The 56416-nt window shown below is 69.8% G+C and carries 58 protein-coding genes (2 of these 58 running past the window's edge); 29 read left to right on the plus strand and 29 right to left on the minus strand.

Annotation, left to right across the window (positions count from 1 at the left end; translation table 11 throughout):
• The 4 genes from AB0D12_RS24425 to AB0D12_RS24440 form a co-directional block, all read right to left on the minus strand.
• Positions 1-355, minus strand: the beginning of a protein-coding gene (locus tag AB0D12_RS24425; RefSeq protein WP_362686616.1) for a hypothetical protein. Its footprint begins 944 nt before the window's first position; only the first 355 of its 1299 coding nucleotides appear in the window; the start codon lies at positions 353-355; its stop codon lies beyond the left edge, outside the window.
• On the minus strand, positions 352-2055 hold the full coding sequence (locus tag AB0D12_RS24430) for a DUF3492 domain-containing protein (protein WP_362686619.1): 1704 nt from the start codon (positions 2053-2055) through the stop codon (positions 352-354). The genes AB0D12_RS24425 and AB0D12_RS24430 overlap by 4 nt, the downstream gene beginning before the upstream one ends.
• Before the next feature lie 263 nt (positions 2056-2318).
• Positions 2319-3632 (minus strand): DUF3152 domain-containing protein, encoded by a 1314-nt coding sequence (locus AB0D12_RS24435; protein WP_362686622.1) that lies wholly within the window; start codon positions 3630-3632, stop codon positions 2319-2321.
• A gap of 7 nt (positions 3633-3639) precedes the next feature.
• Entirely contained in the window at positions 3640-4605 is a 966-nt protein-coding gene (locus tag AB0D12_RS24440) for an alpha/beta hydrolase (RefSeq protein WP_362686625.1), read from the minus strand.
• Positions 4606-4729: 124 nt separating this feature from the next.
• Between AB0D12_RS24440 and AB0D12_RS24445 the strand changes: the two genes are divergently transcribed.
• From AB0D12_RS24445 to AB0D12_RS24460, 4 genes are all read left to right on the plus strand, one after another.
• A complete protein-coding gene (locus tag AB0D12_RS24445; RefSeq protein WP_362686628.1) occupies positions 4730-4948 on the plus strand; it encodes a hypothetical protein in 219 nt (72 codons plus the stop codon).
• 152 nt (positions 4949-5100) lie between these two features.
• Positions 5101-5742 (plus strand): TetR/AcrR family transcriptional regulator, encoded by a 642-nt coding sequence (locus tag AB0D12_RS24450; RefSeq protein WP_362686631.1) that lies wholly within the window; start codon positions 5101-5103, stop codon positions 5740-5742.
• Positions 5743-5872: 130 nt separating this feature from the next.
• Complete coding sequence (locus AB0D12_RS24455; RefSeq protein WP_215095436.1) at positions 5873-6100, plus strand: DUF3107 domain-containing protein; 228 nt, start codon at positions 5873-5875, stop codon at positions 6098-6100.
• A 157-nt stretch (positions 6101-6257) separates the two neighbouring features.
• Positions 6258-6527, plus strand: a complete 270-nt coding sequence (locus tag AB0D12_RS24460) for a hypothetical protein (protein WP_327325915.1) — start codon at positions 6258-6260, stop codon at positions 6525-6527.
• A gap of 50 nt (positions 6528-6577) precedes the next feature.
• Here AB0D12_RS24460 and AB0D12_RS24465 read toward each other — a convergent pair whose 3' ends face one another.
• On the minus strand, positions 6578-7303 hold the full coding sequence (locus AB0D12_RS24465) for a ferritin-like fold-containing protein (RefSeq protein ID WP_327325914.1): 726 nt from the start codon (positions 7301-7303) through the stop codon (positions 6578-6580).
• 525 nt (positions 7304-7828) lie between these two features.
• Here AB0D12_RS24465 and AB0D12_RS24470 point away from each other — a divergent pair.
• Entirely contained in the window at positions 7829-9763 is a 1935-nt protein-coding gene (locus AB0D12_RS24470) for a DEAD/DEAH box helicase (protein ID WP_362686636.1), read from the plus strand.
• 121 nt (positions 9764-9884) lie between these two features.
• Positions 9885-10724: an alpha/beta hydrolase gene (locus AB0D12_RS24475; protein WP_362686639.1), complete on the plus strand. Its 840-nt coding sequence runs from the start codon at positions 9885-9887 to the stop codon at positions 10722-10724.
• On the opposite strand, the gene AB0D12_RS24480 is transcribed toward AB0D12_RS24475, so the two are convergent.
• The gene (locus AB0D12_RS24480; protein WP_362686642.1) at positions 10715-11629 is read right to left on the minus strand and encodes an NYN domain-containing protein; all 915 of its coding nucleotides are present in this window, start codon (positions 11627-11629) and stop codon (positions 10715-10717) included. The two genes, AB0D12_RS24475 and AB0D12_RS24480, sit on opposite strands and share 10 nt — an antisense overlap.
• Before the next feature lie 173 nt (positions 11630-11802).
• Between AB0D12_RS24480 and AB0D12_RS24485 the strand changes: the two genes are divergently transcribed.
• Positions 11803-11955 carry a hypothetical protein gene (locus AB0D12_RS24485; RefSeq protein WP_327325910.1) on the plus strand — a complete coding sequence of 51 codons (153 nt, stop codon included), beginning with the start codon at positions 11803-11805 and terminating at the stop codon, positions 11953-11955.
• Positions 11956-12039: 84 nt separating this feature from the next.
• Here AB0D12_RS24485 and AB0D12_RS24490 read toward each other — a convergent pair whose 3' ends face one another.
• From AB0D12_RS24490 to AB0D12_RS24500, 3 genes are all read right to left on the minus strand, one after another.
• Positions 12040-12645, minus strand: coding sequence for a MarC family protein (locus AB0D12_RS24490; protein WP_362686645.1), 606 nt, complete (start codon positions 12643-12645; stop codon positions 12040-12042).
• Between the two features lie 51 nt (positions 12646-12696).
• Entirely contained in the window at positions 12697-13560 is an 864-nt protein-coding gene (locus tag AB0D12_RS24495) for a PHP domain-containing protein (protein WP_362686648.1), read from the minus strand.
• A gap of 133 nt (positions 13561-13693) precedes the next feature.
• A complete protein-coding gene (locus tag AB0D12_RS24500) occupies positions 13694-14332 on the minus strand; it encodes a DUF6758 family protein (RefSeq protein ID WP_362686651.1) in 639 nt (212 codons plus the stop codon).
• A gap of 169 nt (positions 14333-14501) precedes the next feature.
• Here AB0D12_RS24500 and AB0D12_RS24505 point away from each other — a divergent pair, with 169 nt between their 5' ends.
• Complete coding sequence (locus AB0D12_RS24505) at positions 14502-15734, plus strand: MFS transporter (protein ID WP_362686654.1); 1233 nt, start codon at positions 14502-14504, stop codon at positions 15732-15734.
• 7 nt (positions 15735-15741) lie between these two features.
• Here AB0D12_RS24505 and AB0D12_RS24510 read toward each other — a convergent pair whose 3' ends face one another.
• Positions 15742-16338: a suppressor of fused domain protein gene (locus AB0D12_RS24510; protein ID WP_362686657.1), complete on the minus strand. Its 597-nt coding sequence runs from the start codon at positions 16336-16338 to the stop codon at positions 15742-15744.
• 413 nt (positions 16339-16751) lie between these two features.
• On the opposite strand from AB0D12_RS24510, the gene AB0D12_RS24515 reads away from it, so the two are divergent.
• Both AB0D12_RS24515 and AB0D12_RS24520 read left to right on the plus strand, forming a co-directional pair.
• A complete protein-coding gene (locus AB0D12_RS24515; RefSeq protein WP_362686660.1) occupies positions 16752-17867 on the plus strand; it encodes a magnesium and cobalt transport protein CorA in 1116 nt (371 codons plus the stop codon).
• A gap of 13 nt (positions 17868-17880) precedes the next feature.
• Positions 17881-18420 carry a hypothetical protein gene (locus AB0D12_RS24520; RefSeq protein ID WP_362686663.1) on the plus strand — a complete coding sequence of 180 codons (540 nt, stop codon included), beginning with the start codon at positions 17881-17883 and terminating at the stop codon, positions 18418-18420.
• Positions 18421-18487: 67 nt separating this feature from the next.
• On the opposite strand, the gene AB0D12_RS24525 is transcribed toward AB0D12_RS24520, so the two are convergent.
• Positions 18488-19255 (minus strand): hypothetical protein, encoded by a 768-nt coding sequence (locus tag AB0D12_RS24525; protein ID WP_362686666.1) that lies wholly within the window; start codon positions 19253-19255, stop codon positions 18488-18490.
• 180 nt (positions 19256-19435) lie between these two features.
• On the opposite strand from AB0D12_RS24525, the gene AB0D12_RS24530 reads away from it, so the two are divergent.
• From AB0D12_RS24530 to AB0D12_RS24540, 3 genes are read left to right on the plus strand one after another with little or no spacing between them, the layout of a single operon-like run.
• Complete coding sequence (locus AB0D12_RS24530) at positions 19436-20713, plus strand: CBS domain-containing protein (RefSeq protein ID WP_362686669.1); 1278 nt, start codon at positions 19436-19438, stop codon at positions 20711-20713.
• Positions 20714-20756: 43 nt separating this feature from the next.
• Positions 20757-21296 (plus strand): DUF1003 domain-containing protein, encoded by a 540-nt coding sequence (locus AB0D12_RS24535; RefSeq protein WP_362686850.1) that lies wholly within the window; start codon positions 20757-20759, stop codon positions 21294-21296.
• 44 nt (positions 21297-21340) lie between these two features.
• A complete protein-coding gene (locus tag AB0D12_RS24540) occupies positions 21341-22474 on the plus strand; it encodes an Mrp/NBP35 family ATP-binding protein (protein WP_362686672.1) in 1134 nt (377 codons plus the stop codon).
• A gap of 156 nt (positions 22475-22630) precedes the next feature.
• On the opposite strand, the gene AB0D12_RS24545 is transcribed toward AB0D12_RS24540, so the two are convergent.
• The 5 genes from AB0D12_RS24545 to sigE all read right to left on the minus strand — a co-directional run bounded on the left by AB0D12_RS24545 (position 22631) and on the right by sigE (position 27574).
• The gene (locus tag AB0D12_RS24545) at positions 22631-23233 is read right to left on the minus strand and encodes a hypothetical protein (protein WP_362686675.1); all 603 of its coding nucleotides are present in this window, start codon (positions 23231-23233) and stop codon (positions 22631-22633) included.
• A gap of 206 nt (positions 23234-23439) precedes the next feature.
• Entirely contained in the window at positions 23440-23886 is a 447-nt protein-coding gene (locus AB0D12_RS24550) for a sec-independent translocase (protein ID WP_362686678.1), read from the minus strand.
• 139 nt (positions 23887-24025) lie between these two features.
• Positions 24026-25738, minus strand: coding sequence for a trypsin-like peptidase domain-containing protein (locus AB0D12_RS24555; RefSeq protein ID WP_362686681.1), 1713 nt, complete (start codon positions 25736-25738; stop codon positions 24026-24028).
• 94 nt (positions 25739-25832) lie between these two features.
• Complete coding sequence (locus AB0D12_RS24560) at positions 25833-26810, minus strand: zf-HC2 domain-containing protein (protein ID WP_362686684.1); 978 nt, start codon at positions 26808-26810, stop codon at positions 25833-25835.
• Positions 26807-27574, minus strand: a complete 768-nt coding sequence (gene sigE / locus AB0D12_RS24565; protein ID WP_362686853.1) for an RNA polymerase sigma factor SigE — start codon at positions 27572-27574, stop codon at positions 26807-26809. Before sigE ends, AB0D12_RS24560 begins: the two co-directional genes overlap by 4 nt.
• 121 nt (positions 27575-27695) lie before the next feature.
• Here sigE and AB0D12_RS24570 point away from each other — a divergent pair, with 121 nt between their 5' ends.
• Complete coding sequence (locus AB0D12_RS24570; protein ID WP_362686687.1) at positions 27696-28382, plus strand: O-methyltransferase; 687 nt, start codon at positions 27696-27698, stop codon at positions 28380-28382.
• A gap of 106 nt (positions 28383-28488) precedes the next feature.
• Here the strand turns inward: AB0D12_RS24570 and AB0D12_RS24575 are convergent, their stop codons facing one another.
• On the minus strand, positions 28489-28656 hold the full coding sequence (locus AB0D12_RS24575) for a DUF3117 domain-containing protein (protein ID WP_003966491.1): 168 nt from the start codon (positions 28654-28656) through the stop codon (positions 28489-28491).
• Positions 28657-28956: 300 nt separating this feature from the next.
• Here AB0D12_RS24575 and AB0D12_RS24580 point away from each other — a divergent pair, with 300 nt between their 5' ends.
• Positions 28957-29757 carry an enoyl-CoA hydratase-related protein gene (locus AB0D12_RS24580; protein ID WP_362686690.1) on the plus strand — a complete coding sequence of 267 codons (801 nt, stop codon included), beginning with the start codon at positions 28957-28959 and terminating at the stop codon, positions 29755-29757.
• Positions 29758-29763: 6 nt separating this feature from the next.
• On the opposite strand, the gene AB0D12_RS24585 is transcribed toward AB0D12_RS24580, so the two are convergent.
• Positions 29764-30357: a DNA-3-methyladenine glycosylase I gene (locus tag AB0D12_RS24585; protein WP_362686693.1), complete on the minus strand. Its 594-nt coding sequence runs from the start codon at positions 30355-30357 to the stop codon at positions 29764-29766.
• On the minus strand, positions 30354-30707 hold the full coding sequence (locus tag AB0D12_RS24590; RefSeq protein WP_362686696.1) for a DivIVA domain-containing protein: 354 nt from the start codon (positions 30705-30707) through the stop codon (positions 30354-30356). The genes AB0D12_RS24585 and AB0D12_RS24590 overlap by 4 nt, the downstream gene beginning before the upstream one ends.
• 100 nt (positions 30708-30807) lie before the next feature.
• On the opposite strand from AB0D12_RS24590, the gene folP reads away from it, so the two are divergent.
• A complete protein-coding gene (gene folP / locus AB0D12_RS24595; protein ID WP_362686699.1) occupies positions 30808-31668 on the plus strand; it encodes a dihydropteroate synthase in 861 nt (286 codons plus the stop codon).
• Positions 31669-31940: 272 nt separating this feature from the next.
• On the opposite strand, the gene AB0D12_RS24600 is transcribed toward folP, so the two are convergent.
• Entirely contained in the window at positions 31941-32699 is a 759-nt protein-coding gene (locus AB0D12_RS24600) for a TIGR00730 family Rossman fold protein (RefSeq protein ID WP_362686702.1), read from the minus strand.
• Positions 32700-32778: 79 nt separating this feature from the next.
• Positions 32779-33858: a succinyl-diaminopimelate desuccinylase gene (gene dapE / locus AB0D12_RS24605; RefSeq protein ID WP_362686705.1), complete on the minus strand. Its 1080-nt coding sequence runs from the start codon at positions 33856-33858 to the stop codon at positions 32779-32781.
• A gap of 39 nt (positions 33859-33897) precedes the next feature.
• Between dapE and AB0D12_RS24610 the strand changes: the two genes are divergently transcribed.
• Both AB0D12_RS24610 and AB0D12_RS24615 read left to right on the plus strand, forming a co-directional pair.
• Complete coding sequence (locus AB0D12_RS24610; RefSeq protein WP_362686708.1) at positions 33898-34866, plus strand: hypothetical protein; 969 nt, start codon at positions 33898-33900, stop codon at positions 34864-34866.
• A gap of 321 nt (positions 34867-35187) precedes the next feature.
• Positions 35188-35634, plus strand: coding sequence for an ATP-binding protein (locus AB0D12_RS24615; protein ID WP_362686711.1), 447 nt, complete (start codon positions 35188-35190; stop codon positions 35632-35634).
• Positions 35635-35736: 102 nt separating this feature from the next.
• Here AB0D12_RS24615 and AB0D12_RS24620 read toward each other — a convergent pair whose 3' ends face one another.
• Positions 35737-36843, minus strand: a complete 1107-nt coding sequence (locus tag AB0D12_RS24620; protein WP_362686714.1) for a bifunctional succinyldiaminopimelate transaminase/glutamate-prephenate aminotransferase — start codon at positions 36841-36843, stop codon at positions 35737-35739.
• A gap of 121 nt (positions 36844-36964) precedes the next feature.
• A complete protein-coding gene (gene fdxA / locus AB0D12_RS24625) occupies positions 36965-37285 on the minus strand; it encodes a ferredoxin (protein ID WP_018089397.1) in 321 nt (106 codons plus the stop codon).
• 114 nt (positions 37286-37399) lie between these two features.
• Between fdxA and AB0D12_RS24630 the strand changes: the two genes are divergently transcribed.
• The 8 genes from AB0D12_RS24630 to AB0D12_RS24665 all read left to right on the plus strand — a co-directional run bounded on the left by AB0D12_RS24630 (position 37400) and on the right by AB0D12_RS24665 (position 46421).
• The gene (locus AB0D12_RS24630; protein ID WP_362686717.1) at positions 37400-38395 is read left to right on the plus strand and encodes a GNAT family N-acetyltransferase; all 996 of its coding nucleotides are present in this window, start codon (positions 37400-37402) and stop codon (positions 38393-38395) included.
• A gap of 17 nt (positions 38396-38412) precedes the next feature.
• Positions 38413-39267, plus strand: coding sequence for a transglutaminase-like domain-containing protein (locus tag AB0D12_RS24635; protein ID WP_327325885.1), 855 nt, complete (start codon positions 38413-38415; stop codon positions 39265-39267).
• Positions 39268-39294: 27 nt separating this feature from the next.
• Positions 39295-39612: a DoxX family protein gene (locus AB0D12_RS24640; RefSeq protein WP_362686855.1), complete on the plus strand. Its 318-nt coding sequence runs from the start codon at positions 39295-39297 to the stop codon at positions 39610-39612.
• A 93-nt stretch (positions 39613-39705) separates the two neighbouring features.
• Positions 39706-44445 carry a DUF6531 domain-containing protein gene (locus AB0D12_RS24645; protein WP_362686720.1) on the plus strand — a complete coding sequence of 1580 codons (4740 nt, stop codon included), beginning with the start codon at positions 39706-39708 and terminating at the stop codon, positions 44443-44445.
• A 10-nt stretch (positions 44446-44455) separates the two neighbouring features.
• On the plus strand, positions 44456-45469 hold the full coding sequence (locus AB0D12_RS24650) for a hypothetical protein (protein ID WP_362686723.1): 1014 nt from the start codon (positions 44456-44458) through the stop codon (positions 45467-45469).
• Between the two features lie 211 nt (positions 45470-45680).
• Entirely contained in the window at positions 45681-45911 is a 231-nt protein-coding gene (locus AB0D12_RS24655) for a DUF6193 family natural product biosynthesis protein (RefSeq protein ID WP_362686726.1), read from the plus strand.
• Positions 45895-46053, plus strand: coding sequence for a DUF6193 family natural product biosynthesis protein (locus AB0D12_RS24660; protein WP_362686729.1), 159 nt, complete (start codon positions 45895-45897; stop codon positions 46051-46053). Before AB0D12_RS24655 ends, AB0D12_RS24660 begins: the two co-directional genes overlap by 17 nt.
• Positions 46050-46421 carry a DUF6193 family natural product biosynthesis protein gene (locus AB0D12_RS24665; protein ID WP_362686732.1) on the plus strand — a complete coding sequence of 124 codons (372 nt, stop codon included), beginning with the start codon at positions 46050-46052 and terminating at the stop codon, positions 46419-46421. Before AB0D12_RS24660 ends, AB0D12_RS24665 begins: the two co-directional genes overlap by 4 nt.
• A 68-nt stretch (positions 46422-46489) precedes the next feature.
• Here the strand turns inward: AB0D12_RS24665 and AB0D12_RS24670 are convergent, their stop codons facing one another.
• The 5 genes from AB0D12_RS24670 to AB0D12_RS24690 all read right to left on the minus strand — a co-directional run bounded on the left by AB0D12_RS24670 (position 46490) and on the right by AB0D12_RS24690 (position 51312).
• Entirely contained in the window at positions 46490-46984 is a 495-nt protein-coding gene (locus AB0D12_RS24670; protein WP_362686735.1) for an ATP-binding cassette domain-containing protein, read from the minus strand.
• A gap of 231 nt (positions 46985-47215) precedes the next feature.
• The gene (locus tag AB0D12_RS24675) at positions 47216-49462 is read right to left on the minus strand and encodes a hypothetical protein (RefSeq protein ID WP_362686738.1); all 2247 of its coding nucleotides are present in this window, start codon (positions 49460-49462) and stop codon (positions 47216-47218) included.
• Between the two features lie 313 nt (positions 49463-49775).
• Positions 49776-50198: a DUF6113 family protein gene (locus AB0D12_RS24680; RefSeq protein ID WP_362686741.1), complete on the minus strand. Its 423-nt coding sequence runs from the start codon at positions 50196-50198 to the stop codon at positions 49776-49778.
• Positions 50195-51085 carry an N-acetyl-1-D-myo-inositol-2-amino-2-deoxy-alpha-D-glucopyranoside deacetylase gene (gene mshB, locus AB0D12_RS24685; RefSeq protein WP_362686744.1) on the minus strand — a complete coding sequence of 297 codons (891 nt, stop codon included), beginning with the start codon at positions 51083-51085 and terminating at the stop codon, positions 50195-50197. Before mshB ends, AB0D12_RS24680 begins: the two co-directional genes overlap by 4 nt.
• A 32-nt stretch (positions 51086-51117) precedes the next feature.
• Positions 51118-51312, minus strand: a complete 195-nt coding sequence (locus AB0D12_RS24690; RefSeq protein WP_327325878.1) for a hypothetical protein — start codon at positions 51310-51312, stop codon at positions 51118-51120.
• Between the two features lie 156 nt (positions 51313-51468).
• Between AB0D12_RS24690 and AB0D12_RS24695 the strand changes: the two genes are divergently transcribed.
• On the plus strand, positions 51469-53607 hold the full coding sequence (locus tag AB0D12_RS24695; RefSeq protein WP_362686747.1) for an alpha/beta fold hydrolase: 2139 nt from the start codon (positions 51469-51471) through the stop codon (positions 53605-53607).
• Between the two features lie 83 nt (positions 53608-53690).
• On the opposite strand, the gene AB0D12_RS24700 is transcribed toward AB0D12_RS24695, so the two are convergent.
• Positions 53691-54755, minus strand: coding sequence for a hypothetical protein (locus AB0D12_RS24700; protein ID WP_362686750.1), 1065 nt, complete (start codon positions 54753-54755; stop codon positions 53691-53693).
• A 498-nt stretch (positions 54756-55253) separates the two neighbouring features.
• Between AB0D12_RS24700 and AB0D12_RS24705 the strand changes: the two genes are divergently transcribed.
• Together AB0D12_RS24705 and AB0D12_RS24710 are read left to right on the plus strand one after the other, a co-directional pair.
• Positions 55254-56216 carry an ABC transporter permease gene (locus AB0D12_RS24705; protein WP_362686858.1) on the plus strand — a complete coding sequence of 321 codons (963 nt, stop codon included), beginning with the start codon at positions 55254-55256 and terminating at the stop codon, positions 56214-56216.
• Positions 56217-56270: 54 nt separating this feature from the next.
• A protein-coding gene (locus AB0D12_RS24710) for an ABC transporter substrate-binding protein (protein WP_362686753.1) crosses the window boundary here: on the plus strand, positions 56271-56416 show its 5' end (the start). 1645 nt of this gene lie beyond the right edge of the window; the window shows 146 of its 1791 coding nt (coding positions 1-146); it begins with the start codon at positions 56271-56273; its stop codon lies beyond the right edge, outside the window.

Raw genomic sequence — 56416 nt, forward strand, 5'->3', positions numbered from 1 at the left:
GGCGGAAGCGGGCGGCGGTCCGGTCGGTGACGCCGTGCGCCTCTAGACCGGCGGCGATCTCCAGGGGGTCGACGGCCCGTTCGCACAGCTCGCGGTGGCGGTGCATGAGCGCCTTGACGGGGTCGGCGGGGCCGCGGCGGGCAGCGGGCTTGCGCGTCTTCGCGGGCCCGTCCGCCCGGACCTCGGCGAGCAGGGCCTCCGGCTGGGTGTCCGAGTGGGCCGCCGAGTGGGTGTCCCAGCCGCTCGCACCGACGGGTGATCCGCGTTCGTCGGCGGCTGCGCTCGCGGCGGTACGGAACGCACTGCGGGACGTACCGGGTGGCGTACTGCGGGACGTACTTCGGGACGTACTCATGCGCGGGCCTCCTTCGCGGTTGTCAGCGCGCCGACGAGCCGCGGCCGGTCCGCCCAGCGGGGGGTTCGGGCGCCCGATGCGGTGCCCCCGCCCGTCCAGTGACATGGCACATACGCCTCGGCGGGACGGGCGAAGGGCAGCGGCTCACCGTCCGCGTTCACCGCCTCCCGCTGTACCGGGGAGTGCGAGATCAGCTCCAGGTAAATGCCGCGAAATGCCGTCAGGTTCTGCTCGATCGTGAAGAGCTCGAGCGCACGGGCCCGGGCGGCCGCGCCGAGCCGTTCACGGCGCTCGGGGTCGCGCAGTAGCGCGAGGCAGGCTTCCGCCAGGGCCCGCGGATTGCGCGGGGGCACCACAAGCCCTGTACCGCCGATGACTTCGACGACCGCGCCGACGTCCGTGGAGACCGTCGCGCGGCCGCAGAACATCGCCTCGACCAGGCTGATCGGGAAGCCCTCGACGACACTGGACAGGACGACGACTCCGCCGGAGGCGTACGCGTCGGCCAGCTCGGGCGCCTCGGGTCCGCCGATCTCCTCGAAGGAGACCGGGTTGTCGCCGACGGCGTGCGCGTCGGCCGCCTCGTCGGGGAAGAGCTGGGCGGCCAGCGCCTTGCAGTGGGCGAGATAGGTCCTGGCCTCCGGCCCCTGCACCGGCGCGCCGAAGAGCCGCAACCGCGCCTGCGGCTCCTGCTTGCGCACTTCCGCGAAGGCATGCAGCAGTGCGATGAGGTCCTTGGCGGGCTCGATCCGGCCGACCCAGACGAGGGTGTGCGGGTCGCTGCTGCCGTCGCCCTCCCCCGCAGCCTCCCCCACCGATTCCCCGACCGCCGCGAAGCGGTCCACCTCCATGCCGGGGTAGACGGTCCGCAACTTGGCGCGGTCGGCGCCGCACTTCTCCTGCCAGCGGCGTGCATGCGTATTGCCGGGCGTGATGACGGACGCCTGCCGGTACACCTCGGCGGCCAGCCGGCCCTGGAAGGCCGCGAGCAGGGCCCGTACGGGCGCGGTCAGCTCGCCGTCCCTCGCCGCGAGGTAGTGCGCGCGCAGTTGTACGCCGTACTCGGTGACCAGCAGTGGGACGCCGAAGAAGCGTTTGGCCAGCAGGCCGGGCAGGGCGGCGGAGCCGCCGGACGCGGCATGGCACAGGTCGACCGCACCGAGGCAGTCAGCGCCGTACCAGTCGAGCGAGAGCGGGCGCAGAGCGCGCTCCAACTGGTCGACGAAGGCGAGGTAGTCGGGGACGGTGGCGGCGTGCACGGTGCGGCGCGTGCCGGGGGCACGGCAGGCGGATTCGAGGACACGCACGGCAAGTTCGGAGCGAAGTGCGGCGTAGAGCCCGCCGCGTTCACGCGCCAGTTCGGCGAGTCCGTACAGCGCGTCGGCGAAGCCTTCGCCCTGGCCCTCGCCCTCCGTGCAGACGGCGGTGGCGAGCTCCTTGAAATGGCCGACGAAGCGACGTCGTTCGTGCCGTCCGTACGTATGTCCGTCGTCCTCGGGCGCCCACAGCGGAGCCGTGCGCACCCGCTGCACCTGCGGCGGGAGCTGGATCCAGCCGTGGTCCTCCTGCTGGGCGCTGCGGCTCAGCGCGTAGACGTCGAACTCGTGCTGCGCGAGCCCGCGCACAAGCCGGTCGCACCACAGCCTGGACTCACCCGTCGCATATGGATAACCACCGTCCGTAAGCAGTCCGATCCGCACCAGCGCACCCCCGATCTCCCTTGTGGGCGGCCGCCGTTGGTCCGGCGGCTCACAGCGGGACGACGGTAAGCGGATACGCCGGTGACGCGACGGACGGTTGTCCATCACGCCACCAGAAGGGGTGAATGCACGTAACTTTCCCACCCCGGTAGCGTTCAGTCGCGCTACGGGGCGCTGCAGTTACGGAGTGTAAGTCTGCGGCCAGCTCCTTGACGTGCGGTGGCGCGGGCCGGATGCGAGACGCCCGTCTCGCACTCTGGGGCTCAACCGCCTGGATGCACCCAGGGGTTGGGCCGGCACTTGATCCCGTCGATGTCGAGGGACTTGGTCTGCTGCTGCATGACAGGCGCGAGCGCGCCCGGCGTGCGGCAGTTCACATGACCGTGCCCGAGCCGGTGCCCGACCTCATGGTTGATGAGCATCTGCCGGTAGGTGAACATCGCCTCGTCGCCGTATGTCGCCGAGCCCTGAGCCCACCGGTACGCATTGATCATCACGCGGTCGGTCGACGCCGAATCACAACTGACGTTGTCGACGCTCGTGTCCAGATCGGATTTGGCGCACCAGGTCGCCGTGGTCCCGGGACTGGCGAGCGTGATCACGAATTCCGGCTCCCCCGACGAGATCCGCTCGAAGGTCATCGCCCCGCCGTGCGCCCAGCTCCGGTCGTCGTTCAGGGTCTGCTGGACCGCCTTGGCGAACAGCGCGCCGTCCAGACCGAGGCCCTTTTCGATATCCACCCGGTAGCGGATCTTGCGGCCCCTGCCCGGCGCCTTGTCGAAGCCGGGCACCGCCTCGAAGTCACCCGTCGCCGTCAGTTTGGGGTTGATCGGGAACCGGGCGGCCATCAGTTGCGCGTACGCGGCAGGGACCGCGGGTTTCACCGCGCCGTCGGGCGGCGCCTGCCGACCGTTCGAGCGGGATGCCGGGCTCTCCGCCCCCGCACGGTCCTTGCCCGCGGCCTGTGCGCTCGGCTTCTCCGGACCGTCCGAGGCGACGTGGCCGGCCACGACGACCGCGAGCACCGTGGTCACCGCGGCGGCCGCGATGCCGGTGAAGGCGCGCCCCTTGCCACCCCTGGCCGGCTTCTCCTCGCTCGCTTCGGTCGCGGCTTCGGTGGCCTGATCCGGCTCGTCGCCCCATTCGGTGACGGAGGCGTACGGGTCGGGCTCCTGGCCGGTTGCGGGCCGGGGCTGCTCGAAGGCCTCGACGAACTCCCGTCGCGGGCCCGGTATCCGGGCCGCTCCCGAGGCGGTCGTCCGCGGCGGCGGCACCGGCGTCTGCACCCGCTGCCGGCCGCCGCCCTGCCGGTCCCCGTACCCCTGCGGCGGTACACCCCAGCCACCGCCCGCTTCATGCTGCTCGGGGTGTCCACCGCGGGCCTGCGGCATGCCATAGCCGGAGGAGCCATGCTGTTCAGGACCCGGCGCGGCGTTGCGTCTGCGCCGTCCACTGCCGGGGCTCGAACCCACGGCTTCCCACTCGCCGGTGCCGGATACTCCGGGGCCGGGTATACCGGCGCTGCTTCCGGAGTCGGAGCCCTTGGGCGCGGCGCCTTTGCGGCTGTGTCGTCCCACCCCCGGATCAGCTCCTGTCGCAGTCGTTCAGCAGGTCCCGGAAAGCCTGGGCGACCGTTTCCGGGTACTCCATCATGGCAACATGCCCGGCGTCCGGGAGCGTCAACAGCCGGGAATCCCGGAAGGCCGCCGCTGCCTTGCGCGCCATACGGTACGAGACGAGCTGATCCCGCCCTCCGTAAACAAGCAGCGTCGGCGCGAGCACCCGCTCCGCCTGCCGCCACAGCCCATGCTGTCCACCCAAGGTGTACGCGTCGACAATGCCGCGCGCGGAACGAGTCATCGCATCCCAGAAGTACGGGAGGCGCATACGCCGCTCCATCTCCTCCACAGCATTGCGCAGCCCTTCGTCGTCGACCCGCGAGGGGTCCCCGTAGCAGAGCGCCATCACGCCTTTGGTGCGCTGCTCGGCCGTCCAGTCCTTGGTCAGTCTGCCGAACAGCGAGGCGCCCCCGGGCAGTGCCATCAACGCGGTGGGCACGGCGGAGCGCTGCACGCGGAGCTCCGGCAGCGCGGGCGAGACGAGCGTGAGCGTGCGCACCAGATCGGGCCGGGCGGCCGCGACACGGGTGGAGACCGCTCCGCCCAGGGAGTTTCCGAAGAGATGTACGGGGCCACGGCCCCGGGCGTCCAGATAGTGGATCACCGCTCTGGCGTGGGCGGTGAGGGAGTAGTTGCCGTCGTCCGGCGGCGGGGAGTCCCCGAAACCGGGCAGGTCGATTGCCTCACCGTCCAGGATGTCTTCGAGCAGCAGCATCAGCGCCGACCAGTTCAGCGAGGAGCCACCGAGCCCGTGCACATACAGGGCGGGCGCGAGGCCGGAGCGCGTCGGCGGCCTGGATCTGACGGTGAGCGTCAGTCCGGGCAGCGTCGCGGAGCGCAGCTCCTCGCCCTCCGCGACCCGGACGGTCGCGACCTTGGGGGCCACGGCGGCGTTGACGGCGCGTACTCCCGGCAGCTCGGTCGAAGGCATGCGGGCAATGTTACGAGACGATCACACACTGGATCGTGTGTTCGGCGTCACACACCGCGTAGCGTCATGAATGAGTACCTCCTACGCTCGTAGGAAGGGCACTATCCATGGAAAGCGGTGCCGCATGTCTGTCGACCCCACAGACCCGGATACCTTCGATGCAAACGACCAGGAGGCCGTGCTCGACGAAGAGGTTCCCGAAGCCGACGCGGCCGAGCAGCTCGCGGATGTGCTGCCCGACGACGACGACCGTGTGGACATCGTCGACCTGGACTCCGCGAATGAGGCCGATGCCGCGGAACAGGCCCGCGTAGTCGCCCTCGACGAGGACGACTACCGGTGACCTGCCCCTCTTTGCCCCTGTATCGGGAGCTACCGCGACTGTCCGGTCCGTGAAATTCTGCGTCCGCACCACGCACAGCCGGGTTACCCAAAAGTACGATGGCGGCGCGGCGCGGCGCACAGCGCGCAAGGAACAATTTTTTGGGAGGCGGCGTGACAGCCATCGAGCAGACAGAGGCAGCGCGCCCGCGGGGCACGCGCCTGCCACGCCGAGCCCGCCGGAACCAGCTTCTGGGCGCTGCCCAGGAGGTTTTCGTGGCGCAGGGCTATCACGCGGCCGCCATGGACGACATCGCCGAGCGGGCCGGCGTCAGCAAGCCCGTGCTCTACCAGCACTTCCCGGGCAAGCTCGAGCTCTATCTGGCGCTGCTCGACCAGCACTGCGAGTCGCTGCTGCTCTCGGTCCGTACGGCGCTTGCGTCGACGACCGACAACAAACTGCGCGTCGCGGCGACGATGGACGCCTATTTCGCGTACGTCGAGGACGAGGGCGGGGCCTTCCGGCTGGTCTTCGAGTCGGACCTGACGAACGAGCCCGCGGTGCGCGAGCGCGTGGACCGGGTCTCGCTGCAGTGCGCGGAGGCGATCTCCGACGTCATCGCCGAGGACACGGGCCTGTCCAAGGAAGAGTCCATGCTGCTGGCCGTCGGCCTCGGCGGCGTCTCCCAGGTGGTCGCCCGCTACTGGCTCTCCAGCAGCTCCGGCATCCCGCGCGACACGGCGGTGCAGCTGCTGACGTCGCTGGCGTGGCGGGGCATCGCGGGCTTCCCGCTGCACGGCACCGAGCAGCACTGACCGAGGACCGGGGGGTGTTCGCTCCTGGCGTTTCCCGGGGACGCCTGCCGTGTCCCCTCGCCGGGCTAATGTGTGCTGCGTACAGCGCGGCTGACCGCGCAACACACTGACCGTTCGGAGGGACATAGCCGTGGAGGTCAAGATCGGCGTGCAGCACGCGCCCCGGGAGATCGTTCTGGAGAGCGGGCAGTCCGCCGAGGAGGTCGAGCGCGCGGTCGGCGATGCGCTGGCCGGCAAGGCGCAGCTGCTCAGTCTCTCGGACGACAAGGGCCGCAAGGTCCTCGTACCGGCCGACCGGATCGCGTACGTCGAGATCGGCGAGCCGGCGACGCGGCGCGTGGGCTTCGGCGCACTGTAGGGCGTCGCAAGCGACTGGAGCGTGACAGAAGAGGGCCCGGCGGGAAATCCCCCGCCGGGCCCTCTTCCGCTGTCCCGGGAGGGTTGTTTTCCGCGGGCGCCGGGTAATACGGGCTACGACCGTTTTGCCTGCACCGGCGTCCGTGAGGTGATCAGCAGTGCTCTTGGAAACGCTCGGTTCAGTCCTGCTCGGACTCGCCCTCGCCTGGGCCGCTGCCCGTCACCTGTCCGAACGTCTCCCGGCACGCCGTGTGGTCTTCGCCACAGGCACGCTCGGCGCCCTCTTCGGCGGCTATGTGACGCATGCCGCGCTCGGTCCCGGCCACACTCTGGCGACGCTGGTGGGCGCGGTGGCGATCGGAGCCGTACTGCTCTCGCTGCTGATCCGGCCGTCGACGCGGCGGCTCCGTCGCGCGTTCCCTTTCTGAGTCCGCACGACCGGCCGCCGACGCCGCCGGGGAAACCGTAGGGGCGGAGGCTAGGCCGCGAGGCCCAGCGCCGCCATCCGCTTGGTGTGCGCCTCGGTGATCCGGGAGAACATCCGGCCCACCTCCGCGAGGTCGAAGCCGCCCGCCACACCGCCCACGAGCATCGTGGAGAGCGCGTCGCGGTCCGCCACCACCCGCTGGGCCTGCGAGAGCGCCTCGCCCATCAGGCGGCGCGCCCACAGCGCCAGCCGTCCGCCGACCCGCGGCTCGGCCTCGATCGCGGCGCGGACCTTCTCGACCGCGAAGTTGCCGTGACCTGTGTCGTCGAGCACCGCAAGCACCAGGGCGCGGGTGTCGGTGTCCAGCCGGGCCGCGACCTCACGGTAGAAGTCGCTGGCGATCGAGTCGCCGACGTACGCCTTGACCAGGCCCTCCAGCCAGTCGGATGGCGCGGTCTGGCGGTGGAAGTCGTCCAGGGCCTGGGCGAACGGCTCCATCGCGGCGGTCGGCTCGGCGTCGATGGAGGTGAGGCGGTCGCGCAGCTGCTCGAAGTGGTGGAACTCGGCGGAGGCCATCTTCGCCAGCTCGGCCTTGTCGCCCAGCGTCGGCGCGAGCTTGGCGTCCTCGGCGAGCCGCTCGAAGGCTGCCAGCTCGCCGTAGGCGAGCGCGCCCAGCAGATCCACGACGGCGGCGCGGTACTGGGGGTCTGCGGACGCCGTGGCCCAGTCCTGGGCGGCGATTCCGGTGGGTTCAGTGGCGTTGTCAGGCGTCTCCATGAAGCGCACAATAGCCCGCTCATCGTGAGGCGGAAGGGCCTGGTCAGCCACGTCCGTAGCGTGGTTCCTACGAATTCACCCAACACACATGCGCGATTCCGGGGTACAGTGGTAATGCGCCTGTCGAGCGTTTTAGCTACTCGGCGGGCGATCCCAGTGTATGACTGGGGGATTTGCTCCCTCAGAGCCCCCTTGAGGATGCCCGGTCGGTGGCCCGATCGGCTCCGCCCCGACCGCCCTCCGCGCGGACCGTGCGCACAGTTGCGTACGACCGCAGATGAGGGGCCCCCTCAGCGGCACGAGCGCTCGAGCGAAGGCAGTGGTCCCGCGCCATCCGGCCAATCCACGGCCGGCCCAGTACCCAGGTGCGGTACGACCCCCATTCGTTCGCCTCATGCCGCGTCTCACAGAAGAGGCAACACCCTGACTACGCAGCCCACGACTTTCCGGGATCTTGGGATCCTTCCCGAGACCGCCGAGGCCCTCGAAGCCGTCGGCATCCTTACCCCGTTCCCCATCCAGGAGATGACGCTCCCCGTCGCGCTCTCCGGCACCGATGTCATCGGCCAGGCCAAGACCGGCACCGGCAAGACGCTCGGTTTCGGTCTGCCGCTGCTGGAGCGTGTCACCGTCCCCGCGGACGTCGAGGCCGGCCGGGCGCAGCCCGAGCAGCTGACCGACGCCCCGCAGGCGCTGGTGGTCGTCCCCACCCGCGAGCTGTGCCAGCAGGTCACCAATGACCTGCTGACCGCCGGCAAGGTCCGTAACGTCCGCGTTCTCGCGATCTACGGCGGCCGTGCGTACGAGCCCCAGGTCGAAGCGCTCCGCAGGGGCGTCGATGTGATCGTCGGCACCCCCGGCCGCCTGCTCGACCTGGCCGGCCAGCGCAAGCTCGACCTCTCACATGTGCGCGCGCTCGTCCTCGACGAGGCCGACGAGATGCTCGACCTGGGCTTCCTGCCCGACGTCGAGAAGATCATCAACATGCTGCCGGCCAAGCGCCAGACCATGCTGTTCTCGGCGACCATGCCGGGTGCGGTCATCGGCCTCGCCCGTCGCTATATGTCGCAGCCGACGCATATCCGCGCCACCTCGCCGGACGACGAGGGCGCGACCGTCGCCAACACCGCCCAGCACGTCTTCCGGGCCCACTCCATGGACAAGCCGGAGCTGGTCTCGCGCATACTGCAGGCCGAAGGCCGCGGGCTCGCGATGATCTTCTGCCGTACGAAGCGGACTGCGGCGGACATCGCCGAGCAGCTCGAGCGTCGCGGCTTCGCCTCCGGCGCGGTCCACGGCGACCTGGGCCAGGGCGCGCGTGAGCAGGCGCTGCGGGCCTTCCGCAACGGCAAGGTCGACGTCCTCGTCTGCACGGACGTCGCGGCGCGTGGTATCGACGTCGAAGGCGTCACGCACGTCATCAATTACCAGTCGCCCGAGGACGAGAAGACGTTCCTCCACCGCGTCGGCCGCACCGGCCGCGCGGGCGCCAAGGGCATCGCGATCACGCTGGTCGACTGGGACGACATCCCGCGCTGGCAGCTGATCAACAAGGCGCTGGACCTGAACTTCCCCGACCCGGTCGAGACGTACTCCACGTCGCCGCACCTGTACGAGCAGCTGAACATCCCGGCCGGCACGAAGGGCGTACTGCCCCGTGCCGAGCGGACCCGTGCGGGTCTGCGCGCCGAGGAGGTCGAGGACCTGGGCGAGACCGGCGGCCGCGGCCGCAAGTCGGCGTCGTCGGCCCCGGCTCGCGAGGAGCGACCTGCCCGTACCCGCACGCCGCGCCAGCGCCGCCGCACACGCGGCGGGTCGACACCGGACGGCGTCGAGCCGACGACGACGGTGACGGACACGGCCGCGCCGGAGTCCGCGGAGCCTTCGACGGAGCCGCGTACCCCGCGCCGTCGTCGCCGCACCCGAGTGGGAGCACCGGCCGCGGCCGAGGCGACAGCTGTCGTGGAGACCGTCGAGTTCACCGATGTCGAGGTCACGGAGGAGCCGAAGCCTCGTCGCCGGACGCGTGCCACGAAGGCGGTCGACACGGTCGAGGCGGCTGAGGTCGCTACCGAGGTCGAGGCCGAGCCGGAGACCAAGCCGCGTCGCCGTACCCGTGCCGCGAAGGCCGTGGACACGGTCGGGGCAGTGGCGGCCGAGGTCGAGGCGGAGCCCAAGCCCCGTCGCCGTACCCGTGCCGCGAAGGCGGTCGACACCGTCGAGGCAGTGGCGACCGAGGTCGAGGCCGAGCCGGAGACCAAGCCCCGCCGCCGCACGCGCGTGGCCAAGGCCGTCGACACGGTCGAGGCTGTCGGCACGGATGCCGAGGCGAAGCCCCGCCGCCGGACGCGCGCTGCGAAGGCCGTGGACACGGTCGAGGCAGTGGCGACCGAGGTCGAGGCGGAGCCCAAGCCGCGCCGCCGCACCCGCACGACGAAGGCTGCCCAGCCCGAAAGCTGACGCACCAGCAGCCCCGATGGCCCGGCCCCCACTATGGGAGCCGGGCCATCGGCGTCTTGGAACAACCGCGTAACCCGTGCCCGGAGCGCCGCAACCGCCCCGCCCCCGTTAGCCTCGTCGCATGAGCCGGCCGCCCACCTTCACCCCGCCCCCCTGCGCCCGCCACCGCGCGCTCGCCACCGCACGCGGCACCTTCGCCGTGCTCGACGCGCAGCCCGTCGGCGACGTCTTGGGCACCGCCCTGCTCCTGCCCGGGTTCACCGGGAGCAAGGAGGACTTCATCGCGCTGCTGGAGCCACTTGCCGAGGCCGGCTACCGCAGTGTCGCCGTCGACGGACGCGGTCAGTACGAGACCGATGGATCCGACGACCAACAGGCGTACGCGCAGGGCGAGTTGGCCCAGGACGTACTCGCCCAGGCCGAAGCCGTCGGCGGACCCGTGCATCTCCTCGGGCACTCCCTCGGCGGTCAGATCGCGCGCGCCGCCGTGATCCTCGACGCCGCCCCGTTCACCACACTCACGCTCCTGTCCTCCGGCCCAGCCCAGATCACCCCGGCCCAGCAGCAGAAGGTCAAGCTGCTGAGCGACGCTCTCTCGGTGATGGGGATGGACCAGGTCTGGGAAGCGATGAAGGCGCTCGATCCGCCGGAGGACGCCGAGACCGACGGCGAGGAACTCCGCCGCCGCTGGCTGCGCCACAACCCGGCCCAACTGATCGCCACCGGCCGCCTGCTGACCGTCGAACCGGACAGGGTCGCCGAGCTCGCCGCCGTACAGCCGCTGCCCAAGCATGTGATGTCCGGCGAACGGGACGACACCTGGCCCGTGCCACTTCTCGACGCGATGGCGCAGCGCCTGGGCGCCCACCGGACGGTCATCACGGGCGCCGAGCACTCACCGAACACCGACCGCCCCCTCGAGACAGCCGCAGCCATCGCCGGCTTCTGGGATCAGTACTGAGCCTGAAGGTGCTGCCAGAAACCGTCCCGCAGCGCCCGCCGCAGCACCGCATGCCCCCGCAGCGACCGCTGCAGCACCCTCTCCGCCTCGATCAGCAGGTCCTGGTCCACCGGGCCCGGCAGATACGGGTGACCCGGCAGCAGCTCCGCCATCGCCTCCCGGCCCCGTTCCGCCAGCCATGTCGCCGCGATCTGCGCGCCCACGAAGCGCACCTCGTCCCGCGACGGCGGCGGCGCGCCCTCGTTCTCGTACGTCGTGACCGGGCGGCGCGTGATGTACGGCCGGCAGAAGTCCAGGTCGAACGTCCGCTGGCTGTCCACCTCCCACAGCAGCGGCTCCGCCTGATTGCGCCCCTCCGAAGCCTCGATGCCCCACAGATGCACCCGCGCCCCGTACCCCTGGGCCGCCTCGACCGCCGAGACCAGGTCCTCGTCACCACCGACGAGCGCCGCGTCGCTGATCGCGCGGTGCCGGGCGAGCGACTCCAGATCCGTGCGTATGAGTGAGTCGACGCCCTTCTGCTGGTTGTTCGCGTTGAGGTTGCCGAGGCGCACCTTGACATCGGGCAGCTCCGCTATGGACTGCTGCTCGGGGGTGTGGATACGGCGCCGGGCCCCGTCGTACCAGTAGACCCGCAGCAGCCTGCTGTCCGCGAAGATCGTGCGGGCCTTGTCGATGAAGGCCTCGATCAGCCCCTCCGCGTCCAGGTCGAAGGAACGCCGGTCCTCGGTGCCCGCGACAAGCAACCCGGCCGCAGCATAGACGTAACCTGCGTCAACGAAGATGGCATGGGTAGAAGGGGTCTTCGCGACCTCGGCGAGCATCCGCTGCAGGAGCTCATTGGTGCGCTCCAGGCGGGCCCTGATGTCAGTGGTCTCTGCGTCATCTGCACGGTGCTCATTCATACGGTGCTCATTCTCCGTGGCCGAGCCACTACTCGCCAGTAGTTAGGCATCCAAAAAATTTCCTTAGCGTAGGGAATGTTTGCAGGGTGCATACCGTTGAACACGTACAGAACACAGACGGACATCCGTCGCCATCAGTTCTCCAGCAGGAGGATCAGACGAAGGGAGAAGCCATGCGCTTCGAGATCATGCGACTCGACGACGTCGACGGCACCGCCGTGGACAGCACCGTCGTAGACGCCGCCTCCGTCAACAGGATCGTGCAGCAGGCCGCTTCGATCGGCCAGCGCATCTATATCCGACCGGCCGATTCCACGGCCTCGTAACAGCTTGACGACGTTGTGATGTGACGCACTGCGCCCCCGTAAGGATGATCCGTACGGGGGCGCAGTACGTTCGGCGCCAGGCGCTCAGGCTCCCTGGATGACCTGGGTGATGCCGTTGATGATCTGCTGCACGGCGATCGCGGAGAGCATCATGCCCGCGAGTCGGGTCACCAGCACCACACCGCCGTCCTTGATCAGGCGGATGATCAGCAGCGAGTAGCGCATCGTCAGCCAGAGCACCACATGCATCGCGACGATCGCCGCCCATACCGACACCTGCTGCGTGACGCCGTCCGCGTGCTGCACGGCCAGGATCACCGAAACGATCGCACCGGGACCGGCCAGCAGCGGCATGCCCAGCGGCACCAGCGCGACATTGACGTCCTTGGTCTGCTTGGGCTCGTCGGTCTTGCCGGTCAGCAGGTCGAGCGCGATGAGCAGCAGGAGCAGACCGCCCGCGATCATCAGCGCGGGCACGGAGACATGCAGATAGTCCAGGATCTGCTGACCGAGAATGCCGAAGACGGTGATCACGCCGAAGGCGACGGCCACCGCCTGCCAGGCCATGCGGCGCTGCACCTTGGCAGGGCGGCCCGAGGTGAGCGCGAGAAAGATCGGAGTGATCCCCGGGGGATCCATGATCACAAAAAGGGTGAGGAAGAGAGAGCCGAAAATGGCAGCGTCGAACACAGTGAGGGCCTAGCGCGAAGAGGGGTCGTACAGAAGGTTGCGGTCGAGGAGCTACGAGCGGCTTCCGCCGGCGCCCGGCACCGGGAAGGCGCCGGTCGCGCGGCGCGTGATCTCGCCGTAGATCTCCGGGTCGGTGGTGTACTCGCCGAGCACACAGGTCTTGCGGCTGCCGTGGTAGTCGCTGGATCCAGTGGCCAGCAGCCCCAGGTCGGCGGCGAGGCCGCGCAGCCGGACACGCGTCGGCGCGTCATGGTCCATGTGGTCGACCTCGATGCCGTCGAGGCCGCACGCGGCGAGTTCGGCTATTGCGGACTCGGGCACCGTACGACCGCGCTGGACGGCGAGCGGGTGCGCGAAAACGGTGACACCACCGGCGGCCTTGACCAGGCGGACCGCCGTGAAGGGATCGAGTTCGTGCTTGGTGATGTGCGCACGGCCGCCGTCGGCGATCCACTCGGGCGTGAAGGCGTCGGAGACCGTGGGTACGACGCCGAGTTCAACGAGCGCGGAGGCGATGTGCGGGCGGCCGACCGAGCCGTCTCCGGCGATACGGGCCACCTGGGACCACTCGATGGGAACGCCCAGCTCCTGGAGCTTGGCCACCATCGCCCGGGCGCGCGGCACCCGGTCGTCCCGTACGAGCTCACGCTCGCGCAGCAGCTCGGGTTCGTCGGCGTCGAAGAGGTACGCGAGCAGGTGCAGGCTCACGCCGTCGATACGGCAGGAGAGTTCGGCGCCAGTGACCAGAGTCACGCTCTCCGGGAGCGCGGCGATCGCCTCGGCGTGACCACGCGTGGAGTCGTGGTCGGTGAGTGCGACGACGTCCAGCCCGGCCGCGGCGGCGTTGCGCACCAGCTCGGCGGGGGTGTCCGTACCGTCCGATGCCGTGGAGTGGGTGTGCAGATCGATGCGCACGACGCGTGACTCCAGGGACGGCAGACGGACAGGGGGACGGTCAAGTGTATCGGGGATCCGAACAGCCCTGGTTCACGGCAGAGCCGCCCGCGGCCCAGGAGAGCGGAGCACAAGAGCGGACTACGAGAGCTGACTACGAGAGAAGCCGCGGCGACAGCGCCCCGCAGGGCAGCAGTTCCATCTCGGCGCCCAAGTCCCGCAGATCCGTCAGCACCAGCTCGTCGTACATCAGCAGCCCGGACTGCTCCGGCCAGACGATCGCCCACAGCCACAGCCCGCGCGCCTCGCCCGCGAACACCGCGCGGTCCTCGGGAGCGTCGGGCACATGCCACAGGGGGGTGGGGCGGCCGGCGGCGAGGAGCTTGGCCTGCGGTGGTTTGTCGACGCAGATGTGCGGGCCCGGATCGGGTCCGTCGATCCCGGCGTAGCGCGCACCGAGGCCGACGCCCAGTTCCTCGGCGACCAGCAGCAGCTCACCGATTCCGCCGAGCGGGCCGGGCCCCGAGCAGGCCACGGCCGTGGCGCGGCCTCCACTGCGGTCGTCCCCCGCGTACGCGACACCGGTGAAGAGCCAGCCGACGGGCAGCGGCCAGGGCATCCACACGGGGACTTTCGAGCGGTGCACGACCACACCGAGGGCCTCGACGCTTGGCGGGATCACCGGCTGCAGCGGGTGCACGGCTCCGTGCACATCGCACTGCCACGAGTCGGCAAAGAGACCGGGCGCCCTCACCCGGCCACCGCACTTCGGGCAACTGGGTTCGCCCCTCATAGCGCCCAACGGTCCTCTCCGGCCGTCGCCGCGTCAAGGACGATCACCCGTCCGGCGTGTGCCCTCATCAGCCAAAAGTAGATGTAGCTTGCATTCATTAGGCTCTCTAATTTATTGTTTGTATATCGCAACGATCCGTCGGAGAAGCAGAGAAACAGAGGAGTCGTCCATGCGCGGAGAGGATCCGTTCGACGAGGGAGCCACCAGCATCCTGCGTCAGCCGAAGGCCGTCTGGGCCACGGCCGGCGCGTCCGTCGTCGCCTTCATGGGGATCGGCCTGGTGGACCCGATCCTGCCGTCCATCGCCAAGGGCCTGGACGCGACGCCCAGTCAGGTCTCGCTGCTGTTCACCTCGTACTTCCTGATCACCGCGGTCGCGATGCTCGTCACCGGCTTCGTCTCCAGCCGTATCGGCGGCAGGAAGACCTTGCTCGCCGGGCTCGCGCTCGTCATCGTCTTCGCCGCGCTCTCCGGCACCTCCGGCTCCGTCGGCGAACTCGTCGGCTTCCGGGCCGGCTGGGGCCTTGGCAACGCACTGTTCGTCTCGACCTCGCTCGCCGTCATCGTCGGCGCGGCGGCCGGCGGGAGCGCCGCGGCGATCCTGCTCTACGAGTCGGCGCTCGGCCTCGGCATGGCATGTGGACCACTGCTCGGCGCGCTGCTCGGCAACGCCAGTTGGCGGTACCCCTTCTTCGGCACCGCAGCCCTGATGGCGATCGGCTTCCTGTGCATCACCGCCTTCCTCAAGGAGCAGCCGAAGCCCGCGCGCAAGACTTCCCTGCTCGACCCGGTGAAGGCACTCGGACACGGCGGCCTGGCCTCCGCAGCCGCCTCGGCCTTCTTCTACAACTACGCGTTCTTCACCGTGCTGGCCTTCACGCCGTTCATGCTGAACATGACGCCGTACACGTCGGGCGCGCTCTTCTTCGCCTGGGGTGTGCTGCTCGCGGTCTTCTCCGTACTGGTGGCGCCGCGGCTGCAGGCGCGCTTCGGGTCGCTCAAGGTGCTCGGCGGCTCGCTGCTGCTGCTCGCCGTCGACCTGCTGGTCATCGGATACGGGAACCACACCGTGGCCGTCGTCGGGACGGTCGTCTCCGGCGCCTTCATCGGCCTGAACAACACCGTGTTCACCGAGCTGGCGCTGGGCGTCTCGGACGCGCCGCGGCCGGTGGCCAGCGCGGGCTACAACTTCGTCCGCTGGTTCGCCGCGGCCGCCGCGCCCTACTTCGCGCCGAAGATCGAGGAGTGGAGCAACATCCACATCCCGTTCGTGGTCGCGGCGGTCGCCGCCGTGATCGGCGCGGGCATCGTCCGGGTACGGCGCGCCTCGCTGAGCCGCGAGGCGGAGCAGCTCCAGCCCGTCCACGCCACCCAGGACGGCGTGACGGCCTTCGCCAACTAGCCTGGCCTCAGTCGAGAGTTACGGACCTGCGCAGCGGATCGCGCAGGTCCGTGCCGTGCGTCAGCCACCGCTCCTGGAGTTCCTGCGCGCCGTGCACCCGCTTCCACGCGGCCTCGTTGGACGTCATCGGCAACAACGGCAGGAACTGCACCGGATCCATCGGCTCGTCCAGCTCCAGGTCCGCCACCAGACCGCCCGGCTCCGCGACGAGCACCGAGCTGAACGGTGCGGACGGCCAGAGCGGATCACCGACGTCCAGCGAGGCGCCCGGTGCCACGACCACGCCCTCGACCTGTGGTGACGCGGCCAGTACAGCGAGCGTACGGAGCACCTTGTCGGTGTCGGCGACCCCGGCCCGTACGGACAGGACCAGCTCCGCGCGCGGGCCCTTCACCGGGTCGGCAAGGGCCGCGGTGGGGTCCGTCATCGGATGCGCGGACATGCCGAGGGTGGCGTAGCGCACGATGGCCCCGTCACCGTCCCGGTCCAGGAAGCGGAGTACCTCGATGCGGTCCGTACCGAGGAATGTCACCGCGGCGCGCGCGTCCGGTTCGCCAAGTGCCGTACGCAGCCTGGCCTCGACCAGAGCAAGAACTTCTTCCATGTCGCGAGCATAAAGCGCGTAAGGAATGGGCAAACGAAGGGATTGGCCCCCAGTCGGCTGATAGTCTTGGCCGCTGGTCGGGACGGCACGCAGAAGCGTTGCTCTCAAGTCCCGACGACACATCATCCCCTACGGGGGACCGGCCGGAGGAGGTGGGGCTGCGGTGGATCGAAGTCGACCGGTCAGTACCAACCGCTCTTCCGCACGGCACCATTCCTCTGTGATCTGAGGCCTTCCCGCACGGGGCCCACGGCATTTCGCACGACGGAAGAGCACTTCGTTTTTGCCTGTCTGTAGCGAACGCCGTCACCGCGATCCCGCGGTGCCGCCCGCTTTGCGGACGTATGCATCACGTCCCCATTCCGGGCTGTGCCACGCCACTCGCCGACGGCCTCTCCGTGAAGGAGCCAGCCATGTCGATGATCCGTGACCTGCGTGCAGCGGTCCGTCCGTCCCTGCGCAAGAGCAATGCCCCGTACAGCACGTACGACACCACTCGCGATCCGTCCGCCTCCAGCGCAGTCGTCGACTGCGCGGTCTACCGCGACGGAAAGCGGCTGGAGAACGCGACCTGCCAGACGCCGCACGAGGCCATGCTGCGGGTGCGTGACAGCGGCGGCTTCGCATGGATCGGGCTGCATGAGCCGACGGAGGCCGAATTCGCCGGTATCGCAGCGGAGTTCGGGCTGCACCCGCTGGCCGTCGAGGACGCCGTCCACGCCCACCAGCGGCCCAAGCTGGAACGGTACGACGACACACTGTTCACCGTCTTCAAGACGATCCACTACGTCGAGCACGCCGAGCTCACCGCGACCAGCGAGGTCGTCGAGACCGGCGAGGTGATGTGCTTCACCGGCCGGGACTTCGTCATCACGGTGCGGCACGGCGGCAAGGGCTCGCTGCGGGCACTCCGGCACCGGCTCGAGGAGGACACCGAGCTGCTCGCCAAAGGGCCGTCCGCGGTGCTGCACTCCATCGCCGACCATGTGGTCGACGGGTACATCGCGGTGGCCGCGGCCGTGCAGGACGACATCGACGAGGTGGAGATCGATGTCTTCTCCGCGCCCGCGAAAGGCAGCCCGCGCGGCAGCGACGCCGGCCGGATCTACCAGCTCAAGCGCGAGGTGCTGGAGTTCAAGCGGGCCGTGTCCCCGCTGCTGCGGCCGATGCAGCTGCTGAGCGAGCGTCCGATGCGGCTGGTCGACCCGGACATCCAGAAGTACTTCCGCGATGTCGCCGACCACCTCGCCCGGGTACAGGAGGAGGTCATCGGCTTCGACGAGCTGCTGAACTCCATCCTCCAGGCGAATCTGGCGCAGGCGACGGTCGCGCAGAACGAGGACATGCGCAAGATCACCTCCTGGGCGGCGATCATCGCCGTGCCGACGGCGGTGTGCGGCGTGTACGGCATGAACTTCGACCACATGCCCGAGCTGCACTGGAGGTACGGCTACCCCATGGTGCTCACCGGCATCATCGGCGTCTGTCTTGCGATCCACCGCACCCTGAAGCGCAACGGCTGGCTGTAGATAGGCTGCGGGCATGACAGACAGTTCCGCTCGCTTCGCTGGGGAGACCCCACTGCTCGGCCAGGCGCTCGTCGAGGAGGCCACCAAGAAGTCCGGCCTCATCTGGGTGCACGGCGAGGGCCCCCAACGGGCGCTGTGGCATGTGTGGCACGAAGGCGCCGCGCATATCGTCGGCGACGGCCCCGGCGAGCAGCCACTGCCGCAGCTGGCGGCCGGCGGAACCGCCGAGGTCACCGTCCGCAGCAAGGACAAGGGCGGCCGGCTGGTCGTCTGGACGGCGTCGGTGAGCGAACTCGTCCCGCACTCCGAGGAGTGGGAGGGGGCCGTCGCCGAACTCAAGGGCAAGCGCCTGAACGCGCCGGATGCGGAACAGATGACGGAGCGCTGGGCCCGCGAGTGCCGGGTGCTGCGCCTCGAGCCGCAGGACGCGATCACGGACCTGCCGGACACTTCGGGGGCGGCCGTACCGCTGCCGACGTCGGCGACGACGCGTCAGCCTGCGCCGGCGGCTTTGCCGCATCTGCTCCTGAAGCGCAAGAAGAAGCGCGGCTAGGACGGGCTGGAAAATCCAGCCCGTCCGGCGATTGAGGACCGGTCCGGGGCGGAACCCCGGGAAACAGCTAGTCGCTGGTCTTCGGCAGCTGGCCGCCGTAGTCGACCATCTCGTCCTTCTGCGGCGCCGCCAGCGTGAAGTCCTTGTCCCAGTCCGCCAGCGTCAGCACACCCGCGCCGCCCGCCCGTGCGAACTGCAGCGGATACGGCTTGCCCTCCAGCGAGACATCCAGCGTGCCGCCCTCGCCCTCGCCGCCGATGACCTTGATGGTTCGTACACCGCCCACCTCGGTCCGGTCGCCCTTGCCGAGCTTGCCCTGCATCCCCAGCAAGCCCTCGAGCAGCACATCCATGTCCGTGAAGACGCGGAACTGCTTGTACGCCGGGTCGCCCTCCGGCACCTTCACGTACATGTCGTCGAGCTTGCCCGCCGCCTCCGTGTCGGTCTTGCCCGGCTTCTCCTTGTCCTTGGCGTCCGCATGGCTCCAGAAGCCCGCGTCGGCCTTCAGGAAGAGCGCGTCGCCGACCCGCAGCAGTTCGAAGGTGTTGTCCTTCGAAGTGACGGAGCCGGTGCCGCCGTCGTGCTTGAGCCGCATGTTCAGCTTGTACGTGCCGCCCTTGCTGACCAGCGTGCCGGAGAGCCGTACCGACGCCGCCGCGTGCGAGGCGTCGCGTGCCTTCGTCTCGATCTCGGTCGCGGACAGCTTCCCGACGCCGTTGGTCCCCGCGTCCGGATCCTCGCCGCTGCATGCCGTGAGCGCCGCGGTCAGCCCGGCGCAGAGCGCCACCGAGAGCGCGGCCCGGCGGGCTCGGGCGGCCAGAGGGACGGGAGTCACAAGCGCACTGCCTCTCATCTGCGAGTCGTGAGTCATGGCTGGCAGACCGCAGCGTACCTGTGCTGAGCACATCGATCCTCAGAGAGCCGTACGGACGCCAGCCAGGGCGCCACGGAACGGCACGGGCTAGCCTGAAGCCCCTGAACGGCAGCATTCGCGGGCAAAAAGGAGGCGCGCAACATGGCAGCAGGCGCCCCTCGGATCTTTGTCTCGCACCTCGCCGGCGTGCCCGTCTTCGACCCCCAGGGCGACCAGGTGGGCCGCGTCCGCGATCTGGTGGCGATGCTGCGCGTCGGCCGCCGTCCGCCGCGGCTGCTCGGCATGGTCGTCGAGGTGCTCAGCCGCCGCCGGATCTTCCTCCCGATGACCCGGGTCACCGGCGTCGAGTCGGGCCAGGTCATCACCACGGGCGTACTCAACATGCGGCGCTTCGAGCAGCGCCCGACCGAGCGGCTGGTGCTCGGCGAGCTGCTGGACCGGCGCGTGCGACTGGTGGAGAGCGGCGAGGAGGCCACGGTCCTCGATGTCTCGATCCAGCAGCTGCCGGCCCGTCGTGACTGGGAGATCGACAAGGTCTTCGTACGGAAGGGCAAGCCAGGGGCGCTGCGCCGCAAGGGCGAGACGCTGACCGTCGAGTGGTCGGCGGTCACCGGCTTCTCGCTGGAGGAGCACGGGCAGGGCGCCGAGAGCCTGCTCGCGACCTTCGAGCAGCTGCGCCCCGCCGACCTCGCCAATGTGCTGCACCACCTCTCGCCGAAGCGGCGCGCCGAGGTGGCCGCGGCCCTCGACGACGACCGGCTCGCGGACGTACTGGAGGAGCTGCCGGACGACGACCAGGTGGAGATCCTCGGCAAGCTCAAGGAGGAGCGCGCGGCGGACGTCCTGGAGGCCATGGACCCGGACGACGCGGCCGACCTGCTGTCCGAGCTGCCGGAGGAGGACAAGGAGCGGCTGCTGGCGCTGATGCGGCCCGACGACGCGGCGGACGTACGGCGGCTGCTGTCGTACGAGGAGCGGACGGCGGGCGGCCTGATGACCACCGAGCCGATCGTGCTGCGTCCGGACGCGACGGTCGCGGACGCCTTGGCGCGCGTACGCCAGCAGGACCTGTCCCCCGCGCTCGCCGCGCAGGTGTACGTCTGCCGGCCGCCGGACGAGACGCCGACCGGCAAGTACCTGGGCACGGTGCATTTCCAGCGGCTGCTGCGGGACCCGCCGTTCACGCTGGTCAGCTCGATCGTGGAGAGCGATCTGCCGCCGCTCGCGCCGGGCACCGCGCTGCCCGCGGTGACCAGCTATCTCGCCGCGTACAACATGGTGGCGGCGCCGGTCGTCGACGAGAGCGGTTCGCTGCTGGGGGCGGTGACCGTCGACGACGTACTCGACCATCTGCTGCCGGACGACTGGCGGGAGACGGAGTTCGAGGAGGCCGCCCACGAGGAGTCCGCCCATGGGTAGCGGCAGCGACGGGCTGACCGATCGCAGCGAGCAGAAGGAGCGCATGCCCGCCGGGGCGAGTGCGGCGCCGCGCCACCGGGTCCGGCTCGATCAGCCCCGCGCGCCACGGCGCAGTCTGCTGCCGGAGTACGACCCCGAGGCCTTCGGCCGGTTCTCGGAGCGGATCGCGCGTTTCCTGGGGACCGGCCGGTTCCTGGTCTGGATGACGCTGATCATCATCATGTGGGTCGTCTGGAACATCTCCGCGCCCGGGGATCTGCGTTTCGACCCGTACCCGTTCATCTTTCTGACGCTGATGCTGTCGCTCCAGGCCTCGTACGCGGCCCCGCTGATCCTGCTGGCGCAGAACCGGCAGGACGACCGGGACCGGGTCACTCGTGAGCAGGAGCGCAAGCAGAACGAGCGGTCGATCGCGGACACCGAATACCTCACACGGGAGATCGCGGCGCTGCGGATGGGGCTCGGCGAGGTCGCCACCCGCGACTGGATCCGCTCCGAATTCCAGGATCTGATCAAGGATCTGGACGAGCGGCGCCTATTCCCGCACGAGCCCGCGCGCGAGAGTGACGAAGGCGACCGCTGAACGCTCTTTCCGGGGGTGGGAGTCGGCGCCGTACCATCGTCCTTATGGCTACGGAAGACGCGGTGCTTGAAGCACTGGCGACGGTGAACGACCCTGAGATCAACCGACCGATCACCGAACTCGGCATGGTCAAATCGGTCGGGATCGGGGCGGACGGCACGGTTGCCGTCACGGTGTATCTCACCGTCTCCGGCTGTCCAATGCGCGAGACGATCACCAAGAATGTGACCGACGCGGTCGCGCGCCTCGAGGGCGTCACGCGCGTCGACGTCACGCTGGATGTGATGAGCGACGAGCAGCGGAAGGAGCTCACGAGCTCGCTGCGCGGCGGCACCGCCGAGCGCGAGGTGCCCTTCGCCCAGCCCGGCTCGCTGACCAGGGTGTACGCGGTGGCGTCGGGCAAGGGCGGCGTCGGCAAGTCCTCCGTCACCGTGAACCTGGCGGCGGCGATGGCCGCCGACGGACTGAAGGTCGGTGTCGTCGACGCCGACATCTACGGACACAGCGTGCCGCGGATGCTGGGTGTGGACGGCCGTCCGACCCAGGTCGAGAACATGATCATGCCGCCGTCGGCGAACGGCGTGAAGGTCATCTCGATCGGTATGTTCACCCCGGGCAACGCGCCGGTGGTGTGGCGCGGCCCGATGCTGCACCGTGCACTGCAGCAGTTCCTCGCGGATGTGTACTGGGGCGACCTGGACGTGCTGCTGCTCGACCTGCCGCCGGGGACCGGTGACATCGCCATCTCGGTGGCGCAGCTGGTGCCGAACGCCGAGATCCTCGTGGTGACCACCCCGCAGCAGGCCGCGGCCGAGGTCGCCGAGCGGGCCGGCTCGATCGCCGTACAGACCCACCAGAAGATCGTGGGCGTCGTCGAGAACATGTCGGGCCTGCCGTGCCCGCACTGCGACGAGATGGTCGACGTCTTCGGCAGCGGCGGCGGCCAGCGGGTCGCCGAGGGCCTGACGAAGACGACCGGCGCCAATGTGCCGGTGCTGGGCTCCATCCCGATCGACGTACGGCTGCGGGAGGGCGGCGACGAGGGCAAGCCCGTCGTGATCACCGACCCGGACTCACCGGCGGGCGCCGCGCTGCGCACGATCGCGGGGAAGCTCGGCGGACGCGCGCGCGGGCTGTCGGGCATGTCGCTGGGGATCACCCCGCGCAATAAGTTCTGAGGAAGGTCGTGAGCATTCGTTCCGCTCAGCGGAACGAATGCGCCACAACCCGGCCACCGGCCCGCACGGTGCGCGCAGCGCGAAGGGGCGCCGCTCATGAGCAGCGCCCCTTCGTCGTGGGCCCGACCTTCCAGCCCGACGCTCCAGCCCGACGCTCTAGACGTACGCGCCGAGGTTCTGGACCGCCGAGAAGCCCAGCCCGTACGCACTCATGCCGCGCCCGTACGCGCCGACGTGCACCCCGGCCCCGGTCGAGCCGGCGAGCACCCAGCCGAACTCCGACTCGCGGTAGTGGAAGGGCGTCGGCACGCCGTCGACGGGCAGCGAGAGCATCAACCAGGCCGGTCCCGCCAGATCGTCGGCGAGCTCGAAGGCGGTCTCGGTCTGCTGGTCCAGCCAGTTGTCGCGCAGCGAGTGGTCGAGCTGACCGGGCCAGGTGTGGGCCAGGAGCCCCGAGCCGGCCAGCCAGGCCGCGGAGGAGACCGTGGTGGCGTCCAGTACGCCCGTGCCGTCGCCGGTGTGCCGTACCGGGCTGGCAGCCACGGTGACGACGACCGCGAAGCGCTCCTTGTCCGGGCCGCCGGCGTCCGACCGTATCGACGGCTCGTCGCCGTGGCCCATTGAGCCGTGCTGGACCGTGCCGTCCGCCGCGGTACCCACCTGCATCAGCCGGCGCGGGCCGGTGAAGGCCTCGTCCAGTCCGTACCAGGGGAAGGTCGCACGCAGAAATCCGTCGACCACACGCTGAGCCGCTGTCACCCGCTGCGTCGTGAGCGGGTTCTCCCCGCCGGGCGCAGGAGAATCGCTGACCGTTCCTTGCGCCGCTAGCCGACTTGTCGTCTCCATCTACCCGGCCGCCTCCTCTGTCTCCGAGGCCCGGAGCGGACCCGCCCCCCTCGGGCGTCCTCACGTCCGGACAGATGGAGAATAACCACCCTGTCCCGGCTCGCAGGGATTGACGGTACTCAGGTCGCGTCTGCGTCGAAGGGCGGTCGCTCGTCCCGATCGACGTTTTCGCGCTTCTTGAGCAGGTCGGGGGTGCCGGGCGAGCCGTTGACGGCGGCCGGGACCGAGGCCGCGGATTCGTTGCCGTGCACCGCGTCCGCGACCTCGTTGATCTCCTTCTTGAGGTCGAAGCTGCTGCGCAGGTCCTTGAGGTCCTTCAGATCCTCGTTCTCGTCCAGCTGCTTGCGGATGAACGTCTTGGGATTGAGGTCCTCGAACTCGAAGTCCTTGAACTCCGGCCCCAGTTCGCTACGAATGTCCTGCTTTGCGCTTTCGGAGAACTCGCGGACCTTCCGGATGAACCGTGAGGCGTCCTGGATGACCTTCGGCAGCTTGTCGGGGCCGAAGATGAGCACGGCGAGCACCACGAGCGCCACCAGCTCCAGTGCGCCTATGTCGTTGAACACCCTGCTGCTCCTCGTGTTCTCTGCGGCCCGCCAGGTCGGATGGGGTCCGGGCCCGATCCACGGTACCCGCCGAAACTGTCTCCGCGGTACCTTCCGATGGGCCCTGCGCCGAGCCGTCCGGCGGCCGTTCGACCGGCCGTCATGTGCCGGCCGCGGAGCCGAGTGTCAGCGTCATCTTCCGTTCACGGCCGGCGCGAACCACCGCCAGCTCCAGCCGGTCACCGGGGCGGTGGGCGCGGATCTTGACGATCAGCTCCTCGCCGCTGTGCACCCGCTGGCCGTCGATCTTGGTGATGATGTCGCCCGCCTTGATGCCCGCCTTGGCGCCGGGGCCGTTCTTGATGACCGACGCGGAGCCGTCCTTGCCCTTGTCGCCGACGCGTGCGCCGTCGCCGGTGTACTTCATGTCGAGGCTGACGCCGATCACCGGGTGGGTGGCCTTACCGGTGTTGATCAGCTCTTCGGCGACGCGCTTGCCCTGGTTGATGGGGATCGCGAAGCCGAGTCCGATCGAGCCGGCCTGGCCTCCTTGGGTGTCCGTGCCGCTGTCCGCGGCCCGGATCGCGCTGTTGATGCCGATGACACGGGCCTTGGTGTCCACCAGCGGGCCACCGGAGTTGCCGGGGTTTATCGGGGCGTCGGTCTGCAGCGCGTCGACATAGCTGACATCACTGCCGTCGCCCTTCTCGCCGCCCGCGGTGATGGGGCGCTCCTTGGCGCTGATGATGCCGGAGGTCACGGTGTTCTGGAGATCGAACGGCGCGCCGATGGCGACGACCGGGTCACCCACCTGGACGTTGTCGGAGTTGCCGAGGGGCAGCGGCTTGAGGCCGGAGACACCGGAGACCTTGACGACGGCGAGGTCGTAGCCACTGTCCTTGCCGACGAGTGTCGCCCTGGCGGTCTCGCCGCCGCTGAAGGTGACCGAGATCTCACCCGAGGAGCCTGCCGGGTCGACGACATGGTTGTTGGTGAGGATGTGGCCCTGCTGGTCGAGTACGAATCCGGTGCCGGTGCCCTGTTCGCCGCCGCCGCTGACATGGAGGGTGACGACGCTCGGCAGGGCGCTGGCGGCGATACCGGCAACGCTGTCGGGTGCGCGGTTGCCGTTGCCCTTGGCGGCCTGCGGGAGTTCGACGCTGGTGATGCCGCCGTTGCGCTCGATGTACGCGCCTATGCCGCCGCCGACAACACCGGCGACGAGCGCGAGCAGGACCGCCCCGACCAGCAGCGATCCGCGTCGGCGCTTCTTCTTTACCGGCTCACCGACGTGGGTCAGCGGCTGCCCGGGTGTGCTCCACGGGTCGTACTGCAGCCACAACGAGGGCAGCGGCTGCGGCCGCTCCTGCGGCTGGGCGTGCGGCCGCTCCTGGGGCTGGGGGTGCGGCTGGGGCTGGGCGTGCGGCTGCTGGGGTGATGGGGCCTCGGGCGGCGGCGCATATCCGCCGCCGGTACCCCCACCGGCCGGTGTTCCGTTCTGCGCGGAGTACGCCGGCGGTACGCGTGTGCCCTGCGCCGGAGTCGGCATCGGCCGCTGTACGGGAGGGGCCGGCGCCCATGGCCCGGGCCCGCCGTAGGGCGGGGTGCTGTACACATCGGGCTCGTGCAGGGGCTGCGGCCGACTCTGTTCCGCTGCGGGCTGGGCTGCGGGCACCGGGTCGACGGCCGTCTCGACGTCCCGCGGCACGGGCACGGGGGCCTGCACCGAGGTCTGCACCGGAGGCAGTTCCGTCGTCACCTCGGTCTCCTGGTGCGCCGGTGCCGGCGCCTCCGGCTCGGAGTGAGTCGTACGTCCCGCACTGGGCCGGCTCCACCACTTCGCCTTCGGCCCGGTGGGCTTCCCGTCGTCCATGCTCTCCCCGCAAACTGCCGACCACTGCGGCACCCTCCTGGGGCACCCCTCAGAGGATTCAACCAGGTTTGCGAATCACCGTGCAGGGGCCTGGTCAGCGCCGGGACGAGAGGGGCCGAGAAGGCTGGGTCGGTGCGGCGAGATGGGTGGGGACAGGCGTGGCGGACGGGTTGGACCCGGGAGCAGTGGCGAGCTGGAACGCCGAGCCCGTGGGACGTATCAGCGGGGACAGGGAGGACGAGGTGTCGGTCAGTATCGAGGCGGAAAACGGGTGGTTCAGCGGCGCCGCCGGGGCCAGCAGGCTGGGCGCCGCGGCGATGACCGGCCGGTTGTCCGACCTGGTCAGGCCGTTGCCACCGCTGCGCCGGCGGTCGGCCTCCGTGCCCCTGGGGGTCGCCCTGGTGCCCGCGCCGTTGTTCATTCCGCTGTTCACTCCGGCGCTGCCCGTGGTCGGGGTCACGGCGCGCAGCGGTGTGACGTTGTTCCCCGCGCCCTCGCCCCTGGGACCTGCCTGCACCGAGGCGTCCAGCGGAATCGCGCCGCCGAGGGCGATCGCGGCGAAAGACACCGCGCTGGCCGCCGCGAAGACGAACCTCCGGCCGAGCCAGGGTGAGCGCTCCGCGTCCGTACGACCCACGTCATGGATCCGGAAGCCGCCGCCGGAGCCGGGAAGCACGGTCGCGTGCGCGCCCGCCGGTACGTAGCCGAAGGTCTCCGTCCGGGACGTGCGGGAGTCGCGTCCGGGCCTCGCGGAGGGATTCAGTGCGTTGAAGACGCCATTGGCGAGCCGCCCCCCGTCGAAAGGTCCCCCCGAGCGGTCGTCATCACCTCCAGGTCCCGCGGGCAGCCCTTGGAGCCGCGCGAGCAGCCCTTCGGAGGGCGGCGGCGGAGCGGTTTGGGCGAAGACGTTCTTCAGCCGGCGGTGGGCGTCGGCCTCGGCCATGCACTTGGGACAGGTCGCCAGATGGGCCAGCACCCGGTCGCGGGCATCGTGTTTCAGCTCGCCGTCGATCAGCGCGGCCAGCCGGTCCCCCAGGTGCTGCTCCGCGGGGGTGGGACTCGAGCCACTCACGTCGGTCCGCCCTCTCCTGCCAGGCCGACCGCACCCGCCAGCGTGCGCTGCTCGGCACGAGCCTCCGGGGAACGGTGCTGCAGGGCCTTGCGCAGATGCGACCGGCCGCGGTGGATCCGGCTGCGGACCGTGCCGAGCTTCACGCCCAGCGTCGCGGCGATCTCCTCGTACGAGAGACCCTCGATGTCACAGAGCACCACGGCGGCGCGGAACTCCGGCGCGAGGGTGTCCAGCGCCTGCTGCACATCCGCGTCGAAGTGGGTGTCGTTGAAGACCTGCTGCGGAGACGGCTCGCGGCTGGGCAGCCGCTCTGCCGCGTCGTCGCCGAGCGCGTCGAAACGGATGCGCTGCTTGCGGCGGACCATGTCCAGGAAGAGGTTCGTGGTGATGCGGTGCAGCCAGCCCTCAAAGGTGCCGGGCGTGTACGTCGAAAGCGAGCGGAAGACGCGGACGAAGACTTCCTGGGTGAGGTCCTCGGCGTCGTGCTGGTTGCCCGTCAGCCGGTAGGCGAGGCGGTAGACCCGGCCGCTGTGCGTGCTGACGATCTCCTCCCAGCTGGGAGGAGTCCACGCCTGCGATTCCGCATCCGATGCGAAGGTCGCGGTAGCTGCGGAGTCGGTGGAGCGGGAACGGTCAGCAATGTAGGTCACGGATCTCGGCTCACCCGTTGACCTGAGAAGGCGCCTCAGCACTCCTCTCCGATCCGCAGGTGCAGCCGCACCTCCCCTGTCGGCTCTGGTGGTGTCCAGCGGAGCCCCTACCATAGCCACCTCGCCCGTTAGCTCCGGATAAGAATCTTTACGCGAATTTGGGTCCTGCTTCCGGCCCTGATCCATGCGCTTCCCCCTGTCTTCCATAACGCCTGGTCCCATCTGCGGGTTCCCGGTGCAGCGGATACAGTCAGCGTCGCGCCAACTACGGGGACAGGAGAGGGTCATTACCGCCAACCGGCAGACGAGCTGGGCGTTCGCCGACGCCTTTGTCGCCGAGGACGACACGCTCCGCTGGGCCCGTGACCGGGCCCGCGAGTCGGGGCTCCCCTCGGTGTCACCAGGCACCGGCGCAGCGCTGCGACTGCTTGCTGCCACGGCTGACGCGAAAGCGGTGGCCGAAATCGGTACGGGAACCGGGGTCTCCGGGATCTATCTGTTGCAGGGCATGCGGCCCGACGGCGTACTGACGACGGTGGATCCGGAGCCGGACCGGCAGCAGTTCGCCAAGCAGGCCTTCCGCGCGGCCGGCTTTGCCGGGAACCGGGCGCGTTTCATCCCCGGCCGCGCCCTCGACGTACTGCCGCGGCTCGCGGACGGCGGCTACGACCTCGTCTTCTGCGACGGCGACCGTATGGAGTCGCTGGACTATCTCGCTGAATCGTTGCGCCTGCTGCGACCAGGCGGTCTTGTGTGCTTCGAGGGCGTTTTCGCGGACGGACGGACGGTGGACTCGGCGGCGCAGCCGGCGGAAGTCGTGCGACTTCGCGAGCTGCTGCGCGCGGTGCGGGAAAGCCAGGAGCTGCTGCCCTCGCTGCTGCCGGTGGGCGACGGCCTGCTCTGCGCGGTCCGCCGCGGCTGACCGGCCCCGCCCCGGCAGGCCCGGCCATGCGAACCGAGCCCCCCGAACACAGCACTGCCCCGGCACCATGAGTGCCGGGGCAGTGAAAGTGTGTGCGCTTCCCGCGTCAGCCGACGACCTTCTTCAGGGCGTCGCCGAGGGCATCGGCTTCGTCCGGAGTCAGCTCGACCACAAGCCGACCGCCGCCTTCGAGCGGAACGCGCATGACGATGCCCCGCCCCTCCTTGGTCACCTCGAGCGGGCCGTCGCCCGTCCGCGGCTTCATGGCCGCCATGCTCGTTCCCCTTCCTGAAACCAGCTCATCGCAGCCGACAACCCAGGTGTCACCGGCATCGAACACATTGCTTCCAGGTCATTATCCCGCATGGCGGGACCCGATGACCAACATCAGTCGGCATCGCTTGCGCAACGCGCTCTCTCAAAACCACTCAAAGCGGCGATCCGCCTGCGATACTTCGCCACCGCCCACGGGCCCGAAGCGGAAGATTGTTTGACGCAGGTCACATGTTCGCCCCCGACGATCTCCGCCATGCTGGCCCTGAACACCACTCTTGAGCCGTAAAGGGGACCTGCCATGGCCGACTCCGTGCTGTACGAGGTGAGCGACGGACTCGCGACGATCACGATCAACCGGCCCGAGGCCATGAACGCGATGAACACCGAGGCCAAGGTCGCTCTCCGGGACTCGGCCCAGGCAGCCGCCGCCGATCCCGCCGTACGCGCGGTACTGCTCACCGCGTCCGGGCGCGCCTTCTGCGTGGGCCAGGACCTCAAGGAGCACATCTCCCTGCTCGCGGAGGACCGGGAGCACGGCACCGGCCGCACCATGAACACCGTGCGGGAGCACTACAACCCCATCGTGCGGGCGCTCACCGAGATGCCCAAGCCGGTCGTGGCCGGGGTCAACGGCGTGGCGGCAGGCGCGGGCCTCGGCTTCGCCCTCGCCGCGGACTACCGCGTCGTCGCCGACAACGCCAAGTTCACAACTTCCTTCGCGGGTGTCGCGCTGACCGCCGACTCCGGGGTCTCGTGGACGCTGCCCCGGCTGATCGGCCAGAGCCGCGCCGCCGACCTGCTGCTGTTCCCTCGCTCGTTCTCCGCACCGGAGGCGTACGAGCTGGGCATCGCGAACAAGCTGGTCCCCGCCGCCGACCTGGCCGCCGAGGCCGTCGCGGTGGCCCGTGCGCTGGCCGAGGGCCCGACCGTGGCGTACGCGGCGCTCAAGGAGTCCCTGGCGTACGGCGCGGGTCACACGCTCAGCGAGACGCTGGGCAAGGAGGACGAGCTCCAGGCGAGGGCGGGCGCGTCGGAGGACCACACAATCGCTGTCCAGGCGTTCATCGCCAAGGAGAAGCCGAAGTACCTCGGCCGCTAGAGGCCCCTAGCGGCCGGAGCCGGCTCCGCGGACGACACAGCCGCTCAGGTGGTCGTCGACGAGACCGCACGCCTGCATCAGCGCGTACGCCGTGGTGGGTCCGATGAAGCGCAGGCCGCGCTTCTTGAGGGCCTTCGCCAGCGCCGTGGACTGGTCGGTGACCGCGGGGACGTCGGCGATCGTGCGCGGGGCCGGTCGCTTCGCGGGATCCGGGGCGTACGACCAGATCAGCGTGTCCAGCTCACCGGCCGGCCAGTCGGCGAGCACGCGCGCGTTGGCGAGCGTCGCCTCGATCTTGGCGCGGTTGCGGATGATCCCGGCGTCGGCGAGGAGGCGCTCCTCGTCGGCGTCGGTGTACGCCGCCACGGATGCGATCTTGAAGTCGTCGAAGGCGGCACGGAAGCCCTCGCGGCGGCGCAGGATGGTGATCCAGGACAGGCCGGACTGGAAGGCCTCCAGGCAGAGGCGTTCGAAGAGCGCGTCGTCGCCGTGGACCGGACGGCCCCACTCCTCGTCGTGGTACGTGACGTAGTCGGCCGTGGACAGGCCCCACGGGCAGCGCAGCTTTCCGTCGGGCCCGGGTACGGCCTCGCCGGTCACTGGTCGCGCTCCTCGCCCGGCTTGGTGAACAGGTCGTGGCCACCCACCGCACGGGCCTGCGCGCCGGCCAGCGCCGACTCCAGCTCGGCGATACGGGCATCCCGCTCGGCGAGCTCCGCACCGAGGCGGCTCAGCACCTCGTCCACGTCCGCCATCCGGTAGCCGCGGGGCGAGACCGGCAGCCGGACCGCCTCGACGTCCGCACGGCCGACCGGGCGGCTGACCGGCAGCGGGTCCACCAGCTGCTCCGGGGCCACCTCGGGCAGGGCCGCACTGTCGCCGCCGCCGACCACGGCGAGGGTGACCGCGGCGACGACCACGACCATCGCGATCAGCAAGAACAAGAACACGAGCGAGCCTCTCCCCAAGCGGAAACTGTCCGGTGCTGATCGTGCCACGACAGTCTGAGAGTTAGGGTCGCAGGCGACGGACCTGAGGAGGAAACCGCTGATGCTGCGGCTGGGACGGCGCGAATTCGACGCGCACGAGCCGGTGATCATGGCGATCGTGAACCGGACGCCGGACTCCTTCTACGACCAGGGCGCCACGTTCCGGGACGAACCCGCGCTCGCCCGCGTAGAGCAGGCGGTGTCAGAGGGTGCTGCCATCATCGACATCGGCGGGGTGAAGGCCGGTCCCGGCGAGGAGGTGACGGCCGAGGAGGAGGCGCGGCGCACAGTCGGATTCGTGGCCGAGGTGCGCAGACGGCATCCGGATGTCGTCATCAGCGTCGACACCTGGCGGCACGACGTGGGCGAGGCGGTCTGCGAGGCGGGCGCGGATGTGCTGAACGACGCGTGGGGCGGGGTGGACCCGAAGCTGGCGGAGGTCGCCGCGCGGTACGGAGCGGGTCTGGTGTGCACGCACGCGGGCGGCGCGGAGCCGCGGACACGGCCGCACCGGATCGCGTACGACGATGTGATGGCGGACATTCTGCGAGTGACGGTCTCGCTGGCGGAGCGGGCGGTTGAGCTGGGCGTCCGCAGGGACGGGATCATGATCGACCCGGGCCATGACTTCGGGAAGAGCACCAGGCACAGCCTGGAAGCGACACGCAGGCTCGGGGAGATGACGGAGACGGGCTGGCCGGTGCTGGTCTCCCTGTCGAACAAGGACTTCGTCGGCGAGACGCTCGACAAGCCGGTGAAGGAGCGCGTCATCGGCACGCTGGCGACGACGGCGGTGTCGGCGTGGCTGGGCGCGCAGGTCTACCGCGTCCATGAGGTGGCGGAGACGAAGCAGGTCCTGGACATGGTGTCGACGATCGCGGGCCACCGGGCACCGGCGGTGGCGAGGCGGGGGCTGGCGTAAGGGGTGCCGGCCGCGGGTGGGGTTGCAAGCCCCCAGCCCCCGGCGGGGCTGAAATTCGGCCCCGCCGGCGATTGAGGCGCGGGGTCCGGGGCGGCGCCCCGAACCAAGCCCGTCCAAGCCCGTCCAAGCCCGTCCAAGCCCGTCCAAGCCCGTCCAAGCCCGTCCGGCGATTGAGGCCCGGGGTTTGGCGCGGCCGCGTTCCCCGCACGGCGGAGCCGCACATCGACACAGCGGGAAGGGGCGGGTCGGGGAACAGCCCCGCGCAGCGGCCCCTAGTGGCCCGTCTCCTTCGTGACCATCGCCACCGCCTCCTCCACGTCGTCCGTCACGTGGAAGAGAAGCAGGTCCCTCTCGGACGCCTTGCCCTGCGCCACCACCGTGTTCCGCAGCCAGTCCACCAGCCCGCTCCAGTACTCCGTGCCGAACAGCACGATCGGGAAACGCGTGACCTTGCGGGTCTGGACGAGGGTCAGCGCCTCGAACAGCTCGTCCAGCGTGCCCAGTCCGCCCGGCAGGACCACGAAGCCCTGCGCGTACTTCACGAACATCGTCTTGCGGACGAAGAAGTAGCGGAAGTTCACGCCGATGTCGACGTGCTGGTTGAGCCCCTGCTCGAAGGGGAGCTCGATGCCGAGGCCCACCGAGATGCCGTGAGCCTCCCGCGCACCCTTGTTCGCCGCCTCCATCGCGCCCGGGCCGCCGCCCGTGATCACCGCGAAGCCGGCGTCGACCAGCGCCCTGCCGATCCGGACGCCCGCGTCGTACTCGGGGGTACCCAGCGCCGTACGGGCAGAGCCGAACACGCTGATGGCGCTGGGCAGTTCGGCGAGCGCGCCGAAGCCTTCCACGAACTCCGACTGGATGCGCATGACCCGCCACGGATCGGTATGCACCCACTCGGAGTCGCCCTCCGTGTCCAGCAGCCGCTGATCAGTGGTGCCGGGCTGCACCTGTTCTCTACGGCGCAGCACCGGTCCCAGTCGCTGCTCCCCCAGCGCCCGCAATCCCTCGGTTCCCTCGGGGTCGCCCATGGCCTGCTCCCTCCGCCGCACAACGTTGCTTTGAGTCAGGGTAGGTCGGAGAACGTTACGAAAGGTGAAATCGGGGCGGTCAGGCAGTAAGCCAGTCTCGGAGCCGGTTCTCGCAGTGGGTGATCTTCTCCACCGCGACATGCTCGTCCCGCTTGTGGGCGAAGAGCGCGTCGCCGGGTCCGTAGTTGACCGCGGGCACGCCGAGCGCGCTGAAGCGTGAGACGTCCGTCCAGCCGAACTTGGGCTGAGCCGTCCCGCCGACGGCTGCCATGAAGGCGGCGGCCGCCGGGTGCGACAGGCCGGGCAGCGCGCCGCCCGTGTGATCGTCCACGACGAACTCCGCGACCCCGCAGTCGGCGAAGACCTCGCGGACATGGTCCTCGGCCTCCGCCATGCTCCGGTCGGGCGCGTAGCGGTAGTTGACCACCACGGTGCACTCGTCGGGGATGACGTTGTTGGCGACGCCCGCCTCGATGCGTACCGCGTTGAGCCCCTCCCGGTACTCAAGACCGTCGATCACCGGCCGGCGCGGCTCGTACGCGGCGAGCTTCGCCAGAATCGGCGCGGCCGCATGAACGGCGTTGGACCCCATCCAGCTGCGCGCGGAGTGTGCCCGCTCCCCCGTCGTACGGAGAAAGACCCGCAGCGTGCCCTGACAGCCGCCCTCGACCTGGGCGTCGGACGGCTCGAGCAGTACGGCGAAGTCACCCTCCAGCCAGTCGGCATGGGCATCGGCCACATGCCCCAGACCGTTGAGGTGTGCGGCGACCTCTTCGTTGTCGTAGAAGACGAAGGTGAGGTCGCGATTCGCCTCGGGGACGGTCGCGGCGATCCGCAGCTGTACGGCCACGCCCGACTTCATGTCGCTCGTTCCGCAGCCCCACAGCACGCCGTTCTGGTCGAGCCGGGACGGCACGTTGTCGGCGATCGGAACCGTGTCGATGTGCCCGGCCAGCACGACCCGCTCGGCGCGCCCGAGGTTCGTCCGGGCCACGACATTGTTGCCGTACCGGTCGACGGTGAGGTGCGGCAGGCCGCGCAGCGCCTGCTCGATCGCGTCGGCGAGAGGCTTCTCCTCGCCGCTGACCGATCGGAAGTCGACCAGGCGGGCGGTGAGCGCCGGAGCATCAAGAGTGAGGTCAAGCACGGTTTCGGGCATGACTCCGACCTTAACGCGGGCTCCAGTACGGTGGGCAGCGTGCCTGAGACCGCCTCTCCCCTCCGGCGCGGCCGCCTCCTGCGTATCGCGGCCGCGTTCGCCGTGCTGCTGGCACTCATCGGCTATGTCGTTGTGCAGTACGTCACCGGCGGCGGCGCTCCGCGCTGCACGGTGCGTACTGCCGCGGGCTCCACGTACGAGCTCAGCACGGAACAGGCCGCGAACGCCGCGACGATCTCCGCGGTCGGCACCACACGCGGCATGCCGGAGCGCGCGGTCACCATCGCGCTCGCGACCGCACTCCAGGAGTCGGGGTTGCGCAATATCAGCCACGGCGACCGTGACTCGCTCGGGCTCTTCCAGCAGCGTCCGTCGAAGGGGTGGGGCACGGCCGGGCAGATCCTCGACCCCGTCTACGCCTCCGGGAAGTTCTACGAGCACCTCGCCGAGGTCCCCGGCTACTCGCGGCTGCCGCTGACTGTCGCGGCACAGCGTGTGCAGCGCAGCGGTTTCCCGCAGGCGTACGCGAAGCACGAGCCGGACGCCACGCTGCTGGCGGCTGCGCTGACCGGCCGCGCGACCCGGGCCCTGACCTGCGAGTCGGGCAAGGGCAACGAGGCGGGCGACGCGTCGAAGGTGCGGGCCGAGCTGGTGCGCGCGTTCGGTCCCGAGGTGCTGCCGAAGGCCGGTACTTCGGGCCGGACCGGCGCACCGGCACCGCGCGAGGTGTCCGTACCGGTGCAGTCCACGATCGGGACGGACGGCGGCGGGGCGGCGCAGCGGGGCTGGGAGCTGGCGCACTGGGCGGTGGCGCGGGCGGACGGGCTGCGCATCGATGAGGTCTCGTACGCGGGCCAGGTGTGGAGCGCCAAGGAGTCCGGGAAGGGCTGGCGAGCGGCGGGCGGCACCTCGGCAGAGACGGGCGCGGAGGGTTCCCGGGCGGGTTCCCGCAAGGCTTCCGGCGCGGATTACCGTACCGGCGAAGTCCGAATTCGCCTCGCGCAGTAGTCCGCGCCATCCCTCGAACGAGGCACTCCGGTCACCTCCGGAAAAGGTGTCGGCCCGGCGTTCCCGCCAGTAGCGATCAGCCCCTCAAACCCCTTGCGGCAAAAGAGAAGTGACGGTTCGGCAGACCATTGCGCAATGGAATGTTTGCCCACCTTTACCCGAAGCCGATAATGCGACACATTGCCAACTCTTTGCCTTGGTCCACCGCAACTTCTCCCGCCCTCCAAGCAGTTGTCACTGCGTCCGAAAGCCGGAACGGCACTGCTGGACCAGCACCGGACAGGCACCATTCCAGACGTACTTCTCGCCTCAAGGAGCATCATGTCCCTCCCCCTGACCCGTCGGATCGCCCGTGTCGCGCTGCTCATCGCGGCGGGTGCAGCCCCCGTGGTCGGTGCGGTCGGCTCCGCAAGCGCCGCGGACCTTCCGCAGGCCCCCGTGGGCCTGACCGCGTTCGACGCGGACGGCGTCAGCAGCACTGCCGACGGTGCCGCGCAGAAGACCTCCGACCTGGCGGGCAACACCGGTGGCGACGCGGTCGAGCAGGCCGTCCCGGCCGCCGGCAAGGCTGTCGACAAGGCGGGCAAGGCGGCGGCCCCCGTCGCCCAGAAGGCGGCCGGTGACGCCGCGGGCAGCGCGGGTGACGCCGTCGGCAAGGCCGCCGGCACCGCGACCGGGCGGCTCGGTGGCAGCAGCCTGCAGACCGACTCGCTCGGTGGCGGCCTGCCCACCCAGCAGCTGCCGGTGGAGTCCCTGCCGCTCGGCTGACGATCAGCACACGGGAAGGGCCCCGGGAGTACGAACTCCCGGGGCCCTTCCCCATGTCCGGCCGAGGCATCCTCAGCCGCGAAGTGTTCGGCCGAGAGGTGTTCAGCCGAGGCGCTTGACCGCGGCCTCGACCCGCTCGTCCGTCGCGGTGAACGCCACGCGTACGAAGCGCTCGCCCGCCGTTCCGTAGAAGTCGCCGGGCGCGACCAGGATCCCCAGCTCCGCCAGGTGCGCCACCGTCTCCCAGCACGGCTCGTCGCGCGTCGCCCACAGATAGAGGCTGGCCTCGCTGTGCTCGATCCGGAAGCCGTGCGCCTCCAGGGCCGTACGCAGCGCGGCGCGCCGGGCCGCGTACCGCGCCCGCTGCTCCGAGACATGCGTGTCGTCGCCGAGTGCCGCGACCGTGGCGGCCTGCACCGGCGCCGGGGTCATCATCCCGCCGTGCTTACGGATCTGGAGCAGCTCACCGAGCACGCTCTCGTCGCCCGCGATGAAGGCGGCGCGGTACCCGGCCAGGTTGGAGCGCTTGGAGAGCGAGTGGACGGCGACGACACCCTCGTACGTACCGCCGCAGACGTCCGGGTGCAGGACCGAGACCGGCTCCGCCTCCCAGCCCAGCTCCAGGTAGCACTCGTCGCTGAAGACCAGCACGCCGTGCTCGCGCGCCCACGCGACGATCCGGATCAGCTCGTCCTTGGCCAGCACCCGGCCGGTGGGGTTGGACGGCGAGTTGAGCCAGAGCAGCTTCAGGCCGGTGGGGTCGAGCTGGGTCGGGTCGTCGTAGACCACGGCCTCCGCGCGCGCCAGCCGGGCGCCGACCTCGTACGTCGGGTAGGCGAGCCGCGGGTGGGCGACCCTGTCGCCGGGGCCGAGACCGAGCTGGGTCGGCAGCCAGGCCACCAGCTCCTTTGAGCCGACGACGGGCAGAACGTTCGTATGCGCGACATCGACGGCGCCGAGCCGCCGCTCGACCCATCCGGTGAGTGCGTCACGCAGCCCGGACGTCCCCCACACCGTCGGATAGCCGGGCGAGTCGGAGGCCTCGACGAACGCCTTCTGGATCAGCTCGGGGACGGGGTCGACGGGCGTGCCGACGGAGAGGTCCACAATGCCGTCGGGGTGGGCCGCGGCCGTCGCCTTGTACGGCTCGAGCTTGTCCCACGGGAAGACGGGAAGGCGCGAAGAGACTCGCGAAGAGGCTGCGGACACAGGACTTCTCTTTCTCGTACTCGTGCTCGTGCGTGGCTCGTGCAGAGGGCGTCAAACACCTCGGTCCCGTACGGACGACGAACCGTACGGGACCGGGGGCGATGCACTAGCGGGCCGCGGACTACTGGTTCTGCGGCGGCAGCGCTGCGATAAAGGGGTGGTCGCGCTCGATCAGGCCGAGCTTGGAGGCACCGCCGGGCGAACCGAGCTCGTCGAAGAACTCGACGTTCGCCTTGTAGTAGTCCTTCCACTCCTCCGGGGTGTCGTCCTCGTAGAAGATCGCCTCGACCGGGCAGACCGGCTCACAAGCCCCACAGTCGACGCATTCGTCCGGGTGGATGTACAAGGACCTGGAGCCCTCGTAGATGCAGTCGACGGGGCACTCCTCGATGCACGCCTTGTCCTTGACGTCGACACAAGGCTGCGCGATGACGTAGGTCACGCTGTCGTTCCTCCTCGGTAGGGCTGGCATTGCGCGGGAGCGCGGCGTCGTCGATGCCCACCCCTAGTATCTCCGTTCCTGGGCACGATCCGAACAGGAGGGGCTCGCAGACCTGTGGAATTCACTGGCGGCGGACGGCTCAAGGTCCGTATTACACCCGTTGACGTGGGTAAACGAGTGTCCGTGAGGTGCCTGATCGATCCCGGGGCCGGGGCCGAGAAGTTCACCGACACGGTCGGCGTTCTCACATCATGGGACAACGGTGTGCTGCTGATCACACGACGAACCGGAGAGACTGTCCGTATCCCGGAATCGTCCCTGGTCGCAGGCAAGGTCGTGCCCGCCGCGCCGGCCCGCCGCCGCGGTCCCGCGGCGGACTTCGAGGAGCTCGCCCGGGTCATGGCGCGCGCCTGGCAGCCGGTGGAGAGCGAGCGGCTCGGCGAGTGGGAACTGCGGGCGTCCGCCGGATTCACCCGGCGCGCGAACTCTGTACTGCCGCTCGGTTACCCCGGGCTGCCGCTCGACGAGGCGCTGGCGCGGGTGCGTACGTGGTACGAGGAGCGGGATCTGCCCGCGTATGTACAGGCTGCGACCGGGGCGGCGGGCACTCAGGAAGAGCTCTGCGCGGAGCTGGAGGCGCGCGGCTGGCGGCGCGAGGTCTCGGCGGAGGTACGGATCGGGGCCCTCGCCCCGATCGGCGACCTGGACACGGATGTGGCGCGGGTCCGGCTGTCGCGCTCCTTCGACGAGGCGTGGCTGCAGCGCTATCACCGCTTCGGTGTGCCCGGACCACATGTGCTGAGGGTGCTGGGCAGCGGCCCGTCGGTGTGGTTCGCCACGGTGGCGGGTGAAGGGACGGTTCCGGCTGCGATCGGCAGGTGTGTGATCGACGGCCGCTGGGCGGGCTTCATGGCGGTGGAGGTGGACCCGGCGTACCGGCGCCAGGGCCTGGCGACCACGGTGATGACAGCGCTGGCGCGGCGTGCACTGGAGGAGGGCGCGTCGGCGGCGTGGCTGCAGGTGGAGACGGACAATGACGGGGCGCGCGCGCTGTACGAAACGATGGGGTTCGCGACCCATCACCGCTACCACCACTTCCGATCCGCGTAGACGGGTACGAGTCGCGTATGCACGACAAATCCGCCGACAGGCCCGCCGGCCGGCCGTCCGACTGGCGTCAGCAGTTCGCCGAGGAGGCCCGCTCGGAGCGGGCGGACCTCGCTCTGATGTGCCTGCTCGTCGGCGCGGAGGCGGACCCATTCGTGGACGAGGCCGTTCTGGACGCTGCTCAGATCGAACTGGACCGGCTCGCCGGAATGCTCCCCTTCGGCCTGGTCGGCCCCCGCGCGTGGGCTGCGGCGCTGGCGGAGCTCCTGGGCGGCCGCTGTGACTTCGGCGGCTCGCCTGCCGACTACCAGCGCCTGGAGTCCTCGCTTCTGCACGAGGTACTGCGCCGCCGCAGGGGCCTGCCGATCCTCCTCTCGGTGGTCTGGATCGAGGTCGCCCGCCGGGCGGGCGCGCCGGTGTACGGGGTCGCGCTGCCGGGCCACTTCGTGGTGGGCTTCGGCGACCCGCACGAGCAGGTGCTCGCGGACCCCTTCGCGGGCGGCCGCGTGCTGACCGGCCCGGACGCGGAACTGCTGGTGGCGGGCGCGACGGGAGCGCCCCTGGACCCGTCGATGCTGATGCCCGCGGACCCGGTCGACGTGGTCGTGCGCATCCTGAACAACATCCGCGCCTGGGCTGCGGTCCGCCCGGAACGCTCCGACGTCGCACTCTGGGCGGTTGAACTGTCGCTGCTGCTCCCTTCACATCCGGCGAGGCTGCGCTACGAACGGGCCCAACTGCTCGTGGAGCGGGGTGAGTTCGTGACGGGGGCGGCGGAGATGGACGCGTACGCGGAGGTGGTGGCGGCGGTCGATCCGGCGACGGCGGAGGCGATCAGACGGAAGGCGCGGGTGGCGCGGGCGATGCTGAACTGAGTCCCGGACGTCCTGATCGTTCGGGATATCCCGGGCGTCCCGCGCGTCCCGCCTGTTCCCGGGCGGCCTGGGCGTCCCGGTGTCACACTCGCGCGCCGTCGTGACTCTCAGGATGCGGGCGCCCCCCGTTTGTGGATGCCCGTGCTCGGCGCCCCGAAGGCCGCGGCCGCACTCGGCCTTCTCGTCGGTTTCTGGCTCCCGGCACTCGGCACGGCGGCAGTCGGCCTCGTGCTCATCTCCGTCTGCGCGGTCGTGACCCATTTGCGGGTGCGGGACTACACGTTCGGGCTGCAGTACCCGTTCCTGGCGCCGGCCGCCGCAACTCTGACGCTCAGTCTGTTGTGACGTAAATCCGCATTGATCATCTACGCGGCCACATGAGACCGTATTCGCACATGCATTCTGCGAACGGCGTCTCAAACGGGGGGACTTCAAGCCGTGGCTGTGACCGTGCCGGACTGGGCCGACACTCTGCTGGATCTGATCGGCGTCTCGTGGCCGAACGTCGATGAGGACGCATACCGCGATATGGCGGACTCCTTGCGGGAGTTCGCCGAGGACCTGGAGGACGACGGGCAGCTCGCCAACAACCACGTACAGAGGCTCCTTTCGTCAGGACACGGCGAGGCCTTGGACGCCCTGAACGAGCACTGGGGAAAGGTCAAGGACAAGCACCTCAAGGACGTCACCTCGGCGGCGCGCACGATCGCCGGGGCGCTGGACACCGCCGCCGGGGCGATAGAAGTCATGAAGGGCGCCGCGCTGGTCCAGCTCGGCTATCTGGCGAGCGAGGCCGGGATCGCCATCTCCCTGATCCCGGTCACGGGCGGTCTGTCCGCGCTGATCGGCGCCGGGGCGATGCGTGCGACCCAGGAGGTCGTCAAGCGCCTGATCAAGGAGTGCGTGGAGGAGGCGGTCGGCTACGTCATCGAGGCGATGACCGAACCGGCTGTCGCAGCCCTCGAAAGCCTCGCTGCCGACCTCGTCGTCCAACTCGGCGCCACTGCACTGGGGTTGCAGGACGGCGTCGACCTCAACCAGGCCAAGCAGGCGGGCAAGGACGGCTTCAACGAAGGCGTGCAGGGCTCCAAGGAGGCGATGCACCTGGCCTCCGCCGGCGGCTCGGGCGGCGGAGGCGGCAAGGGCAAGGGCGTCCATATCGAGCACGGCGAGCACGACCACGCCTCCACCCGGCTCAACGGCGTCAGCGTCAACATCCACGGCAGGACCGCCGGCAAGCTGACCAAGGCCAAGACCCACCACGGCCGCACCCGCGGCCGCGACAGCATCGCCGAGGCCATCGACCCGGTCGCGGACAAAGCCATGGACGCCCTGGAGAAGGCCGTCAGGACGATGGGCAACCACGTCGGCAAGACGCTGCCCAAGGCCGTCAAGCAGATCTCCAAGGACCACAAGAACAACGACGACGACATCCGCGCCCGCTTCGCCAAGCAGCGCAAGGGCGACGACGGCCGTAGCGGGAAAAGGAACGCCGGAGACAAGGGACGCGGCCCCTCCTCGCGTACAAAGCCGGACTCCCTGCGCGGTGCCAAGAACGAGCCCCGCCGCAACGGCATCGAGCTGAGCAAGAAGACCTGCAAGAACGATCCGATCGACATAGCCACGGGCGAGATGACCCTGGCCCAGACCGACCTGTCCCTGCCCGGTGTGCTGCCGCTTGTGCTCCAGCGCACGCATCTGTCCGAGTACCGCTACGGCCAGTGGTTCGGTCGCAGTTGGGCCTCCACCCTCGACGAGCGCCTCGAACCCGATCCCGTCGGCCCAGGAGCCGTCTGGGCCCGCGAGGACGGCTCCCTCCTTGCATATCCCAGCCTGCCCTTGCCGGGCGGCGATCCCGTCATGCCCGTGGAGGGCCCGCGGCTTGCCCTGGCCCACGGAGGCCAGTACGAGGACACAACCACGTACACGGTCACCGAATCCGACACGGGTCAGACCTGGTCGTTCACCGGCAGCCCCTACCGGAGCTCGTCCGCGTACTGGCTGACCGAGCTGACCGACCTCAACGACAACCGCATCATTTTCTCTCGCCGTCCCGACGGCTCCCCCACCACCGTCAGCCATGACGGTGGATACACAGCCCAGATCACCACCGAAGACCAGCGAATCACCGCCCTCTCGCTGCGCACACCAGAAGGCCCCGTCACCGTCGCGACGTACGGCTACGACGAGCGCGGCAACCTGAACGCGGTCGTCAACTCCTCTGGGCTGCCACTGCGCTTTGGCTACGACGAGCACGACCGCATCAACTCGTGGACCGACCGTAACGACTCCACCTTCACCTATGTCTACGACGCCGTCGGCCGGGTCGTCCGCACCATCGGCCCGGCCGGCTACCTGTCGTCCACGTTCGAGTACGACGCCGAGGCACGGATCACCCGCTACACCGACTCCACCGGTGCCACCACTGCATTTCTCCTTAACGAACTCCTGCAGGTTGTCGCCGAGACCGACCCCCTGGGCAACACCGTCAGCCAGAGCTGGGACCGGTATGACCGCCTGCTCAGCCGCACGGACACGCACGGCCGGACCGCCTCTTGGGTCTGGGACGAGCGCGGGAATCTCACCGCAGCCCACGAATCCGATGGCTCGGTCACGACGGCCGAGTACAACGAGTTGGACCTGCCCACCGTCGTGACCGGTCCGGACGGGGCCGTCTGGCGGCGTGAGTTCGACGACCGCGGCAACCACGTCGCACTCATCGCGCCGGACGGTACGACGACACGCTTCGAGTACGACGGCCGCGGAGCTATCCTGACGATCACCGATGCCACCGGTGGTGTCGAAAGGTTCCAGCACGACGGCGTCGGCCTGCCGATCGCCCAGAGCGACACCATGGGCAGTGCGGCCACCATCATTCGCGATGCCTTCGGCCGCCCGCTCACGGTTACCGACCCCCTGGGTGCCACTACCACGCTGGAATGGAACGTCGAGGGGCTCCTAACTCGGCGCGTCGAGCCGGATGGAACCGAGCAGTCCTGGACCTACGACGCCGAAGGCAACCGGCTCACGGAGACCGTCGCCGACGGCAGGACGACCCGTTATGAGTACACCCACTTCGATCAGCCCACAGCCCGCACCGGACCCGACGGTGCCCGCTACGAGTTCTCGTACGACACTGAGCTGCGCCTCCGCCAGGTCCGCAATTCCGTTGGACTGCATTGGCAGTACCGCTACGACATTGCCGGACGCGTCACCTCGGAGACGGACTTCGACGGCCGGACGCTCCACTACAGCTACGATGCCGCGGGCCGCCTCCTCACTCGCACCAACCCCCTCGGCCAGACCATCACCCACCATCTGGACAACACGGGCCGTCTAACAGCCAAGGACGTGGACGGGACAGTCACGGCCTTCACATATGACAGGGCCGGGCGGCTCACGAGTGCCCGTTCCCCGCACTCGACACTCACCCTGGAGCGGGACCCGCGGGGTCGCCCCGTCGCTGAGACCGTCGACGGGCGGACCACCCGCTTCACCTATGACAGCCTGGGGCACCGCACTGGCCGTGTGACACCGAGCGGAGTGACGACCGCCGCCGAGTACGACGCGGCGGGCAACCGCACGCGTATGGACCTGGCTGGCCATGTCTTTGCGTTCGCCCACGACCCCCTCGGGCGTGAGCTCTCCCGCTCCTTCGGGTCGCTCGACCGGCCCGTCACCCTCAGCACCGTCTGGGACACCTCCGGCCGGGTCGGCGAAAGGTCGCTCACCGCTCAGGGCCGCATGCTGCGCTCGCGCGCTTACACCTACCGTGCCGACGACCAACTGCTGGCTGTCACCGATCTGCTGAGCGGGCAGGAACGGCGCTTCCAACTGGACGCGGCCGGGCGGCCGCTCAGGGTGGAGGCGCAGGGCTGGAGCGAGACGTACGTCTACGATGGCGAAGGCAACCAAACCTCCGCCCAGTGGCCAGACCAGGCGCCCTATCCCGAGGCGCGCGGCGAACGCATATATAGCGGCACCCGCGTCGAATCCGCCGGGGGACTGCACTACACGTACGACGCGGCGGGACGGATCGTCGAGCGCCGCAAGAAGCGGCTGTCGCGGAAGCCCGACATCTGGCGCTACCAGTGGGACCCCGAGGACCGGCTCGTGTCCTGCAGCACGCCCGACGGCACCCTGTGGACATACGCGTACGACGCCCTGGGGCGGCGGACGAAGAAGCGGAAACACGCACCCGACGGCCAGGTCGTGGCGGAGATCGCCTTCAGCTGGGACGAGACGCGGATCGCGGAGCAGACGGACAGCGCCACCGGTACCGTCCTGACCTGGGAACACGACGGGCACCGGCCACTGGCCCAGGCGGAGCACCGGCTCCGCGACACCGAGGGAACGGCTCCCGACGCGCACGGGCAGGACAGAGTCGACTCCCGGTTCTTCGCGATTGTCACCGACCTCGTCGGTACGCCCACCGAACTCGTCGACGAGACTGGCGAGATCGCCTGGCACAGCCGGGCCACCCAGTGGGGTACCACCACCTGGAACAGTGACGCGAGCGCCTACACCCCGCTCCGCTTCCCCGGCCAGTACGCCGATCCCGAAACCGGGCTCCACTACAACTACTTCCGCCACTACGACCCCGAGGCCGGGCGCTACGTCACTCCTGACCCTCTGGGTCTAGCCCCCTCGCCCAACCCGGTCGGCTATGTGGCCAACCCGGCAACCGGGTCCGACCCTTTGGGGCTGGCACCGTGCCTCCAGGGCCTCGAGGACATGGCCCACCGCATTGCCAAGGTATTCCCGCAAGAGCGGCAAAGATTCCAGACCGTCGCCGTCGTTCACGCGAACACACCACAAGGTCCGGCGATCTTCGTCTCCGGAACGAGCAGAACCCCCCTCAGCAAAGCTCAGGAAAAGCTCGCGAGGGAGATGGGTCTGATACCGCTCCCCAAGGACCAGTACCTTCCGAAGCCGCCGAAGGGGGCCAGAGGCGGTCACGCCGAGCAGAACATCGTTCACTTCCTCAATAGGATGCACAAGGAGGGTGAGAGTGAATGGCTGCCCACCCATGGGGCGGCCTCACGCAGCGTCTGCCCCGATGTCTGCGCGCCGCTCATCAGGCCGAGCGGCGGCCGGCTGACAGGCCCTGTCTACCAGGAGGACGGCCCCACACATCGACGGCAGTTCCACTGGCCCGGCCGTTACACAGAGGAGTAGAAGGAAAGACATGGAGTACGCACAGGCATCCGCCGAACTCACTGCCAGTGGAGACTTCCCTGGGCTCGAGGAAGCACTGGGCAAGCTCGACCGATGGTTGGTGCGAGAAGGGGCGAACTGGCTGGTCACGCAGGTGGAAGCGGAGATTCGTGTCGCCCGGATCGCCGACGGTCCCGACGCCGTCTTCGCTTGGCAGCGAAGCTGGCCCGCACCCGAACCGGACGAGGAGCACGGATACTCCTCTCCCGTCCCCGGCGGGGGCCTAGCTGTCAGCGGCCGACACTGCATCACCGTGTATGACGCGGACGGCGGCGTGCGCTGGGTATACGAGCACGCGGCCTGGGACGAGCGCGGCATGGGGCGCGGGGCATCTACGCCCGACCCCTCCGGTAGCCACCTGTTCGCCACGATCGCGTCTCCCGTGGAACCCGGCAGGACGTACCCTGGCGACCTGTGCATGGCTCTGGATCTCGCGACCGGGAAGCCGGTGGCCGAGACTGTTGTCCCTGCCTATTCGGCCATGTACGAGTTCCAGCAGTCCCTCGCACCCCAGGCAGAGGTGTTCCTGAACGTCGGCCAGGGGCAGGACGACGCACATTCCCTCCTCGTCGCCCTCCAGGAGGGGACGCTGAACGTGACAGGCGCCGGGATCCCGGACGAACCCTTCATTGGCAACAGCATCGCCGCGGACGACTTCCTCAAGATGGCGATCGACGGGGAATACCTGGCCCGCTACCGGCCCGGCAGCCAGGAACCGGTCACGGCGGAGGCCGAGGCCGTTCTGCCCGACGAACTGGTCTTCGCCGGCCGTCCCGGCTTCCTCGACCGCCACCGGATCCTTGCTGCGGCAGCGGCAGACCCGTGGGGTGAGGAATCACGGCACTTCATCCTCGATGCCTCAACCCTCCGTCCGTTCGCCGAACTGCACTACCCGATGCCGGTCGATCTGCCTCCGCTGCCGCTGGGTGACGGCACCTGGCTCACGATCGACGAGGACACCGTACGGCGCTGGCAGACCCGTTGATCGCGTCCGCGCTCCGGCTGTCGAGCCCGGCCACAGTTCGCTTCGTGGGCGCCTTTGAACTCCTGCGCACGGCAGTGGTGAAGGCGGTATGGGCGTCCCAGTTCTGTTGCGGACGCCCATACCTTGACCGAGGCACCCCGATGACGGACGTCACAGATGCTGTTAACCACCTCAGCCGAACCTGCCGAAGAACAAGAAGTGATGTCACCACATGACGAGCGATGAGAATTCTCGGAACGCCGCAGAGATCGTGGCCGCCGAGTGGCGGTACTACCTCGAGGAGGATGAGGGCCTCGTCGACCCGGCCACGGTTCGTGCCGCGTATGCGCAGCCGCGGCTGCGAGAGCTGTATCCCGGGGTCAGCCACGGCACCCTGTACCTCAAGCCGGTGCACCAGTCTCCCTGCTGCTCCAGTCGGGGGCTACGTGTATCCCCGGGCTGACGGAACCTTTTGGGTCAGGGGTCCGCTCGGGGTGGGCACCCTCGGTGAGGTCGACACGCTCGAGGAGGCGTTTGCACCCGTCGTGGACAGCCTGCCCCAGGACTGCGGCCCCGCCATCGAGGGAACGGGGCGAGTCCTGTGACCCAAAGCGAGAACACCGGCGCGGCCGCGGACATCGTGGCCGCCGAGTGGCAGAGCATCCTGACGTACGACGAAGACCTGATCGACCCCGAGATGGTCCGCGCCGCGTACGCACAGCCCCGGCTGCGGGAGCTGTTCCCCGGCGTGAGCCACGGCATCCTGTACCTCAGCCGGTGCACCGACTATCCGGGGTCCTTTGTGCCCGTGGTGTATCGCATGGTGCGAAGCGGCTACCAGGTAACGGCCCGATCCATAGGCATCCTTGGTGAGGTGGACACCGTCGAGGAGGCGTTCGCGCTCGTCGTCGCGAACCTCCCCGAAGGCTGCGGTCCGGCAATCGTCGGGACGGCGCGCGACGTCGCTAGTTGAGGATGCCCATCCGGACGGCGGCGGCGAAGGAGACCCAGGCAGCGCGGCACCCGAAATGCTTCGGCATGTTATCGCGCCTGCGAGCGCGCCGGGGTGAAGATCGCCTTTCTGCGGGCCAGGCAGCAGCTCAAGGCGAGGGCTTTCTGCACGAGGCCGCCGGAGAGCTTGTTGACCATACGGTCGGCAATCTGGCCGATCCCGGCCTGGGCGAGGACGTCGGCGACCGGATACGGCTTGGGGTGCAGGGCACAGGCGAGCTGCACCAGTTCGCGGACCTTGACCTCCTCCATCAGGCCGCCGCTCTGCAGCATCGCACCGACGCGGCCGGCGGCGACCGCCTGCGGGGTCGTGCCGAAGAGCTTTACGGAGCCGCTGTCGGCGGGGCGCAGGCCGAGCAGCAGATCGAGCGTGGAGGACTTGCCAGCGCCGTTGGGGCCGAGGAGCGCGACGGTCTCGCCGGGGTGGAGCATCAGCGAGAGATCGGATACGGCACGGACCGCGCCGTAGCTCTTGTGCACATTCTCGAAGCTCACCACAGGGGTGGGAGCGGCTGTCGTCGTCATGGGTTCAGACTGGCCGCAGGACGGGGTGGGCCGTCGGTGTCGGCCGTCGTGACTCGGGGATGACAGATGTCATGCGCGCGGCCGTGACAACGGCGGTTGAGCGCTGGTGCGGTGACCGCGTCGGTTCGCCGGGGCCGCCCGGGTCGCCGGTCCGGTTCGCCCTGGCCCGCCCGGGTCGCCCTCGATCGCCGGACGGGCTCGGACTGAGCCGTCCGGCGATCGAGGACCGTACTAGCTCGGGTCGAGCGCTATCTCGCTGACGCGCTCGGCCGGCGACTTGCCGCGCAGCGCCGTGCCCATGGCCTGGGCGACGTCGTCCGCGGAGAGCTGGTGCTTCTTGCCGTCGCCCTTGGTGATCATGACGCCGTCGAAGACACCGTCCAGGAGGTCGTCGATCGCCTTCTTGTCGTAGACCTCGACGAGCCTGCCGTCGATCGCCTTCATCGAAAGGATCTTGGGCAGCGACTTCGCCGGCCCGAACTGGATCTGCTTGCCGCCCGCCTTGATGGTGATCAGGTCGGACATCGCGGGCTCGGCGAAGTCCTTCATCGCCCGCTCGAGCTCGGTCTTCGTGATGGTCGGCTCGCGGGTGGCGACGGGGAGCGGGACGACGTTCGGCTTGCCGGTCTCGACCTGCGCGCGGTAGGCGTCCTTGACCGAGATCATCGAGCGGCCGACGTCCAGCGTCTGGCCGGCCCTGCCGGGTACGGCGACGGCCTTGCCCTGCTCGAACTTGATCGTGCCCTCGGTGGCCGAGCCGGAGACGCCCGCCAGGTCGGTCAGCGCGACGCCCAGCTTCTCCTCGTCGACCAGGATCACCGGTTCGGCGACGCGCTCGGCGCCGAGGAGGGAGCCGATCACCGAGACCGGGTTGTAGTCGCTGCCTGCGGCGGCGCGAACGGTGGCCTGGCTGTCCAGGGAGAGTCCGGCCTTGTCCGGGGCGAGCTGCTCCTTCTTGCCGCCCACTGTGAGCTGGAGCGAGCCGGCGGCGCGCTTGCCGAGGGCGGCGTCGATCTTGCTGACCGCCTCCTCCTTGGTGCCGCCGCCGATGTCGACGCCGAGCACCGTGGTGCTCTTGGGTACGTCGGAGTGGTTGAGCAGCAGGCCGGCGCCGTAGGCGATACCGAGCAGCCCGACCAGGCCGGCTCCGGCGAGCACCAGTTTGGAGCGGCCCTTCTTGGCGGGCGCGGGCCTGGGGCTGGGAGCGGGCCTGGCGGCGGCAGGTGCGGGCACGACAGGACCGGCGGGGCCGCCGGGTCCACCGCCGGGACCGCCCGGGAACTCCGGTGCGGAGAAGTCCGCTTCGTCGAAACCCTGCTGGCCGGCGCTGTGGGGCGCCAGCGGGTTCGGGCCGGTGCCGGGGCCGGAGAGCGGGCTGCCGAGCGGCGGGAACGGCGAGCGGTGGTCGCCGGGGACCACGGGGATGCCACTGGTCAGCGTGTCACCGGAGACATGGCCGCCGCTGAACTCGGGGGCGGGCTGCTGCGGGGTGAGCACGGCGGTGTCGTCGGACATCCGGGGCGCGCCACCGGGACCGGGAACGCCGGAACCGGGAACGCCCGGACCGCCAGGACCCGGTACGCCGGGAATGTCGGCTCCCGGGCCGAGGCGGCCGCCGGTACCGGGACCGCCTGCTCCCGGACCGCCGGGGCGCCGGCCGAGCGGCATGCTGCCGGTGACCGGTCCCGTCGTCGGCCCGGTGGGTCCGAGGGATGCGCCGGGCGAACGCACGCCCAGCGGAGGCGTGCTGCTCCCGGGAGCGAAGCCGTTCGCGCCGGAGGCCGGGCCGTCGGCGTTCGCGGCCAGATCGCTGAGCGAGCCCCCACTGCGCGGCGCTCCGGGCCCGCCGTTCGCCGGTCCGCCCTGACCGGGAATGTTCACACCGGGACGGCTCTGACCGGGACCGCCCTGCTGGCCGTCCGAGAAGTACGGGAGACCGGCACCTGCACCGGCGCCGTTCGCTCCGGCGCCCGGGCCCGCGGGCGAGGCGGGAGCGGACGGCTGTGCGGCTGATGCCGCCAGACCCGCCCCGTTCGTGCCTGTCCCGTTCGCGCCCGAAGCCGGACTCGACTTGCGGGGCGCGAACCAGTCGCTGGTCGGCGCCTTCTCCTCGACCGGCGGCTCCGCCGCAGGCGCGGCAGGCTCCTCCGCCACGTCGGGCCGCCGCGTGCTGCCCGTGCGCTCGCTGTCCTGTCTGGCCGAGGCGGCGTCCACGTCGCTCATCGGCGTACGCATGACGACCGGCGGGATCGGCCGCGAACCCGGGATGTTGATCCGGATACGCGTGGTCAGCGTGGTCTCGGTCCTGGGCTCGTCCGGCTGCGGCTCGGGAGCCACCTCCGCGGCATCGTCCGGAGCGTCCTGCGGAGGATGCAGCGACGGATACTGGCGGGATCCGTACGGCGGTGTCCCCGAGGGGTACGCGGCTCCACCGCGCCCCTGGGGGCCGGAGGACGAACTGTCAGTTTCACGACTCAAAGCAGGTTCTCCCGGTTGGCTTCGCCGCCCGTTTCTTACTTGATAGCAACTGCTGCGGGCGGCTCGGCGGCGCGCACCACCATACTGGCCGCTGCCGACAGACACCCCGGGACTGTGGAAAGCGACATTTCCGCCGACCGTACGGGCATGGTCAGTTCAGTGGCTTCCCACCCCTTGGGGCGACCCACCATAGGGGCCCGCCGTACAGGGCGCGTGCCGGGGGTCCCACCCGAGGTGAGCGCGGTGTCCCGCACATTGACCTCGTACACCCCGGAAAGGCAGACAACCCGGGAAGAGTTGCTCCGCCGGGCCCTCACTTGCCGAGTCGGCCGGACCCGCCACCCGGTCGCGCGGGCCGCGACATCGTGGCACACATCACAGCCAACGCCATTCCGCCGAGCATGAAGACGAGCGGCCCGACTCCCGCGGAGAACACCCCGTCACCTTCCGGGCGTCCGATGCTGAGCAGCACGATCGCGAGCAGCCAGCCCACAGCCGGCGCCAGCACGCCGAGCTGCGTCCCGGTGGCCCGCAGCGAGCCGTAGAACAGACCCGTCGTGGCGAGCAGAGCCAGCACCAATCCGCCGGGGAACCAGGCCCCTTGGACCAGTGAACCGGCGACGCCGACCAGCGCCCCGAGCACGGCGAGTCCGAGGTAGGCGGCGATCCGGCCGGGCTTCGGCGACTGGGCGAGCCAGGCCCCCGGTGCGTCCTGTCGGCCTGCGGATCCACTCATACCGGCACCCCCGCGAAGAGATCGTGTTCGCGCGCGCCGGGCGGTGCGCCGGACTCGCCCTGTACCAACTGGTAGTACTCGGTAGCGAAGATCGGCTGTCCCAGATCGTTGGAGAGTGCGAAGAAGGGGCCGTCCACGGCGATTTGGGTGGCATGGGACCGCATCGCTGCCGCCTTCACTTCCGCGTACGCCGTGGCGTCGATTTCGGTAGTGATCTCGGAGTCGTCCACGACGCCCGGAATGTCGCCGAGGGCCGCAATGCCCGGGAAGTCCGCCCCGCCGGCAGCGCGGAGCCGGGCGAAGCCCTCCTCGGCCACCGAGCGCGGCACCCGGTTCCAGTAGATCTTGGCGATCGTGTGCGCCTCGCCGAGGTCGTTCCGGAAGGCGGGATCGGCGGCCAGCTCGGCAGCGCGCATCGCGACCCGGTGCGCCTGGATGTGGTCGGGATGTCCGTACCCGCCATTCGGGTCGTACGTCACCAGCACCTGCGGACGCGCGGAACGGATCACCTCGACGAGGTACGGGGCCGCGCCGTCCGGGTCGGTGTTCCAGAACGCGCCCTCGCGGTGGTTCTGCTCCACGCCCATCATCCCGGAGTCCCGGAACCGGCCGGGACCACCCAGGAAGCGGTGGTCGGTGACGCCCAGCTCCTTCATCGCGGCGGCCAGTTCGCCGACGCGATGAGCACCCAGCCGGTCCTCCCGGTCGGGCGCGAGATGGGCGAGGTCGGGCGGGATGACCTCGCCCTCCTCACCAAGGGTGCAGGTCACCAGGGTGACCTGGGCGCCGGCGGCCGCGTACAGGGCCATCGTCGCGCCGTTGTTGATCGACTCGTCGTCCGGGTGCGCGTGCACCAGGAGCAGACGACGGGCGGGAAGATCCGTCATACGGGACAGCCTACGAGGCCGGGCCCGCTGCGCTAGAACTTGAGACCACCGATCACTCCGGCCACATTTGTGGTGAGTTCGTTGATGGTGGGGGCAATGGACGAGCTTGCGAGATAGAACCCGAGCAACACGCAGACCGCCGCATGCCCACCCTTCAGCCCGGACTTCCGGACCAGCAGGAAGACGACGATCGCCAGCAGCACCACCGCCGAAATCGAGAGTGCCACGGCGGTTCACCTCCACGGATATTCGGTCGGGACGGGCAGGTTGCATGTGCCAGGACGTTCATACCCACCTTGCGCCGCGGATCATAACTATCCACACCAACGCATCGATCGGTGCACAGCAGCACACGGGGGCGCACGAACGCTAGGTTCGGTCGCATGACCTCGAGGCAGCAGCTCTCCTTCCCGCGTCAGTACGCCAGGACCCAGCGCTTCACGCTGGGCGCACCGCGCGCGTTCACCGTGTCCCCGGACGGCTCCCGGGTGGTGTTCCTCCGTTCGGCCTCCGGGACCGACCGGGCGGGCCGGCTCTGGGTGCTGGATCTCGACCCGGACGGGCGCCAGGCGCAGGAGCGCCTGGCCGCCGATCCGGACGCGCTGCTCGGCGGTGCCGCGGAGAAGCTGTCGGCGAAGGAGCGGGCCCGGCGCGAGCGCAGCCGGGAGGGGTCGGCTGGCATCGTCGGCTATGCGGTTGACCAGGCGGTCGAGTTGGCGGCGTTCGCGCTGTCGGGGCGGCTGTACACGGCCGAGCTGCGGGCCGGGACCGCGCGCGAACTGCGGGTGCGGGGGCCGGTGATCGACCCTCGGCCGTCTCCCGACGGCCGGCACATCGCGTATGTGGCGGGCGGCGCCCTGCGGGTGACCGGTGCGGAGGGGGAAGGTGGCCGGGCGCTGGCCGAGCCGGAGGACGAGCACACCACGTACGGTCTCGCGGAGTTCATCGCGGCCGAGGAGATGGACCGCTCGCGCGGCTTCTGGTGGGCGCCGGAGTCGGACCGGCTGCTGGTCGCCCGGGTCGACGAGCGGGACGTACGGCGCTGGTGGATCTCCGATCCCGCGCATCCGGACCGGGAGCCGGAGCGGGTCGCCTATCCGGCGGCGGGGACGCCCAACGCCGAGGTGCGGCTGTTCCTGCTCACGCTGGACGGGGAGCGTACGGAGGTGAGCTGGGACCGGACCCGCTATCCGTATCTGGCGCGGGTGCACTGGTCGTCCGCGGGCGCACCGCTGCTGCTCGTCCAGTCCCGGGACCAGCGGACCCAGCTGTATCTGGCCGTGGACGCGGAGTCGGGCGCCACCCGGACGGTGCATGTCGACGAGGACCCGGTGTGGCTCGATCTCTTCCCCGGGGTGCCGGCCTGGGCGCCGGACGGGCGTCTGGTGCGGATCGCGGACGAGGGCGGGGCGCGGGTACTCGCGGTCGGCGACCGGGCGCTGACCGGAGCGCAGTTGCAGCTGCGGGCGGTGCTGGACATCAGCGAGAACGATGTCCTGGTGTCGGCGGCGGCGGGCGAGGAGGCCGCGGAGCCGGAGACCGGCGAGATCCATGTGTACCGGGTCAATGAGCTGGGGATCGAGCGGATCTCGGACGGTGCGGGAGTGCACTCGGCGGTGCGTTCCGGCGGGGTGACGGTGCTGGCTTCGTCCCGTACGGAGGTGAGTGGCGCGTCCGTGCAGGTGCTGCGGGACGGAAAGCCGGTCGCGGTCGTCCCGTCGTATGCGGAGCAGCCGGTGCTGAAGGCCCGGGTGCGGCTCTGCGAGGCGGGCGCCCACCGGATTCCGTGCGCCGTCCTGCTCCCCTCCGGCTATCAGGAGTCGGACGGCCCGCTTCCGGTCCTGCTGGACCCCTATGGGGGACCGCACGGTCAGCGGGTGTACGCGGCACAGAATCCGTATCTCACCTCCCAGTGGTTCGCCGACCAGGGCTTCGCGGTGATCGTCGCGGACGGCCGGGGCGCTCCGGGACGCTCCCCGGGCTGGGAGAAGGCGGTCAAGGACAACTTCCCGCTCACTCTCGACGACCAGATCGAGGCGCTGCACTCGCTGGCCGGGACCTTCCCGCTGGATCTCGGCCGGGTGGCCATCCGCGGCTGGTCGTACGGCGGCTATCTGGCCGCGCTCGCGGTGCTGCGCCGCCCGGATGTCTTCCATGCGGCGGTCGCGGGCGCGCCGGTGACCGATTTCCGGCTGTACGACACCCACTACACCGAGCGCTATCTCGGCGATCCGGGGACGCATCCCGAGGTGTACGCGGCCAACTCACTCGTCACGGACGACGGGTTGACGACCCCGGAGAACCCACCACGGCCGTTGATGATCATCCATGGTCTGGCGGACGACAATGTGGTGATGGCACACAGCCTGCGGCTCTCCTCGGCGCTGCTGGCGGCGGGCCGTCCGCATGAGGTACTGCCGCTGACCGGAGTGACCCATATGACGCCGCAGGAGCAGATCGCGGAGAATCTGCTGCTGCTCCAAGTGGACTTCCTCAAGCGGTCGTTGGGGCCGCAGGGGTAAGGGCCGGGGGCTTTCCCCCGGGGTCCGGGGCGCGGGCCGGGACACGCCTCGACGGCGATTGAGGTGCGGGGGCCGGGCAGCGCTTACCAGCCGGGCGGCGGGGTCTGCGGGGGCGGTGGGCCGTAACCCGGCTGCGGATAGCCGTGACCCGACTGCGGCTGCCACGTCGGCGCACCCCCGCCCGGTGCGTCCCCCTCCCCCCGGCGCGCAAGCGCCGGCAGCAGCACAGCCCCCGCCGCCAGCTCGAACAGCCAAGAACCGACGAGCAGTTGCTCCCGGAGCCCCACATCACCGAGATGAGACATCAACTCGTTCCGTACGGCGAAATCGAGCCCGGTCCCGCCCATGCCCACCAGGAAGACCGCGACGACCAGCCCCAGCGGCCGTGAGAAGACGGCACGGAAGAGCGCGCCGACCGCCGCCACCAGGGCGAGCGCCACGATCACCGCGGTCAGCCAGCCCGGCGGAGTCCCGAGCGGCGGCAGCCGGACGGACGTGCTGCCGGTGAAGCGGTCGAGATAGCGCGTACCCGCGTAGTCGGTCGCCGTGTAGATCTCCCAGGCCGCGAGTACGCCCGCCGATGCGCCCAGCAGCAGAAAGGCGAGCACCGAGACACCCTTGGTGGGCCGGGTCGGCGTCCGCTCGTGGGCGTATGCGCCTCGGGCGTACAGGTCATGGGCATACGAGTCGCGGGCGTACAAGTCGTGGGCGGCGCCGGGCGCACGTCGGCCCGCGGCGGCCGTGATGATCAGTCCGACGCCGAGCCCGAGCGCCGCGAAGGCGCAGTACAGGGCCCGGGTGCGCAGTTCATCGGCGGAGCGCAGATCCATCCAGGAGGAGCTGAGCACCCACAGCCCCGGCAGCCGTACGGCGAGGGTGATCACTCCGGCGGCCATCAGGGCCGCGGTCGCGACGGGCGAGCGCAGGGCGGCGAGGGCCACGGTGACGTACACCGCGAACAGCAGCAGGTCCTGGAGCGTGGTCGTCAGCGGGGCGGCGGCGCTGCGGCGGCTGCCGGTCCAGTGCCGCCAGAGATCGAGCGGATCGGCGGCCGTGGTGAGATCCCGGACGATCCAGGCAGCCACAATGAGCGCGAGCGCGGCGCACAGCACCGCTCCGGTGATCCGGGCTCCCCGCGTAAGAGTCACAATTGCGATCCTGCATCGCTGTGCACCCTTGAACAAGGGCCCGGGCGGCGCGCGTGCGACCGGCCGGGACTACATGGCGAGCCCCGGCCGGCCTACGGCACCCGCACGGCCGTACGCTGTTCAGCGTGACGCGTTCGTATATCGGAGTTGCGACAGTCAAGTTGCCTGTGTGTTAACGAAATTGATGGGCATTTATGGAGCTATGTCGCCCACTCCGAAGACCCGTCAAGCACGTAGGCAGATCGATCTGCAAAACCTTCGCTCAAGAAGCGCACGGACAACACAGCTTCCGCCGCCAGGCTCTTGACTGACACGGACCGCGATTGCCACAGTCCGCTCAACCAGCGGCGTCCACCAACGTCCGCGGCCGGTACGTGAATCATGAACCGTGAGTCATGAATTGCGGGGGCGAGAAGAGACGTGACGATTCCATCCCGTGCCGAGTCGGCCGACCCGGCCATCGGCCCGGCCGCCGAGACCGGACCGCTCCCTGTCGCTCTGAGCAAGGAGGAGCAGACACTTGTCGGCCGGTCCCCGGGCCAGTTGGCATGGCGGCGCTTCAAACGCGACCGTACGGGCGTACTTTCCGCGTACATCGTGCTGTTCTTCTTCCTCGTGGCGGCACTCGCCCCAGTGATCGGCTGGCTGTACGGAAAGGACCCGTACACCACCTACGGCCTCGATCGCCCGGAACTGCTCGATCCGATCACCAGCTATCCGATGAAACCGAACGGCGGCATCGACGGTGAATTCTGGTTCGGCATCGAGCCGAGACTGGGCCGTGACGTTCTGATGCAGTTGGTGTACGGAATCAGGACCTCGCTGTTGATCGGCCTGGCGGCCACCGTTCTCTCCACCGTCACGGGAATCCTCGTCGGGGTGACGGCCGGATATATGGGCGGCCGTACCGACTACTTCCTGGGCCGCTTCATCGATCTGCTGCTCTCCTTCCCGCAGCAGCTCTTCTTCGTCGCCTTCATGCCGGTGGTCACCGCGCTCTTCGTGAGCCCGCAGAAGGAGACCCCGACCTACTTCCGGGTCACGGCGCTGGTGCTCGTCCTGTGGCTGCTGGGCTGGATGACGCTGGCGCGGCTGCTGAGATCCTCGGTACTGAGCCTGCGCGAACGGGAGTTCATCGAAGCCGCCAAGGTCACCGGCGCTCCGCCGTGGCGCATCATCCGCCGGGAGCTGCTGCCGAATGTGACGACGCCGATCCTGGTGCAGTCCACGCTGATGCTGCCCAACTTCGTGACACTCGAGGCCGGTCTCTCCTTCCTCGGGGTGGGTCTGGTGGAGCCGACGCCCGACTGGGGCCGGATGTTCGCCAAGGGTGCCGACTTCTACGAGGGCGACATCACGTACATGTTCTTCCCGGGCATCGCCATGGTGATCTTCGTGGTCGCCTTCAACCTGCTCGGGGACTCGGTCCGGGACGCCATCGACCCGAAGACCAAGCGTTGACGCACGTCGCAAGGCACTGAGTGTTCCGTCCGACGAGGCAGGTGCATGGAGACCATGACGTCCACCATTCAGCGAAGAGTGCGGATTTCGGCCATCGCGGTCGCCGCCGGCGCGCTAGTGCTGTCCGCGTGCAGCAGCGGCGGCGGAGGCGACAGCAAGGACAAACAGTCCAGGGAACCCGAGCTCACGCAGCAGTCCAT

Source organism: Streptomyces sp. NPDC048479 (genome assembly GCF_040651435.1).
In the GTDB taxonomy this organism is placed as follows: domain Bacteria; phylum Actinomycetota; class Actinomycetes; order Streptomycetales; family Streptomycetaceae; genus Streptomyces.

Coding starts and splice junctions, on each gene's coding strand:
- AB0D12_RS24580 (WP_362686690.1), top strand. CDS start 28,957: ATGGCCGACTCCGTGCTGTACGAGGTGAGCGACGGACTCGCGACGATC.
- AB0D12_RS24445 (WP_362686628.1), top strand. CDS start 4,730: ATGTCTGTCGACCCCACAGACCCGGATACCTTCGATGCAAACGACCAG.
- AB0D12_RS24635 (WP_327325885.1), top strand. CDS start 38,413: ATGCACGACAAATCCGCCGACAGGCCCGCCGGCCGGCCGTCCGACTGG.
- sigE (WP_362686853.1), bottom strand. CDS start 27,574: ATGGTAGGGGCTCCGCTGGACACCACCAGAGCCGACAGGGGAGGTGCG.
- AB0D12_RS24695 (WP_362686747.1), top strand. CDS start 51,469: ATGACCTCGAGGCAGCAGCTCTCCTTCCCGCGTCAGTACGCCAGGACC.
- AB0D12_RS24555 (WP_362686681.1), bottom strand. CDS start 25,738: ATGGACGACGGGAAGCCCACCGGGCCGAAGGCGAAGTGGTGGAGCCGG.
- AB0D12_RS24520 (WP_362686663.1), top strand. CDS start 17,881: ATGACAGACAGTTCCGCTCGCTTCGCTGGGGAGACCCCACTGCTCGGC.
- AB0D12_RS24655 (WP_362686726.1), top strand. CDS start 45,681: ATGACGAGCGATGAGAATTCTCGGAACGCCGCAGAGATCGTGGCCGCC.
- AB0D12_RS24670 (WP_362686735.1), bottom strand. CDS start 46,984: ATGACGACGACAGCCGCTCCCACCCCTGTGGTGAGCTTCGAGAATGTG.
- AB0D12_RS24505 (WP_362686654.1), top strand. CDS start 14,502: ATGCGCGGAGAGGATCCGTTCGACGAGGGAGCCACCAGCATCCTGCGT.
- AB0D12_RS24515 (WP_362686660.1), top strand. CDS start 16,752: ATGTCGATGATCCGTGACCTGCGTGCAGCGGTCCGTCCGTCCCTGCGC.
- AB0D12_RS24480 (WP_362686642.1), bottom strand. CDS start 11,629: ATGAATGAGCACCGTGCAGATGACGCAGAGACCACTGACATCAGGGCC.
- AB0D12_RS24575 (WP_003966491.1), bottom strand. CDS start 28,656: ATGGCGGCCATGAAGCCGCGGACGGGCGACGGCCCGCTCGAGGTGACC.
- AB0D12_RS24650 (WP_362686723.1), top strand. CDS start 44,456: ATGGAGTACGCACAGGCATCCGCCGAACTCACTGCCAGTGGAGACTTC.
- AB0D12_RS24530 (WP_362686669.1), top strand. CDS start 19,436: ATGGCAGCAGGCGCCCCTCGGATCTTTGTCTCGCACCTCGCCGGCGTG.
- AB0D12_RS24510 (WP_362686657.1), bottom strand. CDS start 16,338: ATGGAAGAAGTTCTTGCTCTGGTCGAGGCCAGGCTGCGTACGGCACTT.
- AB0D12_RS24440 (WP_362686625.1), bottom strand. CDS start 4,605: ATGCCTTCGACCGAGCTGCCGGGAGTACGCGCCGTCAACGCCGCCGTG.
- AB0D12_RS24540 (WP_362686672.1), top strand. CDS start 21,341: ATGGCTACGGAAGACGCGGTGCTTGAAGCACTGGCGACGGTGAACGAC.
- AB0D12_RS24680 (WP_362686741.1), bottom strand. CDS start 50,198: ATGAGTGGATCCGCAGGCCGACAGGACGCACCGGGGGCCTGGCTCGCC.
- AB0D12_RS24500 (WP_362686651.1), bottom strand. CDS start 14,332: ATGAGGGGCGAACCCAGTTGCCCGAAGTGCGGTGGCCGGGTGAGGGCG.
- AB0D12_RS24485 (WP_327325910.1), top strand. CDS start 11,803: ATGCGCTTCGAGATCATGCGACTCGACGACGTCGACGGCACCGCCGTG.
- AB0D12_RS24615 (WP_362686711.1), top strand. CDS start 35,188: ATGTCCCTCCCCCTGACCCGTCGGATCGCCCGTGTCGCGCTGCTCATC.
- mshB (WP_362686744.1), bottom strand. CDS start 51,085: ATGACGGATCTTCCCGCCCGTCGTCTGCTCCTGGTGCACGCGCACCCG.
- dapE (WP_362686705.1), bottom strand. CDS start 33,858: ATGCCCGAAACCGTGCTTGACCTCACTCTTGATGCTCCGGCGCTCACC.
- AB0D12_RS24535 (WP_362686850.1), top strand. CDS start 20,757: ATGCCCGCCGGGGCGAGTGCGGCGCCGCGCCACCGGGTCCGGCTCGAT.
- AB0D12_RS24465 (WP_327325914.1), bottom strand. CDS start 7,303: ATGGAGACGCCTGACAACGCCACTGAACCCACCGGAATCGCCGCCCAG.
- folP (WP_362686699.1), top strand. CDS start 30,808: ATGCTGCGGCTGGGACGGCGCGAATTCGACGCGCACGAGCCGGTGATC.
- AB0D12_RS24475 (WP_362686639.1), top strand. CDS start 9,885: ATGAGCCGGCCGCCCACCTTCACCCCGCCCCCCTGCGCCCGCCACCGC.
- AB0D12_RS24470 (WP_362686636.1), top strand. CDS start 7,829: ATGACGCTCCCCGTCGCGCTCTCCGGCACCGATGTCATCGGCCAGGCC.
- AB0D12_RS24600 (WP_362686702.1), bottom strand. CDS start 32,699: ATGGGCGACCCCGAGGGAACCGAGGGATTGCGGGCGCTGGGGGAGCAG.